At 66.8% G+C, this 56,097-nt stretch carries 52 protein-coding genes, 1 tRNA gene and 1 riboswitch (2 of these 54 running past the window's edge); of the genes, 29 read left to right on the forward strand and 24 right to left on the reverse strand.

The window, feature by feature from the left end; all coding sequences use genetic code 11:
- Positions 1–167 carry the 5' portion of a DUF6522 family protein gene (locus KF907_RS07050; RefSeq protein WP_291219312.1) on the reverse strand. It extends 124 nt beyond the left edge of the window, so only the first 167 of its 291 coding nucleotides appear in the window; its start codon is at positions 165–167; the stop codon falls past the left edge of the window.
- A gap of 454 nt (positions 168–621) precedes the next feature.
- Between KF907_RS07050 and KF907_RS07055 the strand changes: the two genes are divergently transcribed.
- The 6 genes from KF907_RS07055 to KF907_RS07080 all read left to right on the forward strand — a co-directional run bounded on the left by KF907_RS07055 (position 622) and on the right by KF907_RS07080 (position 9,382).
- Positions 622–2,193, forward strand: coding sequence for a class I SAM-dependent DNA methyltransferase (locus KF907_RS07055; RefSeq protein ID WP_291219313.1), 1,572 nt, complete (start codon positions 622–624; stop codon positions 2,191–2,193).
- On the forward strand, positions 2,190–3,497 hold the full coding sequence (locus KF907_RS07060) for a restriction endonuclease subunit S (RefSeq protein WP_291219314.1): 1,308 nt from the start codon (positions 2,190–2,192) through the stop codon (positions 3,495–3,497). The genes KF907_RS07055 and KF907_RS07060 overlap by 4 nt, the downstream gene beginning before the upstream one ends.
- On the forward strand, positions 3,494–3,718 hold the full coding sequence (locus KF907_RS07065) for a hypothetical protein (protein ID WP_291219316.1): 225 nt from the start codon (positions 3,494–3,496) through the stop codon (positions 3,716–3,718). The genes KF907_RS07060 and KF907_RS07065 overlap by 4 nt, the downstream gene beginning before the upstream one ends.
- Positions 3,719–3,756: 38 nt before the next feature.
- Positions 3,757–5,190, forward strand: coding sequence for an ATP-binding protein (locus KF907_RS07070; RefSeq protein WP_291219317.1), 1,434 nt, complete (start codon positions 3,757–3,759; stop codon positions 5,188–5,190).
- Between the two features lie 22 nt (positions 5,191–5,212).
- Complete coding sequence (locus KF907_RS07075) at positions 5,213–8,425, forward strand: type I restriction endonuclease subunit R (RefSeq protein WP_291219319.1); 3,213 nt, start codon at positions 5,213–5,215, stop codon at positions 8,423–8,425.
- Between the two features lie 195 nt (positions 8,426–8,620).
- Positions 8,621–9,382, forward strand: coding sequence for an SOS response-associated peptidase (locus KF907_RS07080; RefSeq protein WP_291219321.1), 762 nt, complete (start codon positions 8,621–8,623; stop codon positions 9,380–9,382).
- Between the two features lie 209 nt (positions 9,383–9,591).
- Here the strand turns inward: KF907_RS07080 and KF907_RS07085 are convergent.
- Positions 9,592–9,667, reverse strand: a tRNA-Phe gene (locus tag KF907_RS07085).
- Positions 9,668–9,865: 198 nt separating this feature from the next.
- Here KF907_RS07085 and KF907_RS07090 point away from each other — a divergent pair.
- Positions 9,866–10,282, forward strand: a complete 417-nt coding sequence (locus KF907_RS07090) for a DUF6491 family protein (RefSeq protein WP_291219322.1) — start codon at positions 9,866–9,868, stop codon at positions 10,280–10,282.
- Positions 10,283–10,345: 63 nt separating this feature from the next.
- On the opposite strand, the gene KF907_RS07095 is transcribed toward KF907_RS07090, so the two are convergent.
- From KF907_RS07095 to ftsY, 3 genes are read right to left on the reverse strand one after another with little or no spacing between them, the layout of a single operon-like run.
- Positions 10,346–10,612, reverse strand: coding sequence for an oxidative damage protection protein (locus tag KF907_RS07095; protein ID WP_291219324.1), 267 nt, complete (start codon positions 10,610–10,612; stop codon positions 10,346–10,348).
- A 36-nt stretch (positions 10,613–10,648) separates the two neighbouring features.
- Positions 10,649–11,686 carry an A/G-specific adenine glycosylase gene (mutY, locus tag KF907_RS07100; protein WP_291219326.1) on the reverse strand — a complete coding sequence of 346 codons (1,038 nt, stop codon included), beginning with the start codon at positions 11,684–11,686 and terminating at the stop codon, positions 10,649–10,651.
- Positions 11,687–11,697: 11 nt separating this feature from the next.
- A complete protein-coding gene (gene ftsY / locus KF907_RS07105; protein ID WP_291219328.1) occupies positions 11,698–12,786 on the reverse strand; it encodes a signal recognition particle-docking protein FtsY in 1,089 nt (362 codons plus the stop codon).
- 71 nt (positions 12,787–12,857) lie between these two features.
- Between ftsY and rsmD the strand changes: the two genes are divergently transcribed.
- The 9 genes from rsmD to KF907_RS07150 all read left to right on the forward strand — a co-directional run bounded on the left by rsmD (position 12,858) and on the right by KF907_RS07150 (position 19,269).
- Positions 12,858–13,460, forward strand: coding sequence for a 16S rRNA (guanine(966)-N(2))-methyltransferase RsmD (gene rsmD / locus KF907_RS07110; protein ID WP_291219329.1), 603 nt, complete (start codon positions 12,858–12,860; stop codon positions 13,458–13,460).
- 87 nt (positions 13,461–13,547) lie between these two features.
- Entirely contained in the window at positions 13,548–14,063 is a 516-nt protein-coding gene (gene coaD / locus KF907_RS07115) for a pantetheine-phosphate adenylyltransferase (RefSeq protein ID WP_291219331.1), read from the forward strand.
- Between the two features lie 14 nt (positions 14,064–14,077).
- Complete coding sequence (locus KF907_RS07120; RefSeq protein WP_291219333.1) at positions 14,078–14,596, forward strand: hypothetical protein; 519 nt, start codon at positions 14,078–14,080, stop codon at positions 14,594–14,596.
- 48 nt (positions 14,597–14,644) lie between these two features.
- Positions 14,645–14,902, forward strand: a complete 258-nt coding sequence (locus tag KF907_RS07125; RefSeq protein WP_291219335.1) for a YfhL family 4Fe-4S dicluster ferredoxin — start codon at positions 14,645–14,647, stop codon at positions 14,900–14,902.
- Positions 14,899–16,632, forward strand: coding sequence for a gamma-glutamyltransferase (gene ggt / locus KF907_RS07130; RefSeq protein WP_291219337.1), 1,734 nt, complete (start codon positions 14,899–14,901; stop codon positions 16,630–16,632). The genes KF907_RS07125 and ggt overlap by 4 nt, the downstream gene beginning before the upstream one ends.
- Positions 16,633–16,636: 4 nt before the next feature.
- Entirely contained in the window at positions 16,637–17,506 is an 870-nt protein-coding gene (locus tag KF907_RS07135) for an MBL fold metallo-hydrolase (RefSeq protein WP_291219339.1), read from the forward strand.
- 160 nt (positions 17,507–17,666) lie between these two features.
- Entirely contained in the window at positions 17,667–18,164 is a 498-nt protein-coding gene (locus KF907_RS07140) for a DUF4920 domain-containing protein (RefSeq protein WP_291219340.1), read from the forward strand.
- A 10-nt stretch (positions 18,165–18,174) separates the two neighbouring features.
- Complete coding sequence (locus KF907_RS07145; protein ID WP_291219342.1) at positions 18,175–18,864, forward strand: TMEM43 family protein; 690 nt, start codon at positions 18,175–18,177, stop codon at positions 18,862–18,864.
- A 9-nt stretch (positions 18,865–18,873) separates the two neighbouring features.
- Positions 18,874–19,269: an MAPEG family protein gene (locus KF907_RS07150; protein ID WP_291219344.1), complete on the forward strand. Its 396-nt coding sequence runs from the start codon at positions 18,874–18,876 to the stop codon at positions 19,267–19,269.
- 105 nt (positions 19,270–19,374) lie between these two features.
- Here KF907_RS07150 and KF907_RS07155 read toward each other — a convergent pair whose 3' ends face one another.
- Entirely contained in the window at positions 19,375–19,914 is a 540-nt protein-coding gene (locus KF907_RS07155; protein WP_291219345.1) for an NUDIX hydrolase, read from the reverse strand.
- Between the two features lie 78 nt (positions 19,915–19,992).
- On the opposite strand from KF907_RS07155, the gene KF907_RS07160 reads away from it, so the two are divergent.
- Positions 19,993–21,522, forward strand: a complete 1,530-nt coding sequence (locus KF907_RS07160; RefSeq protein WP_291219346.1) for an NHL repeat-containing protein — start codon at positions 19,993–19,995, stop codon at positions 21,520–21,522.
- A 65-nt stretch (positions 21,523–21,587) separates the two neighbouring features.
- Here the strand turns inward: KF907_RS07160 and KF907_RS07165 are convergent, their stop codons facing one another.
- Together KF907_RS07165 and KF907_RS07170 are read right to left on the reverse strand one after the other, a co-directional pair.
- Complete coding sequence (locus KF907_RS07165; protein WP_291219348.1) at positions 21,588–22,475, reverse strand: 5'-3' exonuclease; 888 nt, start codon at positions 22,473–22,475, stop codon at positions 21,588–21,590.
- A 4-nt stretch (positions 22,476–22,479) separates the two neighbouring features.
- Positions 22,480–23,043, reverse strand: coding sequence for a nitroreductase family protein (locus tag KF907_RS07170; RefSeq protein ID WP_291219350.1), 564 nt, complete (start codon positions 23,041–23,043; stop codon positions 22,480–22,482).
- 178 nt (positions 23,044–23,221) lie between these two features.
- Here KF907_RS07170 and KF907_RS07175 point away from each other — a divergent pair, with 178 nt between their 5' ends.
- The 3 genes from KF907_RS07175 (at position 23,222) to KF907_RS07185 (ending at position 26,179) form a co-directional block, all read left to right on the forward strand.
- Positions 23,222–24,358: a Re/Si-specific NAD(P)(+) transhydrogenase subunit alpha gene (locus KF907_RS07175; RefSeq protein ID WP_291219352.1), complete on the forward strand. Its 1,137-nt coding sequence runs from the start codon at positions 23,222–23,224 to the stop codon at positions 24,356–24,358.
- Positions 24,355–24,645, forward strand: a complete 291-nt coding sequence (locus KF907_RS07180; RefSeq protein WP_291219353.1) for an NAD(P) transhydrogenase subunit alpha part 2 — start codon at positions 24,355–24,357, stop codon at positions 24,643–24,645. Before KF907_RS07175 ends, KF907_RS07180 begins: the two co-directional genes overlap by 4 nt.
- A 124-nt stretch (positions 24,646–24,769) precedes the next feature.
- Positions 24,770–26,179 (forward strand): NAD(P)(+) transhydrogenase (Re/Si-specific) subunit beta, encoded by a 1,410-nt coding sequence (locus KF907_RS07185; RefSeq protein ID WP_291219354.1) that lies wholly within the window; start codon positions 24,770–24,772, stop codon positions 26,177–26,179.
- A gap of 335 nt (positions 26,180–26,514) precedes the next feature.
- Here KF907_RS07185 and KF907_RS07190 read toward each other — a convergent pair whose 3' ends face one another.
- Both KF907_RS07190 and KF907_RS07195 read right to left on the reverse strand, forming a co-directional pair.
- Positions 26,515–27,249 carry a glycosyltransferase family 2 protein gene (locus tag KF907_RS07190; RefSeq protein WP_291219355.1) on the reverse strand — a complete coding sequence of 245 codons (735 nt, stop codon included), beginning with the start codon at positions 27,247–27,249 and terminating at the stop codon, positions 26,515–26,517.
- A gap of 13 nt (positions 27,250–27,262) precedes the next feature.
- Entirely contained in the window at positions 27,263–28,981 is a 1,719-nt protein-coding gene (locus tag KF907_RS07195; protein WP_291219356.1) for an ArnT family glycosyltransferase, read from the reverse strand.
- 167 nt (positions 28,982–29,148) lie between these two features.
- On the opposite strand from KF907_RS07195, the gene KF907_RS07200 reads away from it, so the two are divergent.
- Both KF907_RS07200 and KF907_RS07205 read left to right on the forward strand, forming a co-directional pair.
- Positions 29,149–29,853, forward strand: coding sequence for a response regulator transcription factor (locus tag KF907_RS07200; protein WP_291220269.1), 705 nt, complete (start codon positions 29,149–29,151; stop codon positions 29,851–29,853).
- Positions 29,837–31,117, forward strand: coding sequence for a sensor histidine kinase (locus tag KF907_RS07205; RefSeq protein ID WP_291219357.1), 1,281 nt, complete (start codon positions 29,837–29,839; stop codon positions 31,115–31,117). Before KF907_RS07200 ends, KF907_RS07205 begins: the two co-directional genes overlap by 17 nt.
- 94 nt (positions 31,118–31,211) lie before the next feature.
- On the opposite strand, the gene fabB is transcribed toward KF907_RS07205, so the two are convergent.
- The 4 genes from fabB to KF907_RS07225 all read right to left on the reverse strand — a co-directional run bounded on the left by fabB (position 31,212) and on the right by KF907_RS07225 (position 34,387).
- Positions 31,212–32,420, reverse strand: coding sequence for a beta-ketoacyl-ACP synthase I (gene fabB, locus KF907_RS07210; protein ID WP_291219358.1), 1,209 nt, complete (start codon positions 32,418–32,420; stop codon positions 31,212–31,214).
- Complete coding sequence (gene fabA, locus KF907_RS07215; protein WP_472843857.1) at positions 32,420–32,953, reverse strand: 3-hydroxyacyl-[acyl-carrier-protein] dehydratase FabA; 534 nt, start codon at positions 32,951–32,953, stop codon at positions 32,420–32,422. Before fabA ends, fabB begins: the two co-directional genes overlap by 1 nt.
- Before the next feature lie 124 nt (positions 32,954–33,077).
- A complete protein-coding gene (locus KF907_RS07220) occupies positions 33,078–33,536 on the reverse strand; it encodes a hypothetical protein (RefSeq protein ID WP_291219360.1) in 459 nt (152 codons plus the stop codon).
- 185 nt (positions 33,537–33,721) lie between these two features.
- Positions 33,722–34,387 (reverse strand): pyridoxamine 5'-phosphate oxidase family protein, encoded by a 666-nt coding sequence (locus KF907_RS07225; protein ID WP_291219362.1) that lies wholly within the window; start codon positions 34,385–34,387, stop codon positions 33,722–33,724.
- 206 nt (positions 34,388–34,593) lie between these two features.
- On the opposite strand from KF907_RS07225, the gene pdxR reads away from it, so the two are divergent.
- Together pdxR and sufT are read left to right on the forward strand one after the other, a co-directional pair.
- Positions 34,594–36,042, forward strand: a complete 1,449-nt coding sequence (gene pdxR / locus KF907_RS07230) for a MocR-like pyridoxine biosynthesis transcription factor PdxR (protein WP_291219363.1) — start codon at positions 34,594–34,596, stop codon at positions 36,040–36,042.
- A gap of 80 nt (positions 36,043–36,122) precedes the next feature.
- Positions 36,123–36,680 (forward strand): putative Fe-S cluster assembly protein SufT, encoded by a 558-nt coding sequence (sufT, locus tag KF907_RS07235; RefSeq protein WP_291219364.1) that lies wholly within the window; start codon positions 36,123–36,125, stop codon positions 36,678–36,680.
- A 16-nt stretch (positions 36,681–36,696) separates the two neighbouring features.
- Here the strand turns inward: sufT and KF907_RS07240 are convergent, their stop codons facing one another.
- On the reverse strand, positions 36,697–39,165 hold the full coding sequence (locus tag KF907_RS07240) for an EAL domain-containing response regulator (RefSeq protein ID WP_291219365.1): 2,469 nt from the start codon (positions 39,163–39,165) through the stop codon (positions 36,697–36,699).
- A gap of 160 nt (positions 39,166–39,325) precedes the next feature.
- Here KF907_RS07240 and KF907_RS07245 point away from each other — a divergent pair, with 160 nt between their 5' ends.
- Both KF907_RS07245 and KF907_RS07250 read left to right on the forward strand, forming a co-directional pair.
- Entirely contained in the window at positions 39,326–39,745 is a 420-nt protein-coding gene (locus tag KF907_RS07245; RefSeq protein ID WP_291219366.1) for a hypothetical protein, read from the forward strand.
- Positions 39,746–40,482: 737 nt separating this feature from the next.
- Complete coding sequence (locus tag KF907_RS07250) at positions 40,483–42,414, forward strand: S8 family serine peptidase (protein ID WP_472843858.1); 1,932 nt, start codon at positions 40,483–40,485, stop codon at positions 42,412–42,414.
- 188 nt (positions 42,415–42,602) lie between these two features.
- Here KF907_RS07250 and KF907_RS07260 read toward each other — a convergent pair whose 3' ends face one another.
- The 4 genes from KF907_RS07260 to wrbA form a co-directional block, all read right to left on the reverse strand.
- Positions 42,603–43,088: an asparaginase domain-containing protein gene (locus KF907_RS07260; protein WP_291219367.1), complete on the reverse strand. Its 486-nt coding sequence runs from the start codon at positions 43,086–43,088 to the stop codon at positions 42,603–42,605.
- A 27-nt stretch (positions 43,089–43,115) separates the two neighbouring features.
- Positions 43,116–44,759, reverse strand: a complete 1,644-nt coding sequence (locus KF907_RS07265) for an acyl-CoA dehydrogenase family protein (protein ID WP_291219368.1) — start codon at positions 44,757–44,759, stop codon at positions 43,116–43,118.
- Positions 44,760–44,949: 190 nt separating this feature from the next.
- Positions 44,950–45,300, reverse strand: a complete 351-nt coding sequence (locus KF907_RS07270; protein ID WP_291219369.1) for a DUF2069 domain-containing protein — start codon at positions 45,298–45,300, stop codon at positions 44,950–44,952.
- On the reverse strand, positions 45,291–45,902 hold the full coding sequence (gene wrbA / locus KF907_RS07275) for an NAD(P)H:quinone oxidoreductase (protein ID WP_291219371.1): 612 nt from the start codon (positions 45,900–45,902) through the stop codon (positions 45,291–45,293). Before wrbA ends, KF907_RS07270 begins: the two co-directional genes overlap by 10 nt.
- A gap of 51 nt (positions 45,903–45,953) precedes the next feature.
- Between wrbA and KF907_RS07280 the strand changes: the two genes are divergently transcribed.
- The 3 genes from KF907_RS07280 to yccX are packed head-to-tail and all read left to right on the forward strand — an operon-like array spanning position 45,954 to position 48,059.
- Positions 45,954–47,258 (forward strand): YihY family inner membrane protein, encoded by a 1,305-nt coding sequence (locus tag KF907_RS07280; protein ID WP_291219373.1) that lies wholly within the window; start codon positions 45,954–45,956, stop codon positions 47,256–47,258.
- Positions 47,255–47,785 carry a TlpA family protein disulfide reductase gene (locus tag KF907_RS07285; RefSeq protein ID WP_291219375.1) on the forward strand — a complete coding sequence of 177 codons (531 nt, stop codon included), beginning with the start codon at positions 47,255–47,257 and terminating at the stop codon, positions 47,783–47,785. The genes KF907_RS07280 and KF907_RS07285 overlap by 4 nt, the downstream gene beginning before the upstream one ends.
- A 7-nt stretch (positions 47,786–47,792) precedes the next feature.
- The gene (gene yccX / locus KF907_RS07290) at positions 47,793–48,059 is read left to right on the forward strand and encodes an acylphosphatase (RefSeq protein WP_291219377.1); all 267 of its coding nucleotides are present in this window, start codon (positions 47,793–47,795) and stop codon (positions 48,057–48,059) included.
- A gap of 108 nt (positions 48,060–48,167) precedes the next feature.
- On the opposite strand, the gene gcvP is transcribed toward yccX, so the two are convergent.
- The 5 genes from gcvP to prfA all read right to left on the reverse strand — a co-directional run.
- Complete coding sequence (gcvP, locus tag KF907_RS07295) at positions 48,168–51,095, reverse strand: aminomethyl-transferring glycine dehydrogenase (RefSeq protein WP_291219379.1); 2,928 nt, start codon at positions 51,093–51,095, stop codon at positions 48,168–48,170.
- A gap of 81 nt (positions 51,096–51,176) precedes the next feature.
- A riboswitch (glycine riboswitch) is annotated at positions 51,177–51,274 on the reverse strand.
- A 385-nt stretch (positions 51,275–51,659) separates the two neighbouring features.
- Positions 51,660–52,433, reverse strand: coding sequence for a polyphosphate kinase 2 (gene ppk2, locus KF907_RS07300; protein ID WP_291219381.1), 774 nt, complete (start codon positions 52,431–52,433; stop codon positions 51,660–51,662).
- 25 nt (positions 52,434–52,458) lie between these two features.
- Positions 52,459–52,980, reverse strand: a complete 522-nt coding sequence (moaB, locus tag KF907_RS07305) for a molybdenum cofactor biosynthesis protein B (protein WP_291219383.1) — start codon at positions 52,978–52,980, stop codon at positions 52,459–52,461.
- Positions 52,981–52,990: 10 nt separating this feature from the next.
- Complete coding sequence (locus KF907_RS07310) at positions 52,991–55,060, reverse strand: O-linked N-acetylglucosamine transferase, SPINDLY family protein (protein ID WP_291219385.1); 2,070 nt, start codon at positions 55,058–55,060, stop codon at positions 52,991–52,993.
- Between the two features lie 220 nt (positions 55,061–55,280).
- Positions 55,281–56,097: the 3' portion of a peptide chain release factor 1 gene (gene prfA / locus KF907_RS07315; protein WP_291219387.1), read on the reverse strand. It continues 266 nt past the right edge of the window; only the last 817 of its 1,083 coding nucleotides appear in the window; its start codon lies beyond the right edge, outside the window; it ends in the stop codon at positions 55,281–55,283.

Here is a 56,097-nt window from a genome sequence, read left to right on the forward strand (position 1 = left end):
CGACCCGCGTCTTCGCCCGTGCCGCGCTCGCACAACTGGGTGATCCGCTGTTGTTCCATCAGCGTGCGGAAGGTGGCGACATCGAGCCCGAACGCCTGCGCGACGATCGCGCCATCGATCTCGATCTCCGGCGCCGGAGTGGTGTGCAGCGGGATGCGCTTGGCCATGGCTCGGCCCGGATCAGTGGGACTGAACGCGATGCTGCGCCCATGCCAGCGCGCGCGGCCCTGATCCAGGTCAGGTGACCGCATTTTTTCCGCGCGCCGTCGCGGCGGGGCCGGCAGCGCTGGCAGCGGCAGCGGTGCGCACGACGCCAGTGCGGGATTGATCGGGGCATCCTTCAGGCCCCGACGCGGATGGCGAGCCTTGCCATTGAGTCCTCCTGTTGGATCATTTGGCCGTTTTGCGGATATTCGAGAACGCCACGTGATGGCGGGGTTCGCTGCGGGGCGCTGGTGGCCGGTCACTCTCCGCAAGCCCGGTCATGATGGCAACATCGGCTGCAATCCAGCATGGCATCGCTGAAGGATCTGCCATGACGATACGGCGCTGAGAACGCAAAGCCCGCGCCGGGCCATCAAGGCCCGGCAGCAACGACATTACGCAAAGGAAAAGAACACGATGGCGCGGAACGAAACCGCCAAGAACGGCAACGGCGGCAACCTCGGCTTCGAGGCGGATCTCTTCAAGGCCGCCGACAAGCTGCGCGGCAACATGGAGCCCAGCGACTACAAGCACGTCGCGCTCGGGCTCATCTTCCTCAAATACATCTCCGACGCCTTCGAGGCCAAGCATAAGGCGCTGCTGGCTGAAGATGCGCAGGCGGCCGAAGACAAGGACGAATACCTAGCTGACAACGTGTTCTGGGTGCCCAAAGAAGCGCGCTGGTCGCACCTGCAAGCCAACGCCAAGCAACCCAGCATCGGCACCCTGATCGACGACGCCATGCGCGCCATCGAAAAAGACAACGAATCGCTCAAGGGCGTGCTGCCCAAGGACTACGCCCGCCCCGCGCTCAACAAGGTGATGCTCGGCGAGCTGATCGACCTGATCTCCCGCATTGCGCTGGGCGAAGAAGGCGACCGCTCCAAAGACATTCTCGGGCGCGTGTACGAGTATTTCCTGGGCCAGTTCGCCGGCGCCGAAGGCAAGCGCGGCGGCGAGTTCTACACGCCGCGATCCGTGGTGCGCGTGCTGGTGGAAATGCTCGAACCCTACTCAGGCCGCGTGTACGACCCGTGCTGCGGCTCGGGTGGGATGTTCGTGCAGTCGGAAAAGTTTGTGCAGGAGCACGGCGGCCGCATTGGCGACATTGCGATCTATGGGCAGGAGAGCAACTACACCACGTGGCGGCTTGCCAAGATGAACCTGGCCGTGCGCGGGATCGACTCAGACATTCGCTGGAACAACGAGGGTAGCTTCCACAAGGACGAGCTGCGCGACCTCAAAGCCGACTACATCCTCGCCAACCCGCCCTTCAACATCTCCGACTGGGGTGGCGACCGCCTGCGCGAAGACGTGCGCTGGCAGTTCGGTGCGCCGCCCGTGGGCAACGCCAACTACGCCTGGCTCCAGCACATCTACCACCACCTCGCGCCCAACGGCACAGCGGGCGTGGTGCTGGCCAACGGCTCGATGAGCTCCAACCAGAGTGGCGAGGGCGAAATTCGCAAGGCCATGCTCGAGGCCGACGCGGTGGATTGCATGGTGGCACTGCCTGGGCAGCTCTTTTACTCCACGCAGATTCCCGCCTGCCTGTGGTTCCTGGCCCGCAACAAGAACCCTGGAAAGGGACTGCGCGACCGGCGCGGGCAAGTGCTGTTCATCGACGCCCGCAAGCTGGGCGTGCTGGTCGATCGCACCCGGCGCGAACTCACCGACGAGGAAGTGCAGAAGATCGCCGACACCTACCACGCCTGGCGCGGTGAGGACGGCGCGGGCGAATACGCCGACGTGGCGGGCTTTTGCAAATCCGCCACGCTGGAAGAAATCCGCAAGCACGGCCATGTGCTGACACCGGGGCGCTACGTTGGGACTGGAGACCTCATCAAAGACGATGAATCCTTCGAAGAACGGATGACTCGACTCACGACCGAGCTGGGGGAGCAACTCGTGGAGTCTGCGAACCTGCAAGCGACGATGCGAGATCAACTGAAGCTCCTAGGCTTCCCCATCGCGGAGCTTGAGCAATGAAGTTGTCCGATCTGATCGATTTCAATCCGAAGCGTCCCATTGAAAAGGGTGCCATTGCGCCATTTATTGAGATGGCGGACTTGCCCGAGGGAGAGCGAGACGTCTCAGGAATCGGCAACCGCATCTTCAACGGTGGCGGCAGCAAGTTCAAGAACGGTGACACGCTGTTCGCTCGTATTACGCCTTGTCTCGAGAATGGAAAAACCGCGAAGGTGAGCGGCCTGCCCGAAGGCAATGTTGCTCATGGCTCAACCGAATTCATCGTCATGGCCGCGAAAGAGCCTGTCGTCGATGAAGATTTCGTCTACTACGTTGCGAGACACCCCGAGTTTCGTGCCTTCGCGCAAGGACGGATGGAAGGAACGTCCGGACGGCAAAGGGTGTCTTGGCAGGCAATTGCGGATTACGAGATTCCGGATTTTTCCGGCCATGAGCGAAGTGGGATCGGAAGCGTTTTGTCGTCGATGGACAACCTCATCGCCAACTACCGCCGGGTCAATCAATCGTTGGAGGCGATGGCGTGCACCTTGTTCAAGGCGTGGTTCGTGGACTTCGAGCCGGTGCGCGCCAAGATCGAAGGCCGCTGGCAACGCGGCCAATCCCTGCCCGGCTTGCCCGAGCACCTCTACGACCTTTTTCCCGACCGGCTCGTCGATTCGGAGTTGGGGGAGATTCCGGAGGGATGGCGTCATTCGACGATTGGCGAAGAAGTGACGGTCTGCGGCGGGTCTACGCCCAGCACCAAGGAACCGGAGTTCTGGGAAGGCGGGCATCACTGCTGGGCAACGCCCAAAGACCTGTCCGCCCTGAAGTTCCCCGTTTTGCTGGACACGGATCGAAAGATTACGGACGCCGGCATTGCCAAGATCAGTTCTGGCCTCTTGCCAATCGGCACGGTGTTGCTCTCTTCTCGGGCACCAATCGGCTATTTGGCGATTGCCGAAGCTCCGACAGCGATCAACCAAGGCTTCATCGCGATGAAATGTGATGGTGTTCTGCCAAATGTCTTCGTGCTGCCGTGGTGCCGGGAAAGCATGGACGCCATCGTCGGCAACGCCAACGGCTCGACGTTCCAGGAAATCAGCAAGAGCAACTTCCGACCACTTCGCGTCGTAGTTCCTTCCGACCCGGTGCTGACAAGTTTCACAAGGTCGGCAGGGCCTCTTTATCGACAGTTGGCCGAAAACGAACGTGAATCCCGCACCCTCGCCCAACTGCGCGACACCCTGCTACCCAAACTGATCTCCGGCCAACTGCGCGTGGCGGATGCCGAGGCTTTTCTCAAGGAGAGAGACATCGCATGAGCAACATCATCATTTTTGAAACCGATGACCGGCAGGTGCAGGTGCGGCTGGAAGGCGATGCCGTCTGGCTGCGCCAGGTGCCACAGCGGTTCGGCCGCGAGCGCTCGGTGCTGAAACGGCAGCGCTTCGAGCAGGATGCCGCCGCGCTGGCACAGGCATCCCGCCGCATCGGGCAGCCAGCCGTTCGTCTGTGGCGTCGTTGTTCCGGTCCCACGTGCTAGAGTTAAGCATAGAAGCCTATGCTTAACGGCATTTCCGCATGAAAGATGTTTCCAATCAACAGGTTGCAGAGCATCTTAAGCGCCTGAACCCGTGGTGGCAGAGCGGGGAAATGGATGCGGACACCTTGTCCCTGCATCCTCGCGCCTACCTGGGCCCGGTGCTGCGCTTGCTGCAGGAACCCAAGCTGCGCCGTGCGGTGGTGCTGCTCGGGCCGCGTCGGGTGGGCAAGACCATCCTGATCCGCCATCTGGTGGCCGACCTGCTGAAGCAGGGCGTGTCCGCGCAGCGCATCGACTACGTCGAGATGGATCACCCGCTGTTGCATGGGCAAACGCTGGAAGCGCTGATCCGCCAGATCGAGGAAGCCGCGCCCGGAGGCGATGGCACGCGCTACCTCTTCTTCGACGAAATCCAGTCGCACCGGGACTGGGAAAAACACCTCAAGCCACTGGTGGATCATCGGCCCGACCTGAAGATCCTGGTGTCCGGCTCGGCGGCCGCGGCGCTCAAGCGCCAGAGCACCGAATCCGGCGCGGGCCGCTTCACCGACTTCCTGCTGCCGCCGCTGACGTTCTCCGAATACCTGCAGTTGCGCCAGGAGCCGGCGGCGATCATCGAGGAAGCGCCCGATCGGTATGCGCTGGTCGATATCACGCGCCTGAACGCGCAGTTCGCCGAGTACGTCAATTACGGCGGCTATCCGGAACTGGCGCTGTCGCCCACCGTGCGCGCCAACCCGGAGCGGTTCGTCAAGTCAGACATCGTGGACAAGGTGCTGCTGCGCGATCTGCCGCAGTTGTATGGCATCAAGGACATCCAGGAACTCAACTCGCTGTTCACCCTGCTGGCGTTCAACACCGCCGAGGAGGTTTCGTTCGAGCAGCTTTCGCAGCGCAGCGGCGTGGGCAAGCCAACCATCCAGAAATACATCGAGTATCTGGAGGCAGCCTTCCTCATCAAGCGCGTGTTCCGGGTGGATCAGGACGGCAAGCGCTATCAGCGCGAGCGTCACTTCAAGGTGTATCTGACCAACTCGGCGATGTACACCGGGCTGTTCGGCGCCCGGTCAGCGGACGACCCGGAATTCGGCCATCTGGTGGAAACGGCCCTGTTCGCGCAGCGCTTCCATGAGGATGCCCGGCTGAACTATGCCCGCTGGGGTAGTGAAGATTGCGAGGTGGATCTGGTCGAATCCTCGCAGACACTCAAACCGGTTGCGGCGCTGGAAATCAAGTGGAGCGACAAGTTCGCGGACAGGCCGGAGGCGCTCAAGGGCTTGATGAAGTTCGTGCGTGGCAATCACCTGCCCCTGGCCTGGGCTACCACCCGAAGCAGGATCGAACAGCAAGTCATCGACGGCTGCGAGATTCGCCAATGGCCCGCCGCGGCGCTGGCATTCCACTATGGCGTGCGCGCCGTGCAAGGCCGGATGGCCGGCTATGAGGCGCAGATCAAGAGCATCACCGCATGACCAGCAACCCGGAGCGGATCTGATGGCCTTTCTCTCCGAAGCTGCCGTGGAACAGGCGCTGCTGGAGCAGTTGCGTGCGCTCGGCTACGGCATCGAAGGCGAGGAGGACATCGGCCCCGATGGGCGCCGCCCGGAGCGCGAGAGCCACGATGAGGTGGTGCTGGAACAACGCTTCGAGGGCGCGGTGGCGCGCTTGAATCCTGGTTTGCCACTGGAGGCGCGTCAGGATGCAATCCGGAAGGTGACCCAGTCCGAGCTGCCCTCGCTGCTGGAAGAAAACCGCCGCCTCCACAAGCTGATGACGGAAGGCGTGGACGTCGAGTATTACGCCGACGACGGCACGCTGACGGCAGGCAAGGTCGCGCTCATCGACTTCGAACACCCGGAGCGCAACGACTGGCTGGCGGTGAGCCAGTTCGTGGTGATCCACGGCCAGAACAACCGGCGGCCCGATGTGGTGGTGTTCGTGAACGGCTTGCCGCTGGGCGTGATCGAGCTGAAAGCGCCGGGCGCTGCCTCCGCGCATCTGCTGGGCGCGTTCAACCAGTTGCAGACCTACAAGCAGCAGATTCCTCACCTGTTCAACACCAATGCGCTGCTGGTGACCTCGGACGGCATTGCAGCCCGGGTGGGTTCGCTCTCGGCAGACCTCGAGCGCTTCATGCCCTGGCGCACCACCGACGGCACTGACGTTGCCCCGAAGGGTGCGCCGGAGCTTTCGACATTGATCGAAGGCGTGTTCGAGCAGCGCCGGCTGCTGGCCTTGTTGCGTGATTTCACGGTGTTTGGCGAAACCGGCTCCGGGCTGGCCAAGATCATCGCGGGGTATCACCAGTTTCATGCGGTGCGGCACGCCGTGGCTTCCACGATCCGTGCTTCGGCACCCGCAAAAGACATGGCTGAAGACCCTGCCGGCTACGGCTTGCCCAGTGTGAAGTCGCAACAGGCGGGCGACAAACGTGCGGGGGTGATCTGGCATACGCAAGGTTCCGGCAAAAGCCTGCTGATGGCGTTCTACGCGGGGCAACTGGTCAAGCACCCGGCAATGGCCAACCCGACCTTGGTGGTGCTGACCGACCGCAACGACCTCGACGACCAGCTTTTTGCCACGTTCTCGATGTGCCGCGACCTGATCCGGCAGACACCGGTGCAGGCCGAGAGCCGCGAGGATTTGCAGAAGGTCCTGAGCCGGGCATCGGGCGGCGTGATCTTCACGACCTTGCAGAAGTTCGGCGAGGTTGCGGAGCCGCTCACCACGCGCCGCAACGTGGTCGTCATCGCGGATGAAGCGCACCGCAGCCAATACGGCTTCAAGGCCAAGGTAGACACAAAGACCGGCGAAATCTCCTACGGCTTTGCCAAATACATGCGCGACGCCCTGCCGAACGCATCCTTCATCGGCTTCACCGGCACGCCCATTGAAGCGGACGACGTCAATACCCCGGCGGTGTTCGGCAACTACATCGATGTCTACGACATCAGCCGTGCGGTCGAGGATGGCGCGACCGTGCCGATCTATTACGAGTCGCGGCTGGCGCGCATCGAACTCGACGAGGATGAAAAGCCGAAGATCGATGCCGAGGTCGACGAATTGACCGAAGAGGACTCCGAGGCCGAGCAGGAGCGCTTCAAGAAGAAGTGGTCAACGGTCGAAGCCCTGGTGGGCAGCGACAAACGCCTTGCGCTGGTGGCCAGGGACATGGTCACCCACTTCGAGGATCGCGTAGCCGCCCTCGATGGCAAGGCCATGGTGGTGTGCATGAGCCGCCGCATCTGCGTGAAGCTCTACGAGGAGATCGTCAAGCTGCGTCCGGACTGGCACAGCACCGATGACAACGCGGGAGCGGTCAAGATCGTGATGACGGGCGCCGCCAGCGACCCGCAAGCATGGCAGCAGCACATCGGCAACAAGGCCCGGCGCGACCTGCTGGCCAAGCGCGCCCGCGACGCATCAGACCCGCTCAAGCTGGTGATCGTGCGCGACATGTGGCTGACCGGCTTCGACGCGCCGTGCATGCACACGATGTACGTGGACAAGCCGATGCAGGGTCACGGACTGATGCAGGCCATTGCGCGCGTGAACCGCGTGTTCCGCGACAAGCCTGCCGGGCTGATCGTGGACTACATCGGCATTGCGCAAAACCTGAAGTCGGCGCTGCAGCAGTACTCGAAGAACGATCAGGAAAACACCGGCGTCGACGAAGCGCAGGCCGTCGCGGTGATGATGGAGAAGTACGAGGTCGTGCGCGACATGTACCACGGCTTCGATTACGCCTGCGCGATGAGCGGCACGCCGCAGGAGCGCCTGGGCGTGATGGCAGGGGCCATCGAATGGATTCTCGACCTGCAACAAAAGCTGGCAGCCGAAGAGAAGACCAAGGAAGGCAAGAAGAACGCTCACCGTCGATACCAGGACGCGGTGCTGGCCTTGTCCAAGGCGTTCGCACTGGCTTCCGCCTCCGACGAGGCCCGCGAAATCCGGGAGGAAGTCGGCTTCTTCCAGGCCATCCGTGCCGCGCTGGTCAAGAGCAGCACGGGCTCCGGCGTGACCCGGCAAGAGCGCGAGCTGGCCATCCAGCAAATCGTCAGCCGTGCGGTGGTCTCGACCGAGATCGTGGACATCCTGGCAGCAAGCGGGCTCAAGAGCCCGGACATTTCCATCCTCTCGGACGAGTTCCTCGCCGAAGTTCAGCGGATGGAGAAGAAGAACCTCGCGCTGGAAGCCCTGCGCAAGTTGCTGAACGACGGTATTCGCTCGCGCAGCAAGGCCAACGTGGTGCAAACCCGCGCCTTCTCGGAGCGTTTGGAAGATGCGGTGGCGCGCTACCACGCCAACGCCATCACCACCGCCGAGGTGCTGCAGGAGCTGATCCAACTGGCCAAGGACATCCGCGCAGCGCGCCAGCGTGGTGAAGAGCAAGGGCTGTCAGACGAGGAGATCGCCTTCTACGACGCCCTGGCCGAGAACGAGAGCGCAGTGCAGATAATGGGCGACGACAGTCTCCGGTTGATCGCCCACGAACTGCTTGTAAGCCTGCGCGAAAACGTGTCGGTTGACTGGGCGCACCGGGACTCTGCCCGCGCCCGGATGCGGGTGCTGGTGAAGCGCATCCTGCGCAAGTACGGTTATCCCCCCGACCTGCAGGACAAGGCGGTGCAGACGGTGTTGCAGCAAGCCGAGGCGTTGTCCTCGGGATGGTCGGCGCCACGTGGAGGGACTGTTCGTTTCGACTGATGGTGGTGGAGTGCGGGCGTTGTTTCGACGCTCCTCTTGCAAGCCTGCGCGCGTCGGCGCGGACGTCGATGGCAACGGGCGTATGCGGGGGCGTTTCCGAGCTTGCCGCGCATTTCCGCAGCAACGAAAACTGCTGATGCAGCGAGGCAAGTTCTGGCGTGAGTGTTCAGCGGACGGCATGACGCGCGTGCGCGGATGTGCGGCGCGATCCTTGCCGTCGTCGGTTCGATTCCGCGTGTTGAATGCAATCGCGCCCTGCACCGAGCCAGTGCCAGTGCCAGTGCGGCGCAAATGCCTGACAATCCCCCCATGTGCAATCGCTTCGTCTCACCCGCGCAGGAAGTGATCGAGGCGCACTGGGGCCTGGAACCCAGCGCCCAACCTGCGTGGGCGGCCTCGATTCATCCGCGCGCACTTGGCCCGTTCATTCGTGCCCGGGGCGACGGGCGCGAACTCATCGTCGGTCAGTGGGCGCTGATCCCGCACTTCGCCAAGACCGCGAAGTTGAACTACTCGACCAACAACGCCCGCGCGGAGGAACTGGCGCAGAAGGCCAGTTATCGCGATCCGTGGAAGCGCGGCCAGCGGTGCATCATCCCGGCCATGTCCTTCGACGAACCGAATTGGGAAACCGGCAAGAACGTGTGGTGGCGCTTCCACCGCGCCGACGGCACGCCGTGGGGGCTGGCGGGCATCTGGAATACCTGGATCGACCGCGCCACGGGCGAGGTGGTCGAAAGCTATTCGATGCTGACCCTCAACGCCGACGAGCACCCGCTGATGCGCCGGATGCACAAGCCCGATCCGGCCTATGGCCCCGACGAACAGGACAAACGTTCGGTCATTCCCATCGAGATCGGTGATGTCGATGCGTGGTTGCATGGCAGCGTCGAGGAGGCGTCGCGGCTGCTGCGGCTTGCGCCTGTCGAGGTGTTTGCCGCTGCACCTGTTGCCTGAAGGCGCGAACAGGCGAAGTTGGCGTAAGGATGCACTGATCAAACCCGCAATGGCTTCATGACATCCACAAGGATCGCTGCGTGGCGGGCGTGGCGATGTGGGCATCGCGGGCGGATCCGGCGGCCCGGCGACGGACCTGCCGCAGGCGCATGCTGCGCGGGACGGGCGAAGCGAACCGGCCGGCGACGGCGGGTTCGTTTGCATGAAGATGGTGGCCAAGGGCGGAATCGAACCACCGACACGCGGATTTTCAATCCGCTGCTCTACCAACTGAGCTACTTGGCCGTTGTGCTGTCGCGTTGCCACGGCGCGGGGGCCGGGGCGGAGGGGCGCGTATTAGAGCGATTGGCCGCACTGGCGTCAAGCTGCGTGCGCCTGCGTCGAATCGGCGCTGCTGTGCGTCCCTGCGAAGGCTGGCTGCATGCGGCACTTCGTGCAGGTGTGGGTGCGGCACCATCGAGATGGTCTGTGTGGTGTGGAGAAATGATGATGACGATGTGGATGAGGATGCTGGCCGGCGCGTTGCTGGCGTCGCTGCTGGCCGGCGCCGCGCAGGCGCAGACGCGCGAGCGGCAGCAGCAGCGGCTGGACGAGCTGATGCCCTATGTCGGTGAGCCGGTGGACAGCTTCCAATTCTGGAAGCTCACGCAATGGGAACTGGTCGGGGCGCAACAGGTGGTGGTCTGGCCACGCCTGCACGAGGCCTATCTGTTGACCGTCGATGCGCCGTGCTCGGAACTGGAGTGGGCGAAATCGATCGCGCTGACGTCGTCGGTGCAGCGCGTGACAGCGCGTTTCGATGCCGTCAGGGTGGGCAAGGATCGCTGCCGGATCAACCAGATCAGGCGGATCGACATGAAGCGCTACCAGGCCGAGCGCAAGGCGTCGCGGGCGCAGTGATTGGCGGCTGCCGTGCCTGCCCGCCGCTTGCGGCATGCAGGGACGCAGGCCGGAGCGGCGGATTCAGGCCGGTGGCACGTAGCCGGCCGGTTTCTCGGCGCCTTCGCCGAAGAAATACTTCTCCATCTCGCCGGCGAGGAAGTCGCGGGTCTTCTTTTCGAGCGGGTTCAGGCGATGCTCGTTGATGAGCATGGTCTGGTGGGCGAGCCAGCCGGCCCAGGCCTCTTTCGACACCTGTTCGTAGATGCGTCGGCCGAGTTCGCCGGGCCAGGGTGCGAAGGCAAGGCCTTCGGCTTCACGGTCGAGTTTCACGCAGTGCACGGTGCGCATGGGCTGACGTCCTCGGGCAGGTGGGTCGGGGCTTGCTCAGAGCATTCCCAGTAGTTTGCGCACGGGCGCGGGCAGGCCGAGGCTGGCGAGTTCGGCCGGCGTCGACCAGCGCAGGATATCGCCGTCGGCGATGTGGCCGGGTGCAGGCGTCGCCTGCAGGCGCAGCGGGGTGATGCGCAGGCGATAGTGGCTGAACACGTGCAGCAGTTCCGGCAGGCGATGGCGCTCGCCGCGTGGACGGGTGTTTCGCCGCGCGAGTTCGTGCTCGATGTCGGTTTCGGCGCTGCATTCGGGCAGGCTCCACAGGCTGGCCCAGACGCCGGTCGGCGGGCGTCGTTCGAGCAGCACGCGGCCGGCTTCGTCGTGGACGATCAGCATGGTCGTTGCGCGTTCGGGAATCGCGCGGCCGGGCTTCGGGGTTGGCAAGCGGGCGACTTCGCCCTCGCGCAGCGCGGCGCAGTCATTGCTGAGCGGACATTCGGTGCAGCGAGGTCGCGCGCGCGTGCACACGGTGGCGCCGAAGTCCATGATCGCCTGCGTGTAATCGGCCGTGCGCGTGGCTGGGGTGTGCGTGTCGGCAAGTTCCCACAGGCGCTTCTGCACGGTGCTCGCGCCGGGCCAGCCGTGGACGCCGTGGACGCGCGCGAGCACGCGGCGCACGTTGCCGTCGAGGATCGCATGGCGGTCGCCGTGCACCTGGGCGAGGATCGCCGCGGCGGTCGAGCGGCCGATGCCGGGCAGGGCGGACAGCGCGGCCAGGTCGCGCGGCAGTTCGCCGCCGTGATGCTCGATGCACAGTCGTGCGCAGCGGTGCAGGTTGCGTGCGCGGCTGTAGTAGCCCAGGCCCGACCACAGCGCGAGCACCTGGTCGAGTGGTGCCGCGGCGAGCGCACCGAGATCGGGCAGGGCGGCGACGAAGCGTTGGAAATACCCGATCACCGTGCGTACCTGGGTCTGCTGCAGCATGACTTCGCTGAGCCAGACGCGATAGGCGTCGCGCGGGTGTTGCCAGGGCAGGTCGTGCCGGCCGTGCCGGTCGAACCAGGCGAGCAGGGCGCGCGCGAATCCGTCCATCGGGCGGCGTGCTACGCCGGCCCGGTCGCGCCGATGCTGGCCGGCAGCAGGCCGTCGACGAAGGCCTCCGCATCGAACGTGCGCAGGTCCTCGATGCCTTCGCCGAGGCCGACGTAGCGGATCGGCAGGCCGAATTCGCGCGCCAGGGCGAACACGACGCCGCCCTTGGCGGTGCCGTCGAGCTTGGTCACGACGAGGCCGCTCACGCCGATCGATTCGCGGAACTGGCGCACCTGGTTGACCGCGTTCTGGCCGGTGGTGCCATCGATGACCATCAACACCTCGTGCGGCGCCTCGGCATCGAGCTTGCCGAGCACGCGACGGATCTTGCCGAGTTCGTCCATCAGGCCGACCTGGGTGTGCAGACGGCCGGCCGTGTCGGCGATCAGCACGTCGGCGCCGCGGGAGCGCGCGGTCTGCAGCGCATCGAAGATCACGCTGGCCGAGTCGGCCCCCGAGCCTTGGGCAATGACCGGCACATGGTTGCGCTCGCCCCAGGTCTTCAGTTGCTCGACCGCGGCGGCACGGAAGGTGTCGCCGGCGGCGAGGATGATGCTGCGGCCCTCGGCCTGGAAACGCCGCGCGAGCTTGCCGATGGTGGTGGTCTTGCCGACGCCGTTGACCCCGACCATGAGCAGCACGAAGGGCTTGCGGCCGTCGACGACAAGCGGCTGCGCGACCGGCGCGAGCAGACGCGCGAGGTCCGCACGCAGGGCGGCGAGCAGGGCATTGGCGTCGGCGAATTCGCGCTTGCCTACGCGCTTGCGCAGGCCGTCGACGATCTCCGTCGCGGCACCGATGCCTACGTCGGCGGTGAGCAGGCAGGTCTCGAGTTCGTCGAGCAGGTCGTCGTCGAGCTTCGGATTGCGCGCGAACAGGCCGCTGAGACCGCGCGCGAAGGCGCTGCCGGACAGGCGCTCGCGCCAGCTGCGCCTTGCCGGCGCGGCTTCGGCTTCGACCGGAGCCGGTTCCTTGGCGATGGCGGAGGCGTGTTCTTCCGTGGCGGCGGTGGCATCGGCCACGACTTCGGCCTCGACCGGCGCCGGCGCGGATTCCGCGGGCACTGCCGGCGTTTCCTTTTTCTTCCAGAACTTCAGCATGGGGTGTGCGGGTGCGCTGGCGGGGTCGGCATGCTATCACTGCGCCTTTCGACCACGTGCGGACAGCAGTGATGCGTTCAAGGTCCCCGAAACCCGCGCCGGCGCGCGTCGGCCACCTGCGCATCGTCGCCGGCGAGCTGCGCGGCAGCCGCATCGAAGTGGTCGATGCGCCCGGTCTGCGGCCGACCGGCGACCGCGTGCGCGAAACGTTGTTCAACTGGCTGGCCCCGGTGATCGCCGGGTCGCGCTGCCTCGATCTCTATGCCGGCAGCGGTGCGCTCGGCATCGAGGCGATCTCGCGCGGCGCAGCGCACTGCACGTTCGTCGAGCGTGAGCGCGCGCTGGCGAAACGCATTGAGGACACGTTGTCGCGCCTGCGCGTCGCCGACCGCGCGCGCGTCGTCTGCGCCGATGCGCAAGGCTGGCTCGGCGGCGAGGCGACGCCATTCGATCTCGTCTTTCTCGATCCGCCGTTCGAGGCGGATCTGTGGGAAGGCGCGGCGCGCCGGCTCGAGGAAGGCGGTTGGCTCGCGCCCGAGGCGTGGATCTACATCGAATCGCCGCTGGCCTTGGCGCCTGCGTTGCCGGCGGCGTGGCACGAGCATCGCGTGGGCCAGGCCGGGCAGGTGCGCTACGCGCTCCATCGCCGCCTGCCGCATGATCCGTTAAGCTAGCGCCCGATCGGCTCGCTCCGCGGCCTGCGCCGCGATGTGGCAAGCCAGAGTTTTCCAGCCGCGGTTCGTCCGCCAGACAGGTCGTCGATGTCCGTTTCCTCATCGCGCGCGCGACTCGCCGTCTATCCGGGTACCTTCGACCCGATCACGAACGGCCATATCGACCTCGTCAGCAGGGCGGCGCCGCTGTTCGACCGCGTGATCGTCGCCATCGCCGACAGCCAGACCAAGGGCCCGAGCTTCGATCTCGACGAACGCATCGCGCTCGCACGCGAGGCACTCTCCGGGATCGCCAACGTCGAGGTGCGCGGTTTCGCGACCCTGCTCGCCCGCTTCGTCAACGAGATCGGCGCGGGCGTGATCCTGCGCGGCCTGCGCGCAGTGTCGGATTTCGAGTACGAGTTCCAGCTCGCCAGCATGAACCGGCACCTGATCCCCGATGCGGAAACCTTGTTCCTCACGCCGGCCGAGCAGTACAGCTTCATCTCGTCGTCGCTGGTGCGCGAAATCGCACGCCTCGGCGGCGACGTGTCCGGGTTCGTCCACCCGGTCGTCCAGCAGGCGCTGCGGCGTCGCTGGTCTTCTCAAGTCCAGAACCGATAGAGGGAGTCCAGACCATGTCCAACAACAAGCTTGCATTCGTCGCGGCGATGGTGGCGATGATGTTCGCGCTCGCCGCCTGCAGCCAGGACAAGGCCGCCGACACTGCCGCGCAGGCGACTCCGGCGGAAACCGCGCCGGTGCCGATGCCGGCGCCCGGTTCGGATGCCGCGGCATGGAAGAAGTATCTGGCCGATGTGGTCATGAAAAACATGCAAGGCGTGAAGACGAACCGCCCGTACATGTACTTCGTGCCCGAGGGCAGCGACGACAAGGCGAACATGGACCGCGAGAACCAGCTCGACAACGTTAAGACCGTGGTCGCGCGCGGTGTCCTGCCGGGCAACATGCTCGCCTTCGGCGGCCCGGATTCGGCGACCACCGCCGATCTCGTCGTCGAGGCCTTTTCCGAAGGCCAGGCCGGCACCCTCAAGGATGTCGTCGTGCTGTTCGTCGGCGCGCAGGCCGATTCCGAGCGCGTCCAGGCGGCACTCGGCACGGTCGGTGCCAGCTACCGTTTCGCCGAGATGAAGTGAGGCAACCGCGGTCGCGTCGCTGTGGCGACGTGACCGCTCACGCAGGCCATGGCGCTCAAGATCACCGACCAGTGCATCAACTGCGACGTCTGCGAGCCGGTCTGTCCGAATACGGCGATCACGCTCGGGCGCGAGATCTATGAGATTGCGCCATCGCGCTGCACCGAATGCGTCGGCCACTACGACCTGCCGCAATGCGTCGAGGTCTGTCCGGTCGAGTGCATCGTCCCCGATCCCGAACATCCTGATACGCGCGAACAGTTGATGGCGCGCTACGAGGCGCTCACGCGCAAGGGAGCCGCATGAGGTTCGCGTTGATTCTCTGTGCCGCCGCACTGTGCGCGGCCGCCGCCGGTTGCGCGCGCGAGTCGTCGACCGCGGTTGCCCCGGCGTCGACCCCGGCTTCCGCAGGCACCGCGGCAATCACCCCTCGCCCAGGCAAGGCGGCGATCGCCAGTGCACATGGGTTGGCCACCGAAGCCGGCTTCGAAGTGCTGGCGAAAGGCGGCAATGCCTTCGATGCGGCGATCGCGGTGGGTGCCGTGCTCGCGGTCGTCGAACCACAGAGCTCCGGCATCGGCGGTGGCGGTTTCTTCCTGCTGCATCGCGCTGCCGACGGTCGCGATGTGTTCCTCGACGCGCGCGAGACCGCGCCGGCGGCGAGCCGGTCGGAACTGTGGGCCGACGCCGAGGGCAGGATCGATCGCGACAAGTCGATCAATGGCCCGCTGTCGGCGGGCATCCCCGGCGAACCGGCTGCCTATGACTGGCTGGCCCGGCATTACGGCAGGCTGCCACTGGCCGATTCGCTGGCGCCGGCGATCCGCATCGCGCGCGAGGGCTTTCCGGTCTATGCACGCTTTGGCCGGGCGATCGGCATGCGCAAGTCGGTACTCGAACGCTGGCCAGCGGGCAAGACCCTGTTCCTGCCCGCCGGTGAAATCCCTGCGGAAGGCAGCACATGGCGCAATCCGGACTTGGCCGCCACGCTGGAATTGATCGCCGCGGATGGTGCGGCGGCGTTCTACCAGGGCGCGTTCGCCGAACGCCTGGTCAAGGCCGTGAATGCAGCCGGAGGCATCTGGACGCGCGCGGATCTCGCCGCCTACGCGGTCAAGGAGCGCACCCCGATCGCGATCGACTACCGCGGCTGGCGCATCGTCACCGCACCGCCGCCATCGTCGGGCGGCGTGGCCCTGGCCGAGATGCTGAACATCCTTGGTGGATACGACCTGGCGCGACGCAACCGCGTCGAACGTGTGCACCTGACCATCGAGGCAATGCGTCGCGCCTACCGGGATCGCGCCGAATACCTCGGCGATCCCGATTTCGTGTCGATGCCGATCGCCGAGCTCACCAGCCCGCTGTACGCGGCTGGCCTGCGCGCCTCGATTCATCCGGCCAAGGCGACGCCGAGCGATGCACTGCCGGGGTACATGTCGCCCGCCGAAGGCGAACACACCACGCACTATTCGATCATGGATGCCGACGGCAATCTTGCCGCGGTGACCAAGACGGTCAACCTCACCCTCGGGTCGGCTTTCGTCGTCGACGGCACCGGTTTCGTGCTCAACAACGAGATGGACGACTTCGCCCTGCTGCCGGGCCAGCCGAATGCGTTCGGCCTCGTCGGCGGCGAGGCCAATGCGCCGAAGGCGGGGCGGCGGCCGCTCTCGTCGATGACACCGAGTTTCGTCATCGGCGAGGACCGTGTCGGCGTGATCGGCACGCCGGGCGGCAGCCGCATCATCACGATGGTGCTCGAAGGCATCCTCGCCTGGATCGACGGCGAAGCGCCCGCGGCGGTCGTGGCGCGCCCGCGCTACCACCACCAGTACCTGCCCGACGTGGTTTCCGCCGAACCTGGTGCGTTCAGCCGTGACGAAGTCCGTGCACTCGGTGCGATGGGGCACATCGTCAACGAAGGCGAGCGCACCTGGGGGCTGATGAACATGGTCGGCTGGAACCGTCGTACCGGCGAGATCGGCGCCGGTTCCGACCCACGTGAACCGATGAGCAGCGCAGGCACGAGGTGATGCGATGAAACTGTGGTCGCTGATGGGCAACTCGCAGCGTCTGGATGGCGGCGCGATGTTCGGCAACGCGCCGAAGGCGGTCTGGCAGAGATGGATCCCCGCCGATGCCGGCAACGGCATTCCGCTGGCCTGCCGTTGCCTGCTCGCGCAGGGTGTCGATGGCAAGACCGTGCTGTTCGAGACCGGCATTGGTGCGTTCTTCGAGCCGAAGCTGCGCGAGCGCTATGGCGTCGTCGAGGAGCGCCACGTGCTGCTCGATGCGCTCGCCGCCGCCGGCTTCAACGATGCCGACATCGACGTCGTCGTGCTCTCGCACCTGCATTTCGACCATGCCGGCGGCTTGCTCGCGGCGTGGCAAGAGGGCGAGTCGCCGCGCCTGCTGTTCCCGAATGCGAAGTTCGTGGTCGGCGCGCGCCACTGGCAACGCGCGCTCGATCCGCATCCGCGCGACCGCGCCTCGTTCATCGCCGAACTGCCGCAATTGCTGATCGACAGCGGTCGCCTCGAACTCGTCGATGGCACGCATTCGCAGGCGCTGGGCCAGGCCGTGCGCTTCGAGTTTTCCGATGGCCATACGCCCGGCCTGATGCTTGCCGAGATCGTCGCTGCGCACGGTGGAGTGGTGTTCTGTGCCGACCTGATCCCGGGTCGACCCTGGGTGCACCTGCCAATCACCATGGGCTACGACCGCTACCCGGAATTGCTGATCGACGAGAAGCAGCGCTTCCTCGACGACAAGCTCGCGCGCGGCGTGCGCCTGTTCTTCACCCATGACAGCGCGTGTGCGATGGCCAGCGTCGCGCGCGATGACAAGGGGCGCTATGCCGCGGTCGACGAGGTGGCCCGGCTCGATGCTTGGCCTCTGGCTGCGTAGGAGCCCGTTCACGGTCGATGCTTTTTTGGATCGCATCGAAAAACATCGTCGCTGAAGGGGCTCCTGCAGGGGTTCATTTCTCCTGCGGTTTGCCCCGCCCTTGACGCGCGCCGCGCGCATTGGCAGCGTGGCGGTTCCTTAAATCCCTCCGGAGCCACCCATGCGCATCCTCCTGCTCGCCGCCGTGCTTTTCGCCGGCCAGGCCTTCGCCCACGACGATCACGCCGCAACCGGTCACGAACGCGAGCCGGCCGCGCCGGTTCCGGTCGAAACGACCGCCGCCGGCGCGGTCTACGGAGCCGTCTTGCCGAAGGACATGCCGGCAGCGGTCGGCATCGACGTGGCAGTGAAGAATCCCGCCGACTATCTCGGCAAGACGATCGCCTTCAGCGGCGAGATCACCCAGGTCTGCAAGAAGAAGGGCTGCTGGCTGGTGCTGACTGGCGCGGACGGCGGCTATGCGCGTGTCGCCATGCATGATCATGCCTTTGGCGTACCGACCGATTCGAAGGGGCCGGCGATTGTCTACGGGACGTTGTCCGAGAAGGTTTTCAGCCAGGCCGAGATCGATCACCTGCGTGAGGACGGGGCAACCGCGCCGGCCGAGCGCGAACTCAACATCGATGCCCTGTCGGTCGTGATTCCGCAAGCCGGCTGACCGGCCGCCGATGGCCACGCGCTCGCCTCGTTTCCTCGCTGCGACGCTCGCCGTACTGGCGTTGGTCGCGGCGGGGCTGGCGTGGTGGTCGCAGGATGATCGCCTCACCCGCGGTGGGGCGTCGTCGACGCAGCCGCTCACGGCAACCGATGACCGTATCGATCCGGCCAACGAAGGCCGCCTGGTGCGGGTGGAGGGCCGGCTCGGCGTGGAGGGCGTGGCCATCGACACCGAGCTCGGCATCAGCAGCGATGCTGCGCTGATGCTGCGCGAAGTCGAGATGTACCAATGGCACGAACGCTGCCTCGCCGATGCGTGCACGCATTCCGTTGCATGGTCGTCGGAGCCGGTCGATTCGGCTCGCTTCACCGAGCCGGCCGGACACCTGAATCCAACCCCGTTCCCACTGCTCGCCGCGCGCTTCAGCGCGCCGACGCTGCGCCTCGGTGCCTTTCGGGTCGCACCCGACCTGCTCGTCGCCCTGCCGTCGGTGCCGCGTCCGGTGTCGGCCGCCGAACTCGCGCCGAACCTCGCCGCGAGCTTCCGCGATGTCGAGGGCGTGTTGTTCTCGGGCGACGACCCGGCCAACCCCGCAGTCGGTGACTTGCGCGTGCGCTACCACATCGTCGCCACTGGCCCCGTCACACTGACTGGCGTGCAGCGCGGCGAATGGCTCACCCCTGCCGCGGGCACGGATTGAGGACCGCCAATGCACGTCACAGGATTCTATGCGGCACTCGCTGCGCTGCTCGTCCTGTTCCTCGCCGTGCGGGTCATCCTGCGCCGCAAGTCGGCACGGATCGGCATCGGCACCGGCGGCGACCATGAACTCGCCCGACGCGTGCGCGCGCACGCGAACGCGGTCGAATACCTGCCCATCGGCCTGATCCTGTTGCTGTTGGTCGAACTGAATCAGGCCCGGCCGCTGCTCGTCCATGTGCTCGGCGCGACCCTGGTCGGCGGGCGCGTGCTGCACGCCATCGGCCTGTCGAAGAATGCGGGCATCAGCCCCGGCCGCACGCTTGGCATGATATTCAGCCTCCTCGCCATCCTCGCCATGGCCATGCTGCTGTTGTGGCAGTACACCACGGCCGCGATGGGCTGAGTCCTTTGCCGCAATGGGTGCGGCGACCCTGCTGGTTGCTTGAAGCCGGTTGCCCCAGGGGCAGTGCTCCGCACTCGCTGCGAAGCGTCGCCGCCCCGCAACGGCTCAGGCGCCGCGCATGGATGCCTCATTGTCGAGGAAGTACAGCCCGGCAAAGATCTTCGGGTCGACCGAGCAGCCTTCGGCCATGCGTTCGACCAGCCAGCGCGCGGCTTCGTGGCGCGGGATCTCGTGGACGACGATGTCCTCGGTGTCGTCGCCACCGCCGGCCTCGATGCGCTTGAGGTCGTGGGCGCGGACGAAGGCGAGGATTTCGTTGCTCATGCCGGCCGAGGTCGGGCCCGCCATGATGTATTCGATGCGGCCGGCGGCGTAGCCGGTTTCCTCGACCAGTTCGCGGTGGGCGGCGGCGACGGCGTCCTCGTCGCGGGCCTGGGCCTGGTCGCCGACGAGTCCGGCCGGCATCTCGATCGTGCGGCAGTCCAGCGCCGGGCGGAATTGCTCGACGAACAGCAGCTTGTCCTCGCCGGTGACGGCGATGATCATGACCCCGCCGCCAGGGTTGGTGCGCTCGGCGTACTCCCAGCGCCCGCGCTTCATCAGACGCAGCCAGATGCCGTTGCAAAGGGTCGTGGTTTCGTTCATTTTAGGCGGCTTCCCGAACTTTCGCGGGCGCGACGGGTCTCCGTCGCGCGAATCCCGCAAGCATCCAAGGTTCCCCCGATGAAGATCAAGCGACTGTTGTGTTGCCTCGCCCTGCTTGCCGGCGCATCCACCCTCCACGCGCAGGGCCCGGCGACGCAGCCGGCCGGTACCGATACCGCCGAGTCGACGCGCGACGTGCGCCAGCTCACCAAGGCCGAGATCGATGCCATAGACGACGCCGACCTGTTGGGGCGCCTGGTCACCGGTTACGCGAAGATCCGCGACGGTGGTCGCCTGATCTGGACCTACGAGCGCCTGCACACCCTGTACCCGAACGTCGGCGACTACGCCTTCGCGCTGGCCGTGCTGTATGCGAGCAAGGGTGACAAGACAGCCACCTACGACCTCCTGCTCAAGATGAAGGAGCAGGGCTACGGCTACGACCTCGAGAACGACAAACGCTTCGCCAAGGTTGCCGATACCGAATTGTGGAAGTTCCTCGCGCAGAGCCTCAAGGCGAACATGCGGCCGTTCGGCGAGGGCAAGCCCGCGTTCGAGCTGCCCAAGGGCGATTTCCTGCACGAGTCGCTGGCCTGGGATCCGAAGCGCAAGCAGCTCCTCGTGGGCAGCGCGCGCGAGGGAACGATCCAGCTCGCCGGCACCGACGGCCAGCTCAAGCCGTTCATCAGGCCCGATGCAACCAACGGCCTGTGGGGTGTCTACGCGATGGCCGTCGACGCCGATCGCGACCTGCTCTACGTCGCCGCGACCTCGTCGACCCTGTTCAAGGGCTTCAGCCAGGATGATCTCGGCAAGTCGGGCGTATTCAAGTTCCAGTTGTCCAGTGGCCGCTTCCTCGAACGCTACCTCGCCCCCGGGCCCGGCACGCATTCGCTGACCTCGATCACGGTCGGCAAGAGCGGCGCCATGTTCGTCGCCGACGGCCTGCGCAACCTGATCTACAAGATCGAAGGCAAGGGGCTCAAGGTCGCCGTGTCGGACCCGAACCTGAGGAGCGTCCGTGGTCTCGCAGTGAGCGACGACGGCAAGCTGCTCTATTTCGCGGACTACCAGCTCGGCCTGTTCGGCGTGCATCTGGCAACCGGCAAGGGTTTTCCGGTCACCTACAACCCCAAGACACTCGTGCTCGGCGGCATCGATGGCCTGTACTGGTACGAAGGCACCCTGGTGGTCATCGAGAACGGCATGCACCCGCAGCGCGTCATGCGCCTGACGCTGTCGCCGGAGGGTTCGAGCATCACCAGGATCATGCCGCTCGACGTCGCCAACCCGGCGTTCAAGCTGCCGACCTACGGCGCGGTGGCGGGTGACAAACTCTATTTCGTCGCCAACAGCCAGAAAGGTAACTACGGTCAGTACGGTGACGTGAGGGATGCGAATGCGTTCGAGCCGGTGAAGGTGTTCCGCAGCGATCTGCGTTTCAACTGGGGGCAGGGCATCGCTTCTCCGGCGACGTCGGTGCGCACCGCCGCGCCCGAGGAAGGCAAGGAGCTGCTGCGCACGCGCCCGAGCCTGCTCGATAGCGGTGCCCCGCGCGTTGAGCCCGATCCGGCCGAGAAAGCCAAGGACGCGAAGAAGGGCGATTGAGGGGCGCGCGCAAGCGCTGCATTCCGCTTCGTTCCGGGCCATCCCCCAAGCGCCGATCGCGGTGCTCAACCCGCCAGCCCGCGCACCCGCGCCCGCGTCATCGGGCCGATGCGCAGACGGTCGAACAGGGTTTCGACCGCGTCCCAGTCGTGCGCGCGCCGCGCATACGCTTCGACCGAGGCAGGCACTGGCGCATCGACGGCAATGCCGGTCAGTGCACGCGACAGGCGCGCGATGTCGGCGTGTTCGCGCAGGCGCGCCGATGTGGCGGCAGCGCCGCGCAGGCGCAGGAAGGCGACTTCATCGGCACGCGCGAGCAAGGTGTCGAGGGAGCCGAAATGGGCGAGCAGGGTGGCTGCGGTCTTGGCGCCGATGCCGGGTACGCCCGGAATATTGTCGATCGCGTCGCCGGTAAGGGCGAGATAGTCGGCGACCTGTTCGGGCTTCACGCCGAGGCGCTGGCGGACACCGTGCGCGTCCCAGCGCTGGTCGCGGGAAAAATCCCACTGCTCGACCTGGTCGCCGACCAGCTGGCCGAAGTCCTTGTCGGCCGAGACGATAACCACGCGCCGGTCGTGGCGTGCGAGGCAGGCCACGGCACTGCCGATCAGGTCATCGGCCTCGTACTGCCGGTCGGTCAGCACGGTCAGGCCAAGAGCTGCGGCGACTTCGCGGCAGTAGTCGAACTGGCGCACGAGTTCGGCCGGCGGCAGTTCACGGTTGGCCTTGTACGCCGGGTAGATCGCGTTGCGGAACGAACCGGTCAGGGATTCGTCGAAGGCGATTGCCGCATGTCCCGGCCGCACGCGCTCGAGCAGGTCGAGCAGGAAGCGCGTGAAGCCGTGCACGGCATTGACCGGATGCCCGTCGATGTCGGTGAAGTCGGGCGGGATCGAATGCCAGGCACGGAACACGTACAGGCTGGCATCGACGAGATAGACGCGGTCCGGCACGACCTCAGCCTTCCCAGTCGGTCAGCAGGTCGGCCAGTGCGGGTCGCGCGTGTTCGGACGCTGGCTGGCGAATTGTGCCGACATGCACGAAGCCGACGATGCTCTCGTTGCCGGCCAAGCCGAGCAGGGTGGCGACATCGGCATCGTAGGCGGCCCAGCCGGTCAGCCACTGCGCACCGAAGCCGAGCGCCTGCGCGGCGAGCAGCAGGTTGTAGGCAACGCAAGCGGACGAGAGCAGCTGTTCCTGCACAGGCACCTTGTGGCCGGCGCTCACGCGCGCGACGACGGCGACGACCAGCGGCGCGGCGTCGAAGCGTGTCCTGTCCTTGTCGATTGCGGCAGCAGGTGCGTCGGGCTCCTTCGCGGCATGGATGCGCGCCAGTGCCTCGCCGAGGTGCCGTCGTGCGTCACCGCGAATGCGGATCAGGCGATACGGCGTGAGGCGGCCGTGGTCGGGCACACGGATCGCGGCCGAGAGCATGGCTTCGATCTGCGCGTCGTCCGGCGCCGGCTCGCCGAGTTGCCGCGACGGCACCGACAGACGTCGGTTGAGGATGTCGAGAGACATTGCAGCTCCAGGTTGCAGGGCGACTCCGTTTGCGTGTCGCGGATGAATTCATTCCCGCGAATCGGTTCGCTCGGACGCGCCGAAGCGCGCAGTGTAGCGGCTGCGCCGTCGTCGGTACCCTGTGCCTTGTCGCCCAGTTCGGCTAGGATGCACGGGTCATGTCGTCCGGGGAGGGGCCATGCCGGTTGCCGTAGCCGTATTGCGCGAGTCCGCGCCCGGTGAACGTCGCGTCGCGCTGACGCCCGACGTCGCCAAGAAGCTCAAATCCCTCGGCGCCGATATCGTGCTCGAGCAGGGCGCCGCCACCTCGGCCTGCTTCGCCGATGCCGCGTTTGCCAATGCCGAGATCGTCGCCGATGCCGCCAGCGCGCTGGCGCGTGCCGACGTGTTGCTGCGCGTGCAGCCGCCGTCGCTCGACGAAATCGCGAAGCTGAAGGAAGGCGCCGTCGTCGTCGCCCACCTGCAACCGCATCTCGCGCCCGAGCGTGTCAGGGCGCTGCGCGACCGGAAAATCACCGCTTTCGCCATGGAACTGCTCCCGCGCACCACGCGCGCGCAGGCCATGGACGTGCTGTCCTCACAGGCCGCGGTCACCGGCTACAAGGCCGTGCTGATCGCCGCCGAGGCGGCACCGAAGTTCTTCCCGATGCTTACCACTGCCGCCGGCACGATCCGCCCGAGCAAGGTGCTCGTGGTCGGCGCGGGCGTCGCCGGCCTGCAGGCGATCGCCACCGCGCGCCGCCTCGGCGCCCAGGTCGAAGGCTTCGACGTGCGTCCGGAAACGCGTGAGCAGATCGAATCGCTTGGTGCGAAGTTCCTCGATCTTGGCGTGTCGGCCGCCGGCAGCGGCGGCTACGCGCGCGAACTCACGCCCGAGGAGCGCGAGCAGCAACAGCAGGCGCTGGCCGATCATCTCAAGGGTATCGATGTCGTCGTCACCACGGCCGCCGTACCCGGCCGCAAGGCACCGCGCATCATCAGCGCTGCGATGATCGCCGGCATGAAGGCCGGTGCCGTCATCGTAGACATCGCCGCCGAGTCGGGCGGCAACACCGACCTCAGCGAACCCGGCAAGACCGTGCTCACCGCCAACGGCGTCAGCGTGATCGGTACGGTCAACCTGCCGGCGACCACGCCGATCCATGCCAGCGAGATGTACGCGCGCAACCTCTACAACTTCCTCGAGCTCTCGCTCAAGGACGGTGCGCTGAGCCTCGACTGGGAAGACGAACTGATCGCCAAGACCTGCCTCACCCACGCTGGCGAGATCAGGCACGAGCCGACGAAGCAACTGGTCGAAGGGGGCGCGTCATGACCGATGGTTTCCTGTATCTGTACATCTTTCTTCTCGCCGCCTTCACCGGCAAGGAGATCATCGGCCGCGTGCCGGTGATCCTGCACACGCCGCTGATGTCCGGTTCGAACTTCGTGCACGGCATCGTCCTGGTCGGCGCGATGATCGCGCTGGCACATGCGGAGTCGACCTTGGCCAAGGCCATCGGCTTCATCGGCGTCGCGCTTGGTGCCGGCAATGCCGCGGGTGGCTACGTGGTGACCGAACGCATGCTCGAGATGTTCAAGTCGAGCAAGGACAACAAATAGGCCGGGTGGCCGACGTGCCTGGCGCCATGATGCCGGCGCCCGTTCACCGACCGCCCTCCGCCACTGGCGGCTCATGCCTGACAGCGTCGGCCTGATCCGCTGAAACCATCCGGGGAATGCACGCATGGATTTCGAACAACTGCTGGTCTGGGTCGCCAAGGCGAGTTTCTTCCTCGCCGCCGTGTTGTTCATTCTCGGCATCAAACGCATGTCCTCGCCGGTCACGGCGCGCAAGGGCATCGTGCAGGCCGGCATCGGCATGGTCATCGCCACGCTGGCGACGTTCGCGATCACCGGCACGCACAACCTCGGCCTGATCATCGCCGCGATCGTGGTCGGCGTGGTCCCGACCTGGATCTGGGGCAAGAAGGTCGCGATGACCGACATGCCGCAGATGGTCGCCCTGTTCAACGGCATGGGCGGCGGCTCGGCGGCGGCGATCGGCGCCGGCGAACTGCTCAAGTTCTCCGCGCCTGGCGTTACCGGCATTCCGCTGGTCACGGTCGGACTCGCCGTGCTCGGCGCGCTGATCGGCTCGGTGTCGATGACCGGCTCGATCATTGCCTGGGCCAAGCTCGACGGGCGCATGGACAAGCGCTTCACCTTCGCCGGCCAGCAGGTGTTCAACTTCCTGGTGTTCGCCGCTGCGGTCGCAACCGGCATCGCCCTGATCGCCTGGCGCATCGAGCCGTGGCTGGTCGTCACCTTCTTCGCCCTGGCCCTGCTGTTCGGCATCCTGATGACCCTGCCGATCGGCGGTGCCGACATGCCGGTGGTGATCTCGCTCTACAACGCCTTCACCGGCCTCGCCGTTGCCTTCGAAGGCTATGTGATGGGCATCGAGGCACTGATCGTCGCCGGCATGGTCGTCGGCGCGGCGGGCACCTTCCTGACCCAGCTCATGGCCAAGGCGATGAACCGGCCGATCAGCGGCGTGCTGTTCTCGAATTTCGGCGGCGGTGGCGAAGCCAGCGCGATCGCCGGTTCGCAGAAGCCGATCGAGGCGGCCGATGCGGCCTCGCTGCTGTACATGGCCGAGAAGGTCATCGTCGTGCCGGGTTACGGCATGGCCGTGGCGCAGGCGCAGCACAAGATCTGGGAGCTCTGCCAGCAGCTCATCAAGGCCGGCAAGGAAGTCCAGTTCGCGATCCATCCGGTCGCCGGCCGCATGCCCGGCCACATGAACGTGCTGCTCGCCGAAGCCGGCGTGCCTTACGACCTGATCGCCGACATGGACGACATCAACCCCGAGTTCAAGACCTGCGACGTCGCCATCGTCATCGGAGCCAACGACGTCGTGAATCCCGCCGCGAGAACAGACAAGGCCTCGCCGATCTACGGCATGCCGATCCTCGACGTGGTCAATTCACGCCAGGTCATCGTCATCAAGCGCGGCAAGGGTACCGGCTTCGCCGGCATCGAGAATGCCCTGTTCTACGCCGACAACACGCGCATGCTCTACGCCGACGGCAAGGAAGCGGCGAACATGCTCGGCGCCGAGCTGAAGGCCATCGAGGGCGGTGGCGGACATTGAGTCCGTGCGAAACATCGTGTTTCGCCACATGTCGGATCGTGGTTCGGGCGCGAGCCTTGCGTTCCCGTGAAGTCCAGATGCGGCCATCCATGGCCGCACTCGGGGAATGAAGCATCGGTTTCATTGGGGCGTTTGCGCGCCGCTCTCGTAGACGCCCCCGTCATTGGAGTCAAAAGGTTGGGGCTGTCCTGTGCGGGCGCAGCTCGGCGCAGCGCCGGCTCGACAGACGGCCAGTCTGCCTTCGCCGTCGCGCCTTGATCTGCGCCCGCACAGGACGGTGACGCCGTTGTGGGATTGATAAGAACATCCCTGCAGGATTTCCTCGTCGATGTCGCTCACTCCTGCCTGCGCGCGCCGATCTCGTCGGCGACGGCGACATGGCTGCGCGCGATCAGCCAGGAAACGCCGAGCAGGTCGCGCATGCCGACCAGTGCACGGCCGAAATTGGTGTACTTGGAGCGGCCCGCGTTGCGCGCGCGATGCGCCACGGGCACGCTGACCGTTCGCCAGCCGGCACGCTGCATCAATGCCGGCAGGTAGCGGTGCATGTGGTCGAAGTAGGGCAGGTCGAGGAAGGCGGCGCGTTCGAACAGCTTGATGCCGCAGCCGGTGTCCGGCGTGTCGTCGCGCAACAGCCGGCGGCGGATGCCGTTGGCAAGGCGTGAGGCCAGGCGCTTGCTGGTCGAGTCCCGCCGGTCGACGCGCCAGCCGGCGAACAGCTTGACGTTGTTTTTCGTCTCGGAACGCTGGTCGAGCAGGCGCAGGATGTCGGCCGGGTCATTCTGCCCGTCGCCATCGAGCGTGGCGATCCACGGCGACAACGCATGCCTGACGCCGGTACGTATCGCCGCGCTCTGGCCGCAACGCTGGCGATGGGCGAGCGCGCGCAGCTCGGGCACTTCGGCCTTGAGCGCGGCGAGCACCTCGCGAGTGTCGTCGTCGGAGCAGTCGTCGACGCAGACGATGTCGAACGCCACGTGACCGCGCAGGTGCAAGACGACTTCGCGCACCAGCGGCGCGATGTTGTCGCGCTCGTTGTAAACGGGGATGACGACGGATAGCGGGGTCATGGGGTGTTTGCCTTCAGTCGCCGTCGCTGTCCGCCGTCCAGTCGGCCGGCATCGCGCAACCGGCGATCCACGCGTTGCCCGGGACGAGCACCCATGCGCGTCGGTTGGACACACCGATGTCGACGATCCGCGACGTGTCGATGCACGGTGCGACGGCGTCCTTGCGCAGGAACAGCCAGCGCCGATCGGGTGCCGCCTGCAGCCAGTCGCGCGCGAGCGGCCATTGTTCGGCCCAGGGACGCTTGAAGCCGAAGTCCAGGGCGTGGCGGTCGGCTTGCAGCAGGTGCTGTTCGCGCCAGCCGAGCAGGGCGAGTTCGGCATCCGGCCCGATGCGCTGGCCGACACGTTGCATCACCGCCTGCGCGGAACTGTCCGGGCTCAGCGCCGGCATCAGGCCGATGCCCCAGGTGATCCAGAGCATGGCGCTGACCACGATCAACGCAGTGGTTGGGCGTCGACGTGTCGTCAGCGCCGAGAACGCCATCGCGGCGCACGCCGCAACGCCGAATCCGAGCAGCCACGCACCGAGCGTGGCCGCGGTGGCAAGGTCCATGCCGCGGCTCTCGACGAACGGCTGCAGGCGCCCGGCTGGTGCCTGCAGCAGCCATCCGCCCAGTGCACTGGCAGCCAGCGCTAGGACGCCGAGGTACAGCCACAGCGTCGCGCGCACGCCGCGCCGCCGCAGCAGGCCGGGCAACAGCGGCGCGGCAGCGACGCACAACGCCGGCAGCATCGGGAAGATGTAGACCTCGCGCTTGCCCGGCGTGGCGCTGAAGAACAGCAGCACCAGCAACGCCCACACCAGCAGCAGGGCATGGCGTGGATCGACGCGGCGCAGGCGGTGCCACCATGCGGGCAGCAGCCACGGCAGCAGCAGGATGCCGGGCAACCAAAGGGTCAGCATCGACTGCAGGTAGTACCAGGCCGGCTGCACGTGATGCCAGGCGTTGACATAGCGCGTGCCGGTCTGGCGCAGCAGCATCTCGCGCGCGTAGGCGTGCAGGGCGGGGTCGTTCGATGTGAGCACGGCCGCCAGCATCGGCACCAGCCACACGCCGGTGCCGAGCAGGAATCCGCCGATACCGGCCAGCGCATGCACGCCACGATGCGCGGGCAGCTCACGCGATGCTTTCCTGCGTACCCACAGCCACGGCAGGAACACCAGCAGCGGCAGGAAGCCGACGCCCTTGGTGACGGTGCCGAGCCCGGCCGCGAATGTACCCAGCGCCAGCAACCACGGATTCGGTTTTTCCAGCAGGTAACGCAGCAGGGCCCACAGCGAAAGCGTGGTCAGGCCGACCAGCACCATGTCGATCTGCGCGCGCTTGGCCTGCAGGGCGAATTGCAGGCAGACGAACAGGCCGAACACCGCGAAAGGGACGGCCCTGCTGCCCCACAATCGGCGCGCCAGGTCGCCGGCCAGCCACAGCGTGCCGAGCGCGGCCAGCAGCGAGGGCAGCAGGAAGGCGATGCGCCAGTTGCCGACCAGCACCTGGCTGGCCGCCTGCATCCACATGAAGACCGGCGGTTTCTCGGCATAGAACTCGCTGCCGCGACGAGGGAACAGCCAGTCCCCGCTGTCGACCATCGCCTGCGCCGCCAGCACGAAACGCGGTTCGTCCGCCGGCATCGGCTCGCGCAGGCCGATGCCGGCCGCCAGCGCCACGACGACCAGTGCCAGCAGCGCCGGCGTGTGCCAGGCCGGGGAAGAGCGTGGATACAGGGAAGGCATCGAACGGTGGTATTCGTGGCTGGGTGGTATGCGGGTAGATCATGGCGCGCACGACGTGGGAGAACTGTCGGAATCTCCCTCGGGATTGATCAGGGCATCCCCTACGCAATTCCGACGCCGGTCCTGCCATGCTGCGCGCCGTCCGTTTCATTCCGTGGAGCCTGCCGATGCGGCTTTTGGTCATCGAAGACAACCGCAGCCTGGTCGTCAACCTGTTCGAATACTTCGAGGCGCGTGGTCATGCGCTGGACGTCGCGCCGGACGGCGTCACCGGCCTTCACCTGGCCGTCACCCAGCCCTGCGATGCCATCGTGCTGGACTGGATGCTGCCGCGCATGGACGGTCCGGAAGTGCTGCGCCGCCTGCGCGAGGAGCACGGCTCGTCGGTGCCGGTGATCATGCTGACCGCACGCGACGAATTGCCCGACAAGATCGCCGGCTTCCGTGCCGGCGCCGACGACTACCTCACCAAGCCCTTCGCCCTGCCCGAACTGGAAGTGCGACTCGAAGCACTGATGGCGCGCGCGCACGGCCGCTACCGCAAGAAGGTCCTCGAAGTGCACGACCTGCGCTTCGACCTCGCCACGCTCGAGGTCACGCGCGCCGGCAAGCCTCTGCACCTGTATCCGGCGTGCCGCAAGCTGCTCGAAACCCTGATGCAGGCCAGCCCTGCCACCGTCACCCGCCAGCAGCTCGAACGCGCGGTATGGGGCGACGATCCGCCGGATGGCGACATGCTGCGCTCCCACGTCTACGACCTGCGCCGCAGCGTGGACGGCCCGTTCACGCTGAAGCTGATCCAGACCGTGCCGCGCGTGGGCTACCGCCTTGCCGTCGCCCACCAGGAAAGTCCCGATGAAGAAGCGCCGTAGCCTGCATGCGCAGATCATGTTCTGGCTGCGCGGTTACGCGGTGCTTTTGGGCGCCGTGATCGCGCTGTTCCTCGCCGACGAGTTCCTCGAGGACAAGGTATGGGAATCCATGCTCTCGCACGAGCTCGCGCAGTTCCTCGACCGCAGGGCCGCGGACCCCGGCCACGTCTGGCAGGACACCGATTCGTTGCGCCTGTACGGTGTGCCGGATCGCCCATTGCCATCAAGTCTGTTGGACCTGCCGCAGGGCGTGTACGACGATTTCTGGCTAGACGGCCGCGAGAACGTGGTGCTGGTGCAGCAGGTGGGTGGCGTGAACTACGCCCTCGCCCGCGATATCACCACGGTGGAGGTGATCGAGGACGTCGTGACGCTCGTCGTGCTCGGCCTCTCGTTGCTCCTGGTCGTGGCCGGCGGCGCGATGGTGGCCTGGGGCCTGCGCCGCTCGCTGCGTCCGCTGTCCAAGCTGGCCGACGACATCGCCCTGCTGTCGCCGGATCGTTCCGGCCAGCACATCCGCCTCGACGAGCAGGCCAGTTCCGAGCTGCACGTCATCGCCAATGCATTGAACGACTACCTGCATCGGCAGGAAGCCTTCGTCGAACGCGAGCGCGTGTTCAACAGCACCGCCAGCCATGAGCTGCGCACGCCGATCGCGGTGATTGCCGGCGCGCTCGAGCTGGCGCTGGAGAAACCCGGCCTGCCGCCTGGCGCAAACGAGCCGATGCAGCGCGCGCTGCACGCGGCGCGCAACGTCGAACGCCTGATTGCGCTGCTGCTGACCCTGGCCAAGGACCCGGCGAAGCTGGCGCGCAACAACGACACCGTGCTGCTGCATGAGCTGCTGCCGGACATCATCGACGACCACCGCCACCTGATGCGTGACAAGGTGCTGGAGATCGTCGTGGAGGAACTGGCACCGTGCACGGTCGAAGCGCCGCTGCATATCGTGCAGGTCGCCATCGGCAACCTGTTGCGCAACGCCATCGAGAACAGCGATCGCGGCACGATCCACGTGAGCCTCGATGCCGATGCGACGGTGTCGATCCAGGATCCCGGGCATGGCATGGCGCCGGAGGAAATCAGCCGCATCTACGCCCGCATCGCGCGCGGCGGTGGACGCGAAGGCGGTGGCATCGGCCTCGATCTGCTGGCCAGGTTGTGCGAGCACCTCGGCTGGACACTGGCCATTTCCTCCACGCCCGGCGAGGGCACGCTGAGCCGGTTGCGCCTGTCCGTCTTGCCCGTGGCGAGCCTGCGATGACGATGCAGGCGCACGGCGCCCCGCTGCGCAGGGTGCTGCTGGTCGCGATTGGGTTCGGCTTCCTCGGCGCGCGCGTACCCGGGGTTCGGGGCGACTACACCTTCGTGAACACCAGGCTCGCGTTGGTGCCGCCGAAACCGAAACTGTTGGACATGACCGTGCGCAGTGGCGCCTCGCGGCTGTGGCGCACGATCGGGAATCCTTCGGCGCGCGGATCAAGGCTGTCGATGTTGGCAGAGCCGGCCATGAAGCCCGCATCAAGCATCAGCAGGCTGTAGATCGCTTCGTGCACGCTGGCGGCGCCGAGCGAGTGGCCGGTGAGGGCCTTGGTCGAGGACAGCGGAGGCGCTTCGGCGCCGAACACCTCGCGTATGGCGTCGAGTTCGACGAGGTCGCCGAGCGGCGTCGCCGTGCCGTGGGTGTTGAGATAGTCGACCGGGCCAGTCAGGTCCTTGAGGGCCATGCGCATGCAGCGCACCGCTCCTTCGCCGCTCGGGGCGACCATGTCGGCACCGTCGGACGTGACACCGTATCCGACCAGTTCGGCGTGGATGCGCGCGCCGCGCGCGCGGGCGTGGTCGTAGTCTTCCAGTACCAGCATGCCGCCGCCACCGGCGATGACGAAGCCGTCACGTCCGCTGTCGTAGGGGCGCGAGGCGGCTTGGGGCGTGGCGTTCCAGGCGGTCGACAGGGCGCCCATGGCATCGAACTGTGCGGTCATGCCCCAGTGCAGTTCCTCGCCACCGCCGGCAAACATGATGTCCTGTGCTCCGTGCCGGATCAGGTCGGCGGCGGCGCCGATGCAATGCGCCGAGGTCGCGCAGGCAGCGGCGATCGAATAGCTGAGGCCGAGGATGCCGAAGGCAGTGGCCAGTGTTGCCGACACGGTCGAACACATCGTGCGCGGCACCATGTAAGGACCGACCCGGCGCACGCCCTTTTCGCGCAGCAGGTCGCCGGTTTCGATCTGCCATTCAGCCGAACCTCCGCCGGAGCCGGCGATCACGCCGGTACGCGGATGGCGGATCTGTTCGAGCGCGAGTCCCGCATCGGCGATTGCATCGCGCAGCGACACCCAGGCATAGGCGGCCGCGTCGCCCATGAAGCGCTTGAGCTTGCGGTCGATCGTGGCGGCGAGGTCGATGCTCGGTTGGCCGGCGATCTGGCTGCGCAGGCCGCGTTCGGCATAATCAGGCATCGCGCGGATGCCGCTGATGCCGTCGCGCAGGGATTTCGCCACATCGGCCGTGGCATTGCCGAGGCAGGACACCAGCCCCATGCCGGTCACGACCACACGACGCATCAGAAACCCTCCGTGCTCTGGAACAGGCCAACCCGCAAGTCCTTCGCCGTGTAGATGAGGCGATCGTCGACGAAGGTGCGGCCATCGGCAACCACCATCTTCAGGCGACTGCGAATGACCCGGCTGATGTCGATCACGTAGCGCACGCGCTTCGCGTCGGGCAGTACCTGTCCGGTGAATTTGACCTCGCCGACGCCGAGCGCGCGTCCACGGCCGGGCTCGCCGAGCCAGGGCAGGAAGAACCCGGTGAGCTGCCACATGGCATCGAGGCCGAGGCAGCCCGGCATCACCGGATCGCCGGCGAAGTGGCAGTCGAAGAACCACAGATCAGGGTGGATGTCGAGTTCGGCCTCGAGCATGCCCTTGCCGTGCGCGCCGCTGCATTCGTCGATGTGGGTGATGCGGTCGAACATCAGCATCGGCGGCAGCGGCAGGCGCGCGTTGCCGGCTCCGAACATCTCGCCACGGGCGCAGGACAGGATCTGCTCGCGGTCGAGCGAGGAAGGTCGGGGCATGGGTTCGTATTCCGGCACGGAGGATCGAAGCTGCGCGGCGACGCTAGTCGTTTCGATCATGCGAAGCAAATCCGCCGTGTGCGGCCAGACGACGCAGTGTGCCGGATCTTCAGCGTGGTTGCCGACATTCGCTGGCGCATGGTCACTGGCTTCCTCGTTGTCGAGCGGGTGACCGCCAGATCATCCAGGCGGCGAGCATGCACGAGAGCACCAGCATGCCGGCATGCCATGGCGTGAAGTCTGCGCGGGCGATCGCCGCCGCCATCTCGGGACCGATCGCGAGCAGGGTCGAGCGCAGTGGCAGGCCGAGGTAGGCCGCAACCTTCGCCGCGGCCAGCAGGTAGGCGGAATAGGCAAAGGCGAGCACGGTGCCGCCGATGGCCAGCACGATGCCGGTGCGCGAGCGCGCGAAGCCGTGGTTGCGCAGCACGACCGCGACGAGGGCGGCGATCGGTAGCAGCATGGCGTCGAAGTCGATGCGCGTGTACAGCGCGAGCAGGCACCACACCGCGCCGCCGGCGAGCGCGCACATCAGTGCGGTGGCGACGCCGACGATGCGCGTCGCCAGCGAAGCCTTGCGGTGTGGAACGGAGGAGGACATCGACGGAAACCGCAGGCACGAGGACCGCCGATCATAGCGGCTGCCTCGCGGTCGGCGGAACTGTCCGTGATGCGTCGATCGTGACTGCAACCGTTCCCGTCACAGCGGTGACGGACGCTGCCCGGGATCGACGTTGGCGATCCAACGGAATGTCGCCCGTGCTTCGCGCCTTGTACGGGATCGCCTCACTCATGCATCACGTGGGCGCGACATCCCGATCGGAGCAGCGAGGCGGGCACGTCGATGCCTGGTGTCGCATCGGCGGCAGCGATCGGTGCGCCGAGTCGCGATTCGATCGGCACGATGCCGGACCAGATCGGCGCTCCGGCATCGGCCGGATCGTCCTTGGGGCCGCCCGAGCGGATTTTTGCGCTGGCGGCCTCGATGTCGAAGCGCAGCAGGGCGGTGGCGGCGAGTTCGTTGTGGTCGGCCTCGCGCGATTCGGCGGCCCGGCCCGGCACGATGATGTCGACGAAACGCGCGAGCGCCATGGCCTTGTCGCGGTCGTCGGTGACTGGCTGCGCACGACCGAAGGCGACCACCGAACGGTAGTTGACCGAGTGGTGAAAATGCGAGCGGGCGAGCACGAGTGCGTCGATCACGGTGACGGCGACGCAGGCTTCCACGCCATCACCGAGTCGGCGCATGAGCCGGCTCGCGATCGACCCGTGCAGCAGCAGCGAGCGGCCTTCACGCGCATGGAGCATCGGGATCACGAAGGGTTGGCCGCCGTCGCCACTGAAGGCGACGTGGGCGAGCCAGCTCGCGTCGAGCACAGCATGCACGATGGCTTCGTCGTAGTGCGCGCGTTGCCTGGCGCGCTGGATTTCGTGGCGGGGTTTGTTGCGCATCGGTTTTTTCCTGGGCATTCATTCGTGGGAGCCCTGTTGGAGCCCCTTCAGGGGCGATGCTCTGCCGACGGATCGATCGACGAGATCGCCCTGAAGTGGCTCCTACGGTGTATTTGCTTCGTCGTTGCACGGCTTGACAGCGTCATGTTCGGGCCGATGATTGGCTCCCTGAAGGTCCGCAATAGTCGGTATCGACGGAGCCAATCGTGTACATCGAACTGGACGGCCAAGGGCCGCGCTATGCGCAACTGATCCGCGCATTGAAGGCGATGATTCTCGATGGGCGCCTGCCTGCCGGTGCACGCCTGCCGGCAAGTCGCACGCTGGCGCGCGAGATCGATGTCTCGCGCAACACGGTGCTCGCCGCCTACGAACAGCTGCAGGCTGAAGGATTTCTGCTCGGTCGGGTCGGTTCGGGCAGCTATGTGGCCGAGATCGGCAGCCGCGCGGTGTCCACGCGCAAGGCGCCGTTCGCCGCGCTGGCTGCGCCGCTGTCACCATTCGCGCGGCGTGCCGTGGCCATCACCGACGGCTCGCGCATCCCGGGTCGTCAGCACGCCGGCCTGCGTTACAACCTGCAGTACGGCGTGCCGCTGACGAACCCGGCGCTGGCCAGCGCCTGGCGGCGCGAGCTCAATCGTGCCGCCGAACGTGCCGAGTTCGACTATCCCGATGCACAGGGTTTGCCGCTCCTGCGCGAACGCATTTGCGATTACCTCGCACGCCGGCGTGGTGTCGAGGCTGCGCCCGAAGACGTGCTGGTCGTGTCCGGAACACAGCAGGCCTTCGCCCTCGCCGCGCGCGTGTTGCTCGACGACGGAGCCACGGTGGCACTCGAGGACCCACACTACCGCGGGGCGCGCCAGATCTTCGCCGCGCACGGTGCCCTTGTGCGGGGTGTGCGGGTGGATGCAGAAGGCCTGGTGCCGGCCGCCTTGCCGGCGCGTGCGCGCCTCGCCGTGGTCACGCCTTCGCATCAGTTTCCGACCGGTGCGCTGCTGCCGCTGGCACGACGTGTCGAACTGCTCGCCTGGGCCAGTAGGAGCCAGGCCTGGTTGATCGAGGACGATTACGACGGCGAATTCCGTTTCGGCGGGCGCCCACTGGCGGCGTTGAAATCACTCGATCGGGACGGTCGTGTCCTCTACATCGGCAGTTTCTCCAAGACGCTCTTCCCGGCCCTGCGTCTCGGCTACATGGTGCTGCCGCCGGCCCTGCGCGAGGCGTTCCGCGCGGCCAAGTGGCTCGAGGACCGTGGCAGCAACACGCTCGAGCAGGCCGCGCTCGCGCAGTTCATGGCCGGTGGCGGCTTCGAGCGCCATCTGCGTCGTGCCGCGCAGACCCTGCGCGTGCGTCGCGCGGCGATGCTGGCCGGCCTGAAGAAGCATGCAGGCGCGGCCTTCGACATCGTCGATTCGAACGCCGGCATGCACGTTGCCGCGTGGTTGCGCTCGCGCAGCCACGCCGACTGCGAGCGTCTGGCAGCGCATGCGCGTGAACGTGGCCTCGGCCTGTATACGGTCGCGCCATATGCGCTGCGGGCGTCGCTCCGCCCGGGTCTGCTGCTTGGCTATGCGGCGCTGCCGCCGGCTGATATCGAGGCGGCGATGCGCCTGCTCGGGCGTTGCCTGCGCGAGACCGGGATCGTTGCCTGAATGGCCGAATCCCGATATCGCGATGCGCGGCGGCGAGCCTGTCATAATCGCAGACCGCGCGCTGCGCCGACCCGTCGAACATGAGCACCTACCACTCCACTTCCGAGCCCGTGCGCTTCGAGCGCGACTGTCCCGCGGTCATGGTGCCGCAGGGCGAGGTCGTGACCCTGCCGGCCGGCCAGGCCGGCTACATCACGCAGGCACTCGGCGGCAGCTTCACCGTGTTCGTCGAGGGCAACCTGTTCCGCATCGCCGGCACGGACGCCGACGCGATCGGCAAGGACGTGCCGGCACCGCTCGAACTTGCCGAGGGTGCCGGCGACGAGGAGGTCGAGAAGCTCGTCTGGCAGCAGTTGCGCACCTGTTTCGATCCCGAGATTCCGATCGACATCGTCGAGCTCGGTCTGGTCTACGACTGCGATCTGGAGACGCTCGACGATGGTCGGCGCAAGGTCAACGTGCGCATGACCCTGACCGCACCCGGTTGCGGCATGGGAGAAGTGTTGATCGACGATGTGCGCACCAAGATCGAGATGATCCCCACTGTCGCCGAAGCCGACGTCGACCTGGTGTTCGACCCGCCGTGGAACCACACCATGATGTCGGATGCGGCGAAGCTGGAGACGGGGATGTTCTGAAAGTCCCGCCGCTTCGTCACCACAATGGCCTGCCGAAATCGAATTCCGGCTGGGTGAGGGGTGGGGAGAAGGCAGGGCCGGCTGCGTAGTCGATGCCGAGGCGCAGGAGCAGATGGGCGCGGTTGACGTGGTCGACTTCACTGGCGACGACGGCGGCGCCGGCGGCGTGGGCCTTGCGCACGAGGGCGACCACGGTATCGGATGTCGAGCGCGTGGCACCGAGTTCCTGCACCAGGGCCGGATCGAGGCGCACGACATCGACCGGCAGCATTTTCAGGGCGTGCACGGCAGCCCAGTCACGGCCGAAATCATTGAGGCAGATGCGCAGGCCCAGTGTGCGCAGATGGGCCATGCGTTCGCGCGCGGCGCTGCCGGCGTCGATCAGGGGCGAACAGGGCAGGCACAGGGTCAGGCCGGTGCCCGACAGGTGGCGTTCCTTCAGTTCGCGTTCGAGCCACCAGGCGAGGTCCGTCGCCATCAACGACTCCACCGACTGCGGCACGAAGATGCGCAACTGGCGTCCGCGCTTGAGTTGCTGTTCGCGCATCGTCAGCGTGTGCTGCAGGAGCAGGCGATCGACCTGGGCGAGCTGGCGGGTTTCTGCTGCGACCGGGACGAGGTCCTCGTAGGCGACCGTGGCGTCAGGGTTCTGCGTGCTGCGCACGCGGAAGCGCAGGTCGAACTGGCCGACCAGCTTGCCGGTCAGTGGCACGATCGGCTGGAAATCGAACATCGCCTGCTCCGGCTTGAGCGGGCGCTCAACGACTGCGCGTACCGCCAGCAGCGGATCGGTCGGCAGCAGGGCGGCTTCGCGGGCCTCGTACCAGAGCACGCGATTGCCACCCATGTGTTCGGCGGCGAGTTGTGCCGCTTCGGCGTGGCCGACGATCGCGTCGATGCCGGCCTGTTCGCCGCCGAGCAAGGTCAGACCGATGCTCGCGGTCAGTGCGTGTTCGCTGCCGAAGGTCCAAGCGTGGCGTGCAAAGGCGGCGCGGATATCCTCCGCAGCCATCGTCACCTCGCTGCGCGAGTGGCGATGCATGAGCACGAAATAGCGGAAATCCTGGTAGTGCGCGGCAACGTCGGTCACGTCCAGCTGTGAACGCAGGACCTGGCCTACATGTGCGTCGAGGGCGGCCAAGCCAATCAGGCCGATGCGCTCGCGCAGTGCCTGTGCGTGGTCGATGGTGATGCACATCAGCGCCGCCGAGCGATCGCCCGCGGCGGCTGCGAGTTTCTCGATCAGCACGCTGCGCGTGTGCAGGCCGGTGCGCGGATCGCTGGTTCCGGCGACGCCGATCAGCTCGCGCAGGCCACGCACGCGCGACAGCCGCGAGCTGACCGCGTGGCAGAGATGACGTGCACGCACGGGTTTGAGCAGTACGTCGTCACAGCCGGCGGCGACCGCGTCGAAGCGTTCCCCGATTTCGCCGTTGGCCGACATGAGCACGATCGGCAGCGCCGCCTGTTCCGGTTGTGCACGCACGAGCTGGATCAGTTCCAGGCCGCGCACGTCGGACAATTCCTGGTCGACGATGAGCACGTCCGGGCGAAAATCGGTGAGCGCGGACAGTGCCGCCTGCCCGTTCGCCGCCAGGCGCACGGTCATGCCGCGCTCGGCGAGCCAGCGTGCGCGTTCGGCCGCGGCGGCGCGGTCGGTCTCGGCGAGCAGCACGCGCCACGGCGTCTGCGTCGTGTGCATGAGCACTTCGTCGACGCGGGCAAGCACGCGCAGGCCATCGACCGGCGCGCTGAACAGGCCTGCCGCACCGGCACGCATCGCCAGCAAGCGGTCGCCGAGGTCGTTGCCGGGCGAGAACACGAACAGCGCCGGCGTGTGGTCCGCGTCGGGCAGCGACTCGGTGATGCGTGCACGAATGCGGCCGATGTGGCGCAGCATGCGTGCATCGAGCAGCAACGCGCCGGGTACGGCTACGGCGAGGAAGCCGAGCAGGGCTTCTATGTCGTCGAAGGTGTTGACCTGGTAGCCGCGCTCGCGCAGCGCCTCGGCCAGGCCGGGTGCGGCGCGCACGGTGTCGCCGAACAGGCAGGTCGCGCGCGGCAGGCGCAGCACGCTCGCGGTCGCACCCTCCGGCGCGGCCGGTGGGAGGGTCGGCAAGGCATGCACCGCAGCGACCGGGGCGCCGGACAACTCGCCCAGGGTGGCACCGAGCACATTGACCATGGCGGCGAGCCGCTCCAGCGCGGCCCCGTTCGGTTCGAGTGCGTCGTCGATGAACGAGCACAGATAGGCGGCGAGTTCGAGCGCCGAGCCATTGATGTTGATCAGGCCGAGGCGTTCGCTGGTTTCGGCGATCTGGTCGAGTTCCTCGCCGAGCTGGCGCGCGGCGTGATGGTCCCAGCCCGAGCGGGCCAGGGGCTGCCAGCGGCGGACGAGGTTCAGGCAGCGCTCGCGCAGGGATTCCCGTGCCGAGTCGTCCGCGATGCTCGAACTGGTCTTGCCGTGGGTCATGGGGTCGATCATCGTCCTCAGCGCATCCTGCGACCCAGCCGGTGCCGCAAGCGCGCAGCGTGGCGGAAGGACGGCGCAGGCATCGTGCTCTGCCGCACAGTTTGCGGGTATTGGCGGCGATGCAGCCTGCTTGCGGAATCGCTACGATGCGGAATCCGCGGAGGACACTTCCATGCGCAGGCGCCTGCATCTCGTTGCCGTGATCCTGTTCCTGATCGTCTTCTTTCTTGACCTGGCGATCTGGGGCGCCGTGCCGAATCTGCCCGACGTTGGTGCCGGTATCGCCCGTTCGGCGCGCGCCGAAACCGTGCTGGCAACCACCTATATCACGCTCGGCGGCATGCTCGATGGCGCGATTCCGGCGCTCGGCGAATTCGGTGCCGGCTTCTTCACGCGCGCGATCGGCGAGGCCTTTCCCAGGATCGCCGAGTACCCGAACCTGGCGATGGACGTCATTCTCTCGTCGCGCCTCAATGGCACGCATGCCTGGCTGAAGACGCTGTACTGGGCCACCCCAGTGCTGTTGCTGCTCAGCATCGTGCTGTGGGTACGCAAGCCGAAGACGATCAGCCTGGTCGGCGGCCGGCGCTGATGAGCCCGGGCCGGGCGTGCCAGTGCGGCGGAATGCCGAACTATGTGACGCAGTTCTCATTCCGGTAAGCTCCGGATCACTAGGTTGCATGACTTTCCACACACCCTGAGACAGCGAGGATGCAAAAGGGTCGGCCGGGCGGGGCACCCGGCAGGCCAGCCGCGGAAGAACAAGAAATGAATGTCGCAAGCCTGACGCGGGCGAAGATCCGCGCATGCGGCACGGGAGTGGAGGGGAGCCCGTTGAGTGGGGAGTGGTCGCGCGACGCGGCCATCGACAGACAAACCGATATTCATCCCTTGGAGGTTTCTGTGAAGCTGGATTCGAAGACTGCTTTGCGTCGTACCTCGCTTTGCGCAGCCATGCTCGCCATGCTCGGCTGCGGCACCCTCGCACATGCCGCCGCCGTCACCGAGGCGGATATCCAGGCCTACGCGAGTCGTGCAAATTTCACCGCCGACCTCGATCGGCAGGACATCACGCACTACATCGTCACCTATGCCGACAGCGCAGCGGAGCACCAGCTGGCTGCACTCGACGCCGATCTTGCGCGTGTCGCGCGTGAAACCGGTTTCGCAGTGAAGTACACGCGCACGCTCGCCACCGGTGCGCAGCTCGTTGAAGTCGTGCGCAGCCGCGTGAAACAGGCTGCACTCGGTCCCGCCGATGCGGCCAAGGCCGTCATGGTTGCGTTCGCGAAGAATCCTGCCGTCGCCTATGTCGAGCCGGATCGCCGCATGACCGTTGCGTTGACGCCGAACGACACGAACTACGCCAGCCAGTGGGATCTGTTCGAGGCCACCGGTGGCCAGAACCAGACCTCGGCCTGGGATCTGTCGACCGGTGCCGGCATCCGGGTTGCCGTCATCGACACCGGCATCGTCCCGCACAGCGACCTCTCCGGGCAGACGGTCGGCGGCTATGACTTCATCAGCAGTTCCGCCACTGCACGCGATGGCAATGGCCGCGACTCGAATCCGAACGACGAAGGCGACTGGTTCAACTCGACCGAATGCGGCACCGGCTATGCCTCGAACTCGAGCTGGCACGGTACCCACGTGGCCGGCACCGTCGCTGCGTTGACCAACAACGCCAAGGGCGTGGCTGGCGTTGCCTACGGCGCCAAGGTCGTGCCGGTGCGCGTGCTCGGCCGTTGTGGCGGTTCGACCTCGGATATCGTCGATGCGATCGTGTGGTCGTCCGGCGGTACCGTCAGCGGCGCCCCGGCCAATGCGTATCCCGCCCGCGTCATCAACATGAGCCTCGGTGGCAGCGGGTCCTGTGGTTCGTTCCAGGCGGCGATCAACACGGCGCGCAACAACGGCACCGTGGTGGTGGTCGCCGCCGGCAACTCGAATGCCAACGTCAGTGGTTTCTCGCCGGCGAACTGCTCCGGCGTCATCTCGGTTGCAGCGACCAACCGCGCAGGTGCACGTTCGTACTATTCGAACTACGGCACCGGAATCACGGTGTCTGCGCCGGGTGGCGAAACCACGGTCAACTCGAATGGCATCCTGTCGACGCTCAACACCGGCACGACGACCCAGGGCAGCGAGAGCTACGCCTTCTATCAGGGCACGTCGATGGCGGCTCCGCACGTCGCCGGCCTGGCCGCGCAGATACTTGCCCTGAACTCGAGCCTGACCCCCGACCAGGTGCGCAACTTCATCACCTCGAACGCGCGAGCCCTGCCGGGTGCCTGTTCGGGTGGGTGTGGTGCCGGCATCATCAACGCCTACGCCACACTGCAGGCTGTCGGAGGAGGTTCGAACGCGGCTCCCGTGGCCAACTTCAGCTTCACCACCAGTGGCCTCACCGCGACCTTCACCGACAGTTCGACCGACAGCGATGGCAGCATCGTCTCGCGCTCGTGGAACTTCGGTGACGGCTCGACTTCGACCGCGACCAATCCGAGCCGGACCTACGCCGCAGCAGGCACCTACTCGGTGTCGCTGACCGTGACCGACAATGGCGGAGCCACCAACACCAAGACCTCGTCGGTCACGGTGTCGGGTGGTGGTGGCGGCGGCAACGTGCTGGCGAACAACGTGCCGGTCACGGGGTTGGGTGCAACGACCGGCAACTGGGTCCACTACACCATGGTCGTTCCGGCCGGTGCCACCAACCTCAAGTTCACCACCAGCGGCGGCAGCGGTGACGGCGACCTGTACGTGCGCTTTGGCGCACAGCCGACCACGTCGGCCTACAACTGCCGTCCGTACCTCAGTGGCAACAACGAGACTTGCAACATCACCACGGCCCAGGCCGGCACCTACTACGTGTCGATCCGTGCCTACTCGACGTTCGCGGGAGTGACCCTGACCGGCAGCTACACGACGGGTGGCGGTGGCGGTGGCAACGTGCTCACGAACGGGGTGCCGGTGACTGGCCTCGGCGCGACCTCGGGCAACTGGGTGCACTACACCATGGTCGTTCCGGCCGGCGCCACCAACCTCAAGTTCACCACCAGCGGCGGCAGTGGCGACGGTGATCTCTATGTGCGCTTCGGCGCACAGCCGACCACGTCGGCCTACAACTGCCGCCCGTACCTCAGTGGCAACAACGAGACGTGCAACATCACCACGGCCCAGGCCGGCACGTACCACGTGTCGATCCGCGCCTACTCGACGTTCTCGGGTGTGACCCTGACCGGCAGCTACACACCGTAGCGCACCGCGTCATCGCGCACTCGGAGTGCGTGCCTTCAAGGCGACCGGCTTCTGGCCGGTCGCCTTTTTCATGTCCGGGGAAACGATCGAATGGATTTCCCTGCAGGAGCCCGTTCACGGGCGATGCTTCTCTGCGGCAACCGTGTCGAAAAGCATCGCCCGTGAACGGGCTCCTGCAAAAGGCCGCCTCAAACCGCCTCGAAGCGGTTCGCCTCACGGTTCTTGCGGACCGCAAGCGGGTTCCAGATGCGTCCGTTCATCGCAATGTAGACGCCGTCGGCGAGGGTCTGCACGGCGCCGACTGCACAGCCGATGTTGAACACCGCGTCCGAGCCCTGGAAGCGGGCCGGATTGAGGGCTCCGGTCAGCACGATGACCTTGCCTTCGATCGCCTGCAGCACGCGCGCGGTCTCGACCATCGTGTCGGTGCCGTGGGTGACGAGTACATGGCGGTGCGGCTGTGCGGCGATCAGGCGGCGCAACAGGTCACGATCGGCATCGTCGAGATGCAGGCTGTCCTTGCGCATGGCCGGCAGCACGTCGAAGCTGAACCCGACGCCGAGCGCCTCGAGGATCTTGCCGATCTGCGGCTCGCCGATCTCATAGGCCGACTTGTCGTCGAAGTAGGTCTTGTCGATCGTGCCGCCCGTGGTGACGATGGACAGGTGCTGCATGGGATGGCCTCGGCTGTAGTAGGCGGGTCAGGATTCTGCGGATTCGAGTACGGCGAGCGTGTCGGCGTCGGCCGTCGGCCTCGTTGGCAGGCGCGAAAGGCCCTGGCCGATGAAGCGGGAAAGGGCCAGCGCGGGGCGTCGGTCGCCATCGATACCTATGCGCACCGCATGGTGCGCCAGCGTCGCCGCGGCCAGCGTGCGCGCCAAGCTCAGCGCAAAGCCGCGCGTTTCGGCGGTGCGACCCGGTACCTCGCTGCGGGTGCACAGCCAGGCATCGAGCGTGTCGAGCATCGCGAGGATCACGCCTGCCGATCCGGCATCGGCATCGGCAACGAGTGCCTGCACGTGGCGGCGCACTGGCCCGAATCCGCTGCCGGCCAGTGCGCGCAGTGCATCGAGCGCGAGCACGTTGGTGGTGCCTTCCCAGATCGGATAGACCTGCGCATCGCGCAGCAGCAGCGGCATTCCAGTGTTCTCGATGTAGCCGGCGCCGCCGAAGGCCTCACAGCATTCCGAGGCGATGCGCACGGCGAGCTTGCCGGTCCACAGTTTGACCAGCGGGGTCAGGACGCGCAGCAGGGTGCGCTCTTCGCCCCCGGCGACACCGTGCTCGACGCGGCCGAGCCGGTGCGCAACCTCGAAGACGAGGTGAAAGGCTGCTTCGAACGGCGCCTGCAGATCGGCCAGTGTTGCCATGTGCAGCGGGTGTTCGGTAAGGCGCCGGCCGAATGCTTCGCGGTCTCGGGCGAAGGCGAGCGCACGCTCGATGCAGCGGCGCATGGTGGCGAGCGCACAGACCGAGTTCCACAGGCGCGTGACGTTGAGCATCGGGGCGATGTGGCGCACGCCGTGAGCGGGTTCACCGACCGCTTCGGCGAGCGTGCCGTCGAGATGGATTTCCGCGGTCGGCAACTCGCGCGTGCCGAGCTTGTGCTTGAGGCGATCGACGCGAATGCCGTTCCAGCGACCGTCGCCGTCGCGGGTCTCGACGAGGAACAGGCCGAGCGCAGCACTGCCCGCAGGTCCTGCATCGACCGGGCGCGCGAGCGCAAGCGCCATTTCGCCGATCACCGCCGAGGTGAACCACTTGTGGCCGTAGAGACGCCAACGACCGTCGGAGCCGCGTTCGGCGCGCGTGGCCGTGCGCGAAACATCCGAACCGCCGGCCGTCTCGGTCATCCACTGGCCCGACAGCCACAGTGCATTGGAATCGCGCGAAATCAGGAGCGGCACCACGCGTTCGATCAGGGCGCGATCACCCGCTGCCTTCAGGGCCGTCGCCGCACCATCGGTCATCGCCAGCGGACAGGTGAAGAATTCGCTGGCGACGTGATGCAGGTACACGCGCATGAACTGGTCGCAGCGTGCGAACTCGCCATGGGTGGATTCGTGGCCGGCGGCGACCAGGCCGTAGCGCGCCGCGTGTTCGCGTCCACGCTGCCAGATCGGAGTCGAGTCGATGCGATCGACGCGTTCGCCCCAGGCATCCCACTGCATGAGCTGCGGTTCGGCGACAGCGCGCACGCGCGCTTCGGTCCATGCTGCCGCGGCATGTGCCCCGAGCGCATCGAGATCGGGCGTGATCGCCTCGCGCATTGCGTGCGGCAGGTTCGCGGCCATCCAGCCGCGCAATACACGGTCGTCACGGAAACCGTTGGCGGGAGCGGACACGGACTGCACGAAATCCATGCCGGCGATTATAGACCGCGTCACATGCCGGCCCGTGGGCAGGGGTCTTCCCGTGAGCAAGCCAGCCGTTGCGCATTGCACGCATGCCGAGCCAAGTTGCGGCCTGGCATCGTCATGCGCACGGACTTGATTGCGGCGGCGGCCGCGTGTGCACGCGCGTGCACCGGGAGCCCTACGCGGATGCGGCCGGCTTGCGTCGTCCCGCGCGCGCGATCGCGCCGAGGGTGAAGATCAAGCCCACGCACAGGGCCACCTCGACCAGCGCCGGCACGCGTGCGACCGGGTTCGTCCATGCGACGACGATGCCATGGCTGAAGTAGCCCAGTGCGATGATGCCGGTCCACAGCAGCATGCGCCGCGCGCCGCGGCGGGCGGCGAGCAGGGGCAGCAGCAGGGGCGGCAGGGTCAGGGCCAGCGCAAGCCAGCCGAGGCCGTTGGCCGGTGGTGCTGCCCACAGGTACCAGAGCGGTTGCAGGACGACGAGCCCCGTCCAGGCGCCGAATCCGATCGTTGTCAGGCGCACGGCGGCTCCGCGAGGCGCGCGGCGATGGTCGCCACGCGCTTGCCGAGTGCGCGCGCAAGCGTGCGTTCGTCGTCGCTGAGCGGATTGCCGCCACTGGCGCCGCCGACGTGGCTCGCCCCGTAGGGCGAACCACCGCTCAGCGTGCTGGTCAGTACCGGCTCGGTGTACGGCAGGCCGACCAGCAGCATGCCGTGATGGAGCAGGGGCAGCATCATCGAAAGCAAGGTGCTTTCCTGGCCACCGTGCATCGTGTTGGTTGCCGTGAACACGCCGGCCGGCTTGCCGGCGAGCACGCCGGATGCCCACTCGGCGCCGGTCGAATCGATAAAGTGTTTGAGCGGCGCAGCCATGTTGCCGAAGCGCGTCGGACTGCCGAGCAACAAGCCGCAGCATTCCCGCAGGTCGGCGGCCTCGACGTAGGGCGCCCCCGCGTCCGGCACCGGCGGTTGTGCAGTCGCGGTGACCGCGGCGACCGGCGGCACGCTGCGCAGGCGCGCACGCATGCCGTCGACTTCCTCGACGCCGCGTGCGGCCAGGCGTGCGAGCTGGGCGACCTTGCCGGTGCGGCTGTAGTAGAGGACAAGTACCTCGCGTGGCGTCATGCGGGGTTTCCTGGTGCGGGCGCCGGCCATGGCTGGCGCGTGGAGGAATGGGTGGCCCTGCGTTACGCTCGCCGCATGGGACTGCGCGAGTTTGCCACGCTCCGCCTCGATCGCGAGCGGATATTCACCTTCCTGCGCTTCACCTGGAAGCGATTCCTCGAAGACCGCTGCCTGCAGACCGGTGGCGCGCTGGCGTTCACCAGTCTGTTTGCCCTGGTGCCCCTGACCACGGCTGTCCTCGGCATGATCGCCGCGTTCCCGGCCTTCGCCGGCTGGAAGGATCGGCTCACCGCCTTCGTGTTCGAGAACTTCGTGCCGGCCACCGGCGACGTCGTGCAGCGGTATGTGACCGAGTTCGCCGACAACGCCAGTCGCGCCACGGCGGTTGGCGTGATCGTGCTGATTGTCAGTGCGATCTCGCTGATGATGAGCATCGAGGATGCTTTCAACCGCATCTGGCGCGTGGCGACCTCGCGTGGTGCGTTGTCGCGCTTCCTGATGTACTGGGCGGCGCTCAGCCTCGGCCCGCTGCTGGTCGTCACCGCGCTGGCGATCAGTTCCTACCTCGTCGCGCTGCCGTTCATCGATGCCGCAGCAGCACAGTTTTCTCTGAAGGCACGCGTGCTGTCGATGCTGCCGTTCCTGATCGTGTGGTCGGTGTTCGTGATCGGCTATGTGGTCATCCCGAACCGTGGCGTACGCCTGCGTGATGCCATCATCGGCGGCTTCATTGCCGCCGTGCTGTTCGACCTCGCCAAGCGTGGCTTCGCCTGGTACGCGACCGGCGTGGCGAGCTACGAACAGGTGTATGGCACGCTGTCGATCGTGCCGATCTTCATCTTCTGGATCTATCTTTCGTGGGTGATCGTTCTGCTTGGCGCATCGATCACCGCGTCGCTGAGCGCGTTCGATTACCGCCCGCAAGCGATGCGCCTCAAGCCTGGCCAGGTGTTTGCTGGCCTGGTGCGCGTGATCGCGCATTTTGCCGAGGCGCACCGGCTTGGTCGCGGCCTGCATGGCAATGAGCTGCGGCGGCGTGAACCCTGGCTCAGCGATGACCTGCTGCGACGCTACCTCACCGATCTCGACCGGCTTGCCATCGTGCGCCGCACCGAAACCGGCGAATGGGTGCTCGCGCGCGACCTGGCCAACGTGCGCCTGCGCGACCTGCACGATGAGGGCAACTACCGCCTGCCGACCGACGCCGACGCGCTGCCCGGCAATGAATCCGAACCGGTTCCTTGCGCCCTCGCCGCCCTCGCCGCCGCCGTCAGCGGCGGACTCGACGTACCATTGTCCGACGTCGTCACCCCGGCCGTTGCCGCCGCAGGCGACCCTCCACAGGAGTCCCCATGATTCGTTCCCCGTCCGTCCTGCTGCTCGTCTTCGCCGTTGGCGTGGCCGTTGCCGCCGAATCCGCCAAGTCGCCCACACTGAACGTCACCACTCTCGACGGCACGACCTTCGATCTCTCCGAACAACGCGGCAAGTGGGTGATCGTCAATTTCTGGGCGACCTGGTGCGCGCCGTGCATCGCCGAGATGCCGGAACTCTCGGCCTTCGTCGACTCGCGCCACGACGTCGTCGCGATCGGTCTCGCCTACGAGGACACCGACAAGGAGGAGATCGTCGAATTCCTCAAGATACGTCCGGTGTCCTACGCGATCGCCCAGGTCGACGTCAGCGATCCGCCGAAGGATTTCGCCACGCCGCGTGGCCTGCCGACGACCTACCTGATCGCACCCGATGGCACCGTGGCCAGGCACTTCCTCGGCCCCATCACCGAGAAGGATCTCGCCGACGCGATCGCCAAGGCAAAGTCCGGCAACGCCGGCAAGAGCGCTCCCGCCAAGGGCGATGCAGGCAAGGCCGGAAAGGACTGAGCCGCCCATGGCCGAGGTGCGTTTCCTCGTCTCGGGACGCGTGCAGGGCGTCGGCTTCCGCGCCGCCACCCGCAGCGAGGCGCTGCGCCTGGACATCAGCGGTCACGCCCGCAACCTGCGTGACGGTGATGTCGAAGTCATCGCCTGTGGCGAAGACTCCGCGGTCGAGGCCCTTGCCATCTGGCTCCACCGCGGCCCACCGGGCGCGCGCGTCGACAGCGTGACCCGCGAACCCTGGGACGGCGAGCCGATGAAGGGATTCCTGACGCGCTGAGCGTGGTAGCTCCTGCAGGAGCCTCTTCGGAGGCGATGCCTGCACCACCATGAACGCCCCCGATCGCCCGTAAACCGGCTCCTGCGAATTGTTTTGCCTGCAAGGGAGCTACCCCTCCGCCGTCTCCGCGTACGCGTCGACTGGAATGCACGCACAGAACACGTTCTTGTCGCCGTGGACGTTGTCGACGCGGGCGACCGGAGGCCAGTACTTGGACTGCTTGAGGCTGGCCAGCGGGAACACGGCGAGTTCGCGCGGGTAGGCGTGGGTCCATTCGCTGGCGGCGACCATGGTCGCGGTGTGCGGCGCGTTCTTCAGCGGGTTGTCGTTGCGGTCGAGGCGACCATCGGCGACGGCGCGGATCTCTTCACGAATCTGGATCATCGCGTCGATGAAGCGGTCGAGTTCGTGCAGCGATTCGCTTTCGGTCGGTTCGACCATCAGCGTGCCGGCGACCGGGAAGCTCAGGGTCGGGGCGTGGAAGCCGAAGTCGATGAGGCGCTTGGCGACGTCCTCGGCGCCGATGCCGGTGGCATCCTTGAGTGCGCGCAGATCGAGGATGCATTCGTGGGCGACCAGGCCGTTGCGGCCGGTATAGAGCGTCGGATAGTGCGGAGCGAGCCGGCATGCCACGTAGTTGGCGTTGAGCATCGCAACCTGGGTTGCCTTGCGCAGGCCGTCGCGACCCATCAGCGCGATATACATCCAGCTGATCGGCAGGATCGAGGCGCTGCCGAAACTTGCGGCACTGACCATTGCGTTGCTGCCGGTGCCGTTGGTGCGCACGCCACCCTCGCCGAACGCCTTCGGCAGGAATTCCTTCAGATGCGCTTTCACCGCGCACGGACCCACACCCGGACCGCCGCCGCCGTGCGGGATGCAGAAGGTCTTGTGCAGGTTGAGGTGCGAGACGTCGCTGCCCCACTTGCCGGGCTTGGCGACGCCGACCAGCGCGTTCATGTTGGCGCCATCGGTGTAGACCTGGCCGCCATGCTTGTGGACGATCTCGCAGATCTCGACGACGTCCTCCTCGAACACGCCGTGCGTGGACGGGTAGGTCATCATGATCGCGGCGAGGCGGTCGGCGTGCTTCTCGGCGTTGCGGCGGATGTCCTCGACGTCGACGTTGCCGTTGGCGTCGCACTTGGTCACCACCACGGTCATGCCGCACATCTGCGCGGACGCGGGATTGGTGCCGTGCGCCGATTCGGGAATCAGGCAGATGTCGCGATGGCCCTCGCCGCGGCTGCGGTGCCAGGCACGGATCGCCAGCAGGCCGGCGTACTCGCCCTGCGCACCGGAGTTCGGTTGCAGGCTGACCGCGTCGTAGCCGGTGCACTCGACCAGCATCGCTTCGAGGCCTTCGATCAGTTCCTGATAGCCCCGCGCCTGTTCAGCCGGCACGAACGGGTGGATGTTGGCGAACTCGGGCCACGTGACCGGAATCATCTCGGCGGTGGCGTTGAGCTTCATCGTGCACGAGCCGAGCGGGATCATCGTGCGGTCCATGGCCAGGTCCTTGTCGGCCAGCGAGCGCAGGTAACGCAGCATCTCGTGCTCGCTGTGGTGCGTGTTGAAGACCGGATGGGTCAGAAACGCGCTCTTGCGTTCCAGTTCGGCGGGAATCAGCGAAGGCGCAGTCGCGTCGAGTTCGTCGATCGAAGGCAGCGCGGCACCGTCACCGCCGAAGATGCGCCAGAGCAGTTCGATATCGGCGCGGGTCGTGGTTTCGTCGAGCGAGATGCAGATGTACTCGTCCCAGGCCTTGCGCAGGTTGGCACCCAACGCCCGCGCCCGCGCGAGCAGCGTGTCGGTGCGCTCGCCGGTGTTGAGGCTCAGCGTGTCGAAGCAGCCGCGATCATGGTGGAAACGGTCGTAGCCGAGCCGCATCAGGCCAGCCTTCAGGATCGCGGTATGGCGCGCCACGCGCCGCGCGATGCGCGTCAGTCCGTCCGGTCCGTGATAGACCGCGTACATCGCTGCCATCACAGCGAGCAACACTTGGGCGGTGCAGATGTTCGAAGTCGCCTTCTCGCGGCGGATGTGCTGTTCGCGTGTCTGCAGGGTGAGTCGATAGGCGGGTTTGCCTTCGGCGTCGATCGACACGCCGATCAGGCGGCCCGGCATGCTGCGCTTGTAGGCATCGCGGCAGGCCATGAAGGCAGCGTGCGGTCCGCCGAAGCCGAATGGAACACCGAAGCGCTGCGAGTTGCCGATGACGATGTCCGCACCCATCTCGCCGGGCGGCTTGAGCAAGGTCAGGGCGAGCAGGTCGGTGGCGAACACGTAAAGTGCGTTGTGCGCGTGGATGGTGTCGGCGTACTGCCCCCAATCGGCCAGCCAGCCACTCGATGCCGGGTACTGCACGAGCACGCCGAAGTAGTCGCCCTTCTGCAGTGCCTCGTTGAAGGCGTCGGCGGAGTCGGCGACTTCAACGGCAAGGCCGAGCGGCTCGGCGCGCGTGTGCAGTACGGCCAGGGTCTGCGGATGCGTGTCGCCGGCGACGAGGAAGGTGTTCGATTTCGATTTCGCCGAGCGCTTCGCCAGCGTCATCGCCTCGGCAGCGGCGGTCGCCTCGTCGAGCAGCGAGGCGTTGGCGATCTCCATGCCGGTGAGGTCGGCGCACATGGTCTGGAAGTTGATCAGCGCCTCCATGCGCCCCTGTGAGATCTCCGCCTGGTATGGGGTGTAGGCCGTGTACCAGGCCGGGTTCTCCAGAATGTTGCGCAAGATGACGTTCGGCGTATGCGTGCCGTAGTAGCCCTGGCCGATGAAGCTGCGCAGCACCTGGTTGCGTTCGGCGATGGCACGGATCCTCGCCAGTGCATCGACTTCGGTCTGCGCTTCGGGCAGGGCGAGCCCGCCGGTCGACTTGATGCCGGCCGGCACGATGGCATCGGTGAGGGCGTCGAGCGATTCGTGGCCGACGACGCGCAGCATCGTTGCGATCTCGCTGTCGTTGGGGCCGATGTGGCGGTCGACGAAGGCCGAGCGGTATTCGAGGTCGCGGAGTGAGGGCGTGGACATGGCAGGCATCCGGCAGGTCGTGGGAAGCGGCGCCTGTGCAGGCGCGGACGTTCGCCGGGTCCGCGGCCACGCCGCGAAGTACCGGCCTGCCCCTCTGTCCTTTTGCCTGAGAGTTTGGAAGCGCAGGCGCTTCTTGCCCCTTCGGCGCCGGTTCTGCCGATGATCCGGCAGCCGGTCTCTCCAGAGTGTCCGTCCGCGCGGTACCGGGCCTGAGCGATTACGGGCGTTGCGCCTTCGGCAGCGGCCTAGGAGCCTGCGCGGCAGAAGCCAACCCGGCTGCGAAGTCCGCTGCGCGGTCCATTTTTCCGCCGCTTCTTGGCCCGTAGAACCACTACGGGCCGGCGAAGCGTCGAAAAACTGTCCTCGCGCCGCGAACTTCTCGCCTCGATTGCTTCTGCCGCGCAGGCTCCTGGGTCACTTCTCCCGGCGCGGACTAGGGACCGGCGGAGTATAGCCGGTTGGCCGCCTGCGCGATCCGGTGGGGGTTGTCCGTGGGAGCCCGTTCACGGTCGATTCGCATTGGCGTGGCCCGGAGGAGAAGCATCGCCCCTGAAGGGGCTCCTGCAGGGGCCATCAATACGAATCGCGGATCAGGAACTTCTTCGCTACCCGTTCGCGTGCCGGGCTGGCCTTGAGGGGCGGCAGGTCGAGCTTGGGTGGTGCCGGTTCGCGCTGAGGCAACTGCTTGAGCAGGTGCGCGATCAGGTTGAGGCGGCCGCGACGCTGGTCGTTGAAGTCGACGACGAACCAGGGGGCGTGACGCGCGTGGGTCGCTTCGAGCATGGCGTCGCGGGCCTTGCCGTACTTCACGTAGTCGGCACGCGCCTTGACGTCGACCGGCGACAGCTTCCAGCGCTTGCGCGGGTCGCTGGCGCGCTCGGCGAAGCGCTTCTCCTGCTCGGCCTGGTCGACACTGAGCCAGTACTTGATGAGGATCAGGCCGTCGCGAGTGACGAGGCGTTCGAACTGCGGGCAGTCGGCGAGGAACTGCCGATATTGCGCGTCGGTGCAGAAGCCCATCACGTGCTCGACGCCGGCGCGGTTGTACCAGCTGCGGTCGAACAGCACGATTTCGCCGGCCGCGGGCAGGTGCTCGACATAGCGCTGGAAATACCACTGGCTCTGCTGGCGCTCGCTCGGCCTGGGCAGGGCGACGCGGCGCACGAGGCGGTCGTTGAGCGGCGCCTCGATCGCCTTGATGACGCCGCCCTTGCCAGCCGCGTCACGCCCCTCGAACACGATCGCCACGCGCTTGCCGTTGGCGCTGACCCAGCGTTGCAAGTCGATCAGTTCGCCCTGCAAGGCCTCCAGCGCTTCCTCGTAGGCCTTGCGCTTGATCTTCGTCATGGCGACTCCTAAGGGTGACGGCCGGTCAGTGTTCGCCGAGACGCGAACGCAAGCCGGCCAGGTTGCACGGTCGCGTGCGCGCGTCGAGCTGGCTGCGGATGATCTTCTCCCAGGCCGTGCGGCAGGCTGAGGTCGAGCCGGGCAGGCAGAACACGAAGGTCTCGTTGGCGAGGCCGGCGAAGGCGCGCGATTGCAGGGTCGACGTGCCGATCTCGTCGAAACTGAGCGCGCGGAACAGTTCGCCGAATCCCGGCATGGATTTGTCGAGCAGCGGCCCGATCGCCTCGGGCGTCGAGTCGCGCCCGGTGAAGCCGGTGCCGCCGGTGACCAGGATGCCGTGCACCTGTTCGTCGGCGATCCACTGCGAGACGATCGCGCGGATCCGGTACTTGTCGTCGCGGACGATCATGCGGTCGTGCAGGCGATGGTCGGCCTGGCCGAGGGCGAGGGCGAGATAGTCACCCGAGGTGTCGCTCTCCGGCGTGCGCGTGTCCGACACGGTCAGCACGCAGAGGTTAAGCGGAACGAATTCGGTTTGCGCGGTCATGCCGGCGAGACTAGCGCGCGGATTCGGCTGCGTCGATGGCGACCGGGGCAAGGCCGGCGCGGTGGCGGGCGGCCATCGCCGCCAACACGGCGGTGAAGTCGGCGGCAAAGGCTTGCATGTCGAACAGGCCGCTCGTCATGCGCGCATCGGCAAGGCGTGTGCGCAGGTTCGCGCGCGCATCGGCATCGAGGCCGAGCCGGACCGCGGTGGCGACGAAGGCTTCGTCATCGACGACGTTGAGTTCGGCGAGGCCGAGGTGATGGTTGAGGCTGGCGGCGACGCGCCCGGCAAAGGTGTCGCCCGGTACGGTCAGCACCGGGCAGCCCGCCCAAAGCGCATCCGAAGCGGTCGTGTGCGCGTTGTACGGGTTGCAGTCAAGGAACAGGTCGGCGTGGCGATAGCGCTGGAGGTACTCGTCATGGGCGAGTTTCGGCATGAACACGAGGCGTGCCGGATCGAGGCCTTGCGCACGGGCGTGGTCGCGCAACGCCACGTCGGTGCCCGCAGGGCCGGCCAGCAGCCACAGCACCGAATCGGGCACGTCGCGCAGCACGGTGAACATGCGTGCCATGCTGCGCGGGTTGAGCTTGTAGCTGTTGTTGAAGCAGACATAGACAACGCCCTGTGCCGGCAGGCCGCAGGCTTCACGCGGCGGCGGATCGCCGACGGTGCGGGTCGGGTCGGATGGCTGGAAGCAGCGCGGCAGCCAGGCCACCTGTTCGGAGAACGCGGCACGCATCGATTCCGGCAGCACGATGCGGTCGGCGACCACGTAGTCGAGCCATGGTGCGCCAGACGTGCCGGGGTAGGCGAGCCAGTTGACCTGGATCGGTGCGGGGCGCACTGCGAAGGCTTCGCTGACATTGCCACCGCCCCAGACGCGCAGGTCGACGAGGATTTCGACGCCGCTCGCGTGCAGGCGTTCGGCCATCGCACGCGGCGCCAGATCATGGATCTCGTGCCAATGCGCGGCGGCGCGCAGGCGCTGTTCGACGGCCTTGCCGTCAGGCGCTGCGGTGGCGAACAGATGCACGTCGAGCGGCTGCGTGCGCAGCGCCTCGAACAGGGCGACGGTGAGCAGGCCGGTCGGGTGGTTGCCGAAGCCATTGGAGACGAAACCGACACGCAGCGCGGCGTCGGCCGGGCGGCGTGCATGCGCGAACCCGGGCGCTCGCACGAAGCTGCGCGCGAATGTGCGCGCGCAACGTAGTTGTTCGCTGGCATCGGCCGGTTCGGCGAGGAAGCCGAATGGAGTGATTCCCGGTGCATCGGCGGCAACCGCGGCGCGGAGGCGGGTGGACAGCGCATCGAGACCATCCCAGGCGATGCGCTGGCGTTCGATGAAGGTGAGCTGGGCCAGCGCGGCGGTCATGCCCGGATCGAGCGCGAGTGCGCGTTGGAAGGCAGCGGAAGCATCGGCGAGGCGCTTGCGATCCTCGGCAACGAGACCGAGTTGGTAGGCAAAGCGCGCGTCGCCTGGCGCGAGCGCCGCGCCGCGCGCGAAGGCCGCGGCCGCTTCGTCGTGACGCTTCTGCGCGAGCAGGGCCTGGCCGAGCAGCAATTCCACTTGCGGATGTGCCATCTGCGCGAGTACGGAGCGTGCGAGACGCTCGCATTCGGCCGTGCGCCCGAGCGCGAGCTCCGCCGCGGCAAGATTGATCCATGCACCGGCATGTCCAGGCGCGGCGCGTGTTGCCGCCGCGTAAGCCTCGCGCGCGGCCACCGCGTCGCCGAGGGCGGAATGTGCATTGCCGAGACCGTTGAGCACGGCAGGATGCGCAGGCGCGAGCGCACGCGCCGCTTCGAGTGCGGCCAGCGCAGACTGCGCATCGTCATCGGCGAGCAGCGCGCTGCCGAGGTTGCACAGCACTTCCACCGAGCGTGGCGCGATGCTGCGTGCATCCTCGAAGGCAGCGATCGCCTCGCGCGTGCGGCCGAGCTGGAGCAGGGCGATGCCGTGCAGGCGCAGGATTCCCGCCTCGCGTGGAAAGCGCGCGCGCGCCTCCAGCACCTTCGCAATGGCGTCGTCGAGGCGGCCCTGCTCGATCAGGTCGGCGATGGCGGACAGCGTGGCGTGCAAGGGCTGCGACTCCAGGATTGAAGGCTGAGGCCATGATCGAGTCCCATCGTGGCACAGGCCGCTGCCGCGAACGCGATGTTCCGTGCACGAGGATATGCGCGATGGACGGAACATCGAGATCGGGTGCAGGACCGTCGCTGGGCTGGTGCAGTGAACAATCGATCTCCTGGCGTTTTGCACCAGCGTCCGCGCCTGAGCACGCCGGCGAGCGGTGCGGTCCTCAGCCCGCCTCCGTCATCAACCGCAACTGGTCGACCTGGTCTTCGCGCGTGAGCGTGTCGACGAGTTCGTCGAGGTCGCCCTGGAGGATCTCGGGCAGGCGGTACAGGGTCAGGTTGACGCGGTGGTCGGTGACCCGGCCCTGCGGGTAGTTGTAGGTGCGGATGCGCTGGCTGCGGTCGCCCGAGCCGACCTGCAGGCGTCGCGACTCGGCCTGTGCGGCAGCCTGGCGGCTGCGCTGGTCGTCGATCAGGCGCGCCTTCAACAGTGACAAGGCGCGTGCACGGTTCTTGTGCTGCGAGCGTTCGTCCTGGCATTCGACGACGAGGCCGGTCGGCAGGTGGGTGATGCGGATCGCCGAGTCGGTCTTGTTGACGTGCTGCCCACCGGCACCGGATGCGCGGAAGGTGTCGATCTTGAGGTCGGTGTCGCGAATGTCGATGTCATCGATCTCGTCGAGCTCGGGCAGGATCGCCACGGTCGCCGCCGAAGTGTGGATGCGACCCTGTGATTCGGTGGCCGGCACGCGCTGCACGCGGTGCGTGCCGGATTCGAACTTGAGCCGCGAGTAGGCGCCCTTGCCCTCGATGCGCGCAACGACTTCCCTGTAGCCGCCGTGCTCGCCTTCGCTGGCCGACAGGATCTCGGTCTGCCAGCGGCGGCGTTCCGCATATTTGAGGTACATGCGCAGCAGGTCGCCGGCGAACAGCGCGGCCTCGTCGCCACCGGTGCCAGCACGCACCTCGAGGTACAGGTTGGCCTCGTCGCGGGGGTCGCTCGGCAGGAGCAGCAGGTTCAGTTCATGGTCGAGTTCGGCG

It is taken from the genome of Dokdonella sp., assembly GCF_019634775.1.
Classification (GTDB): domain Bacteria; phylum Pseudomonadota; class Gammaproteobacteria; order Xanthomonadales; family Rhodanobacteraceae; genus Dokdonella.

Excerpts from the sequence above, each read along its gene's own strand:
- KF907_RS07250 (WP_472843858.1), top strand. The coding sequence starts at position 40,483 with ATGACCGTTGCGTTGACGCCGAACGACACGAACTACGCCAGCCAGTGG.
- moaB (WP_291219383.1), bottom strand. The coding sequence starts at position 52,980 with ATGACCGCGCAAACCGAATTCGTTCCGCTTAACCTCTGCGTGCTGACC.
- KF907_RS07090 (WP_291219322.1), top strand. The coding sequence starts at position 9,866 with ATGATGATGACGATGTGGATGAGGATGCTGGCCGGCGCGTTGCTGGCG.
- yccX (WP_291219377.1), top strand. The coding sequence starts at position 47,793 with ATGGCCGAGGTGCGTTTCCTCGTCTCGGGACGCGTGCAGGGCGTCGGC.
- ggt (WP_291219337.1), top strand. The coding sequence starts at position 14,899 with ATGAGGTTCGCGTTGATTCTCTGTGCCGCCGCACTGTGCGCGGCCGCC.
- KF907_RS07160 (WP_291219346.1), top strand. The coding sequence starts at position 19,993 with ATGAAGATCAAGCGACTGTTGTGTTGCCTCGCCCTGCTTGCCGGCGCA.
- KF907_RS07225 (WP_291219362.1), bottom strand. The coding sequence starts at position 34,387 with ATGCGCAACAAACCCCGCCACGAAATCCAGCGCGCCAGGCAACGCGCG.
- KF907_RS07260 (WP_291219367.1), bottom strand. The coding sequence starts at position 43,088 with ATGCAGCACCTGTCCATCGTCACCACGGGCGGCACGATCGACAAGACC.
- KF907_RS07180 (WP_291219353.1), top strand. The coding sequence starts at position 24,355 with ATGACCGATGGTTTCCTGTATCTGTACATCTTTCTTCTCGCCGCCTTC.
- coaD (WP_291219331.1), top strand. The coding sequence starts at position 13,548 with ATGTCCGTTTCCTCATCGCGCGCGCGACTCGCCGTCTATCCGGGTACC.
- KF907_RS07075 (WP_291219319.1), top strand. The coding sequence starts at position 5,213 with ATGGCCTTTCTCTCCGAAGCTGCCGTGGAACAGGCGCTGCTGGAGCAG.
- gcvP (WP_291219379.1), bottom strand. The coding sequence starts at position 51,095 with ATGCCTGCCATGTCCACGCCCTCACTCCGCGACCTCGAATACCGCTCG.
- KF907_RS07140 (WP_291219340.1), top strand. The coding sequence starts at position 17,667 with ATGCGCATCCTCCTGCTCGCCGCCGTGCTTTTCGCCGGCCAGGCCTTC.
- mutY (WP_291219326.1), bottom strand. The coding sequence starts at position 11,686 with ATGGACGGATTCGCGCGCGCCCTGCTCGCCTGGTTCGACCGGCACGGC.
- KF907_RS07055 (WP_291219313.1), top strand. The coding sequence starts at position 622 with ATGGCGCGGAACGAAACCGCCAAGAACGGCAACGGCGGCAACCTCGGC.
- KF907_RS07170 (WP_291219350.1), bottom strand. The coding sequence starts at position 23,043 with ATGTCTCTCGACATCCTCAACCGACGTCTGTCGGTGCCGTCGCGGCAA.
- KF907_RS07135 (WP_291219339.1), top strand. The coding sequence starts at position 16,637 with ATGAAACTGTGGTCGCTGATGGGCAACTCGCAGCGTCTGGATGGCGGC.
- KF907_RS07150 (WP_291219344.1), top strand. The coding sequence starts at position 18,874 with ATGCACGTCACAGGATTCTATGCGGCACTCGCTGCGCTGCTCGTCCTG.
- KF907_RS07185 (WP_291219354.1), top strand. The coding sequence starts at position 24,770 with ATGGATTTCGAACAACTGCTGGTCTGGGTCGCCAAGGCGAGTTTCTTC.
- KF907_RS07070 (WP_291219317.1), top strand. The coding sequence starts at position 3,757 with ATGAAAGATGTTTCCAATCAACAGGTTGCAGAGCATCTTAAGCGCCTG.
- KF907_RS07285 (WP_291219375.1), top strand. The coding sequence starts at position 47,255 with ATGATTCGTTCCCCGTCCGTCCTGCTGCTCGTCTTCGCCGTTGGCGTG.
- KF907_RS07240 (WP_291219365.1), bottom strand. The coding sequence starts at position 39,165 with ATGATCGACCCCATGACCCACGGCAAGACCAGTTCGAGCATCGCGGAC.
- KF907_RS07195 (WP_291219356.1), bottom strand. The coding sequence starts at position 28,981 with ATGCCTTCCCTGTATCCACGCTCTTCCCCGGCCTGGCACACGCCGGCG.
- KF907_RS07200 (WP_291220269.1), top strand. The coding sequence starts at position 29,149 with ATGCGGCTTTTGGTCATCGAAGACAACCGCAGCCTGGTCGTCAACCTG.
- rsmD (WP_291219329.1), top strand. The coding sequence starts at position 12,858 with ATGCGTTCAAGGTCCCCGAAACCCGCGCCGGCGCGCGTCGGCCACCTG.
- KF907_RS07220 (WP_291219360.1), bottom strand. The coding sequence starts at position 33,536 with ATGTCCTCCTCCGTTCCACACCGCAAGGCTTCGCTGGCGACGCGCATC.
- KF907_RS07120 (WP_291219333.1), top strand. The coding sequence starts at position 14,078 with ATGTCCAACAACAAGCTTGCATTCGTCGCGGCGATGGTGGCGATGATG.
- KF907_RS07205 (WP_291219357.1), top strand. The coding sequence starts at position 29,837 with ATGAAGAAGCGCCGTAGCCTGCATGCGCAGATCATGTTCTGGCTGCGC.
- KF907_RS07065 (WP_291219316.1), top strand. The coding sequence starts at position 3,494 with ATGAGCAACATCATCATTTTTGAAACCGATGACCGGCAGGTGCAGGTG.
- KF907_RS07095 (WP_291219324.1), bottom strand. The coding sequence starts at position 10,612 with ATGCGCACCGTGCACTGCGTGAAACTCGACCGTGAAGCCGAAGGCCTT.
- KF907_RS07155 (WP_291219345.1), bottom strand. The coding sequence starts at position 19,914 with ATGAACGAAACCACGACCCTTTGCAACGGCATCTGGCTGCGTCTGATG.
- KF907_RS07145 (WP_291219342.1), top strand. The coding sequence starts at position 18,175 with ATGGCCACGCGCTCGCCTCGTTTCCTCGCTGCGACGCTCGCCGTACTG.
- wrbA (WP_291219371.1), bottom strand. The coding sequence starts at position 45,902 with ATGACGCCACGCGAGGTACTTGTCCTCTACTACAGCCGCACCGGCAAG.
- KF907_RS07080 (WP_291219321.1), top strand. The coding sequence starts at position 8,621 with ATGTGCGGCGCGATCCTTGCCGTCGTCGGTTCGATTCCGCGTGTTGAA.
- fabB (WP_291219358.1), bottom strand. The coding sequence starts at position 32,420 with ATGCGTCGTGTGGTCGTGACCGGCATGGGGCTGGTGTCCTGCCTCGGC.
- ftsY (WP_291219328.1), bottom strand. The coding sequence starts at position 12,786 with ATGCTGAAGTTCTGGAAGAAAAAGGAAACGCCGGCAGTGCCCGCGGAA.
- KF907_RS07190 (WP_291219355.1), bottom strand. The coding sequence starts at position 27,249 with ATGACCCCGCTATCCGTCGTCATCCCCGTTTACAACGAGCGCGACAAC.
- KF907_RS07125 (WP_291219335.1), top strand. The coding sequence starts at position 14,645 with ATGGCGCTCAAGATCACCGACCAGTGCATCAACTGCGACGTCTGCGAG.
- KF907_RS07245 (WP_291219366.1), top strand. The coding sequence starts at position 39,326 with ATGCGCAGGCGCCTGCATCTCGTTGCCGTGATCCTGTTCCTGATCGTC.
- KF907_RS07175 (WP_291219352.1), top strand. The coding sequence starts at position 23,222 with ATGCCGGTTGCCGTAGCCGTATTGCGCGAGTCCGCGCCCGGTGAACGT.
- KF907_RS07060 (WP_291219314.1), top strand. The coding sequence starts at position 2,190 with ATGAAGTTGTCCGATCTGATCGATTTCAATCCGAAGCGTCCCATTGAA.
- sufT (WP_291219364.1), top strand. The coding sequence starts at position 36,123 with ATGAGCACCTACCACTCCACTTCCGAGCCCGTGCGCTTCGAGCGCGAC.
- ppk2 (WP_291219381.1), bottom strand. The coding sequence starts at position 52,433 with ATGACGAAGATCAAGCGCAAGGCCTACGAGGAAGCGCTGGAGGCCTTG.